We start from the raw sequence: 47,744 nt of genomic DNA, 5'->3' as shown, positions 1-47,744 counted from the left end.
GGGGGCTGGTTCCCCTGGGGCCCCTCCGGCGCCATTCTAACTAACACGGCCGTGTGCTGGTCACTTTCCCTTGGGGGTGGGGTGGGCGCCTGGGGCCCCCCACCCCTGCTTGACTCAAGGACTCCGAGATGCACGCGCCCACCACGCGCCGAACCACCACGATCACCGTCCTGGTCCGTACCGTCACGCTGACCCTGCTGACGGCGCTGGCGCTGACCGCCCTGTCCGTGCTCCCCGCGAGCACCGCCCACGCGGACACCGGCGATGTCACCTGGACGGTCAGGACGGCCCCGAACGGCTTCGGCGCCGACCGGTCCAGCTTCAGTCACAGCGTGAACCCCGGCGGGCAGATCAAGGACGCCATGGTCGTCGCCAACCGCGGCAAGGACCCGCTCACCCTCGCCGTCTACGCGTCCGACGGCTACACGACCGGCACGGGCCAACTCGACCTGCTCACCCGGGACAAGAAGTCCGTAGGAGTGGGCGCCTGGCTACGAGCGGACCGCGAAAGCGTAGTAATCCGCCCCGGCAAAACGGCGACGGTCCCCTTCACGATCACGGTCCCGGCCAACGCGACCCCCGGCGACCACGTGGGCGGCATCCTGACCTCCCTCAAGCAGTCCGACGACGCCGAGGGCATCAACGTCGACCGACGCCTCGGCATCCGCGTCAAACTTCGGGTCAGCGGCGAGGTCAAGCCGAAACTGGCGGTCGAGGACTTCAAGGTGGCGTACGAGGGTTCGGGCAACGCGACCCTCACCTACACGATCCACAACACGGGCAACGTAGTCCTGACGGCCCGCCAAAAAGCCTCTACGGAGGGCCCCTTCGCCTGGTTCCGCACCACCCCGGCCAAGGCAATAGCCCCATCCCCGGAACTACTCCCGGGCGAAACCTGGAAAATGAAGGTCCCGGTGCGCGGGGTGACACCGGCCTTCACCCTCTCCGCCACGACAACGCTCACCCCGATCCTGACCGACGCATCAGGCTCGACATCCTCACTCCCCCCAACCGAGTCCACGGCCCACACCTGGGCCATCCCCTGGCCCCTCCTCCTCCTGACCCTGCTCCTGATCGCGGCAGCCACAACAGCGGTACTCCTGACCCGCCGCAACCGCAGGCGGCGGAAGGAGCGAGAGGAGACACGTGTACGGGAGGCGGTGGAACAGGCCCTCAAGTCGTCGCAGCCCGCCGAACACGGGGGTTCCTGAGCTGAGGGGGCACACTGGTCCATGTCGGTGCCCGCCCCGTCCCAGCCCTACGAGTTCACATCCGGGGACGCCTCGTCCTTCGGTTCGAGGTTCCAGATCGCGACGCCCATCGTGTGTGCCAGCTCTTCGATGTCCTGTGCGGCCCGGATGACCTGGGCGGTGTCGTGGGTGGCCGTCCACAGCACCACATCGGCGCCGGCTTCCTCGTCGCGCCAGACGTAGCGGAGCGCGGCGAGTACTTCGGCGGTGTCGTCCTGCCGTACATAGCGGAATGCCCGCAAGCCCTCGCCGAGGGAATCCGTATGGAAGGGCTCGACGACCGGGGGTTCGACGGCGTCCGGGTCGTCCGCTCCGACGAGGGCACGCAGCGTCGCCTCGCGGTCGCCTTCGGCGGGCTTGACCCTCGTACGGACCTGGAGGGGCATGGTCGTCGGTTCCTCCATGCGCAGCAGCACCCGCGTATCGAAGGGTTCCGGCGCGAAGGCTTCCGCGATGTGCTTCAGCCTGCCCGCGAGGAAAGCGACGCCGGACTCCTCGGGATCCCGTAGGTACGACCGCCAGATCAACTCGGCGCACGAACGGGCCCAGGCGGTAATGTCCTGCCACTCCTCGGCCCGCTGGGACGACAGGACCTCTGCACTGTTGCTTGCTTCTCCGTGCCCCCGGCGGGGACTCCGCTACCGCGCTGAGGGCGACGCCAACGCCCTGTCCGTCGGAGGGGGTTCGTTGCTGGTGGCCTGGCGGCCGAAGAGGAGGACGCTTGTCAGTGACACGAGCAAGGCCACCCCGAAGATCGCCGTGGTCGCGGTCAACCCGCGGCCGACGGCGACCGCCACATCACCCCGGTGCGCCTGGAGCGTGCTGAAGTACAGCGTCATCGCCAGCGGAACACCGATCGAGGAACCGACCCTGAGCCCGGTCTGGTAGACGCCGGCCGCCGTGCCGCCCTCCGGCCGGGGAATCTCCGACATCACCATCGTCTGGTTCGGCGCGATGACGAACCCGGCACCCAGCCCGGCCAGCAGCAACGCGCCGGCCAGCGGCAGCGTGGTGCCGTCGGTGCCGGAGCCCGCCAGCATCGCGGTCAGACCCAGTCCGGCCGTGGTGACCAGCGACCCTCCGACGATCAGCCAGCGACCGAAGAGATGCACGATCCGGCCTCCGATGACGGCCGCCACGGCGGACCCGATCGCGTACGACATGGTCGCCATGGCCGCCTGGAGCGGCGAGTACCCCATCCCCCGCTGGAAGTAGATCTGGCAGAGCACGAAGATGCTCGGCTGCGCGGCGAAGAAACAGAAACCGGTCAGCGCCCCGGCCGAGTACGTACGGGTCTTGAGCAGTTTCAGCTTCACCAGAGGATGCCGGCCCCCGAGTTCGAGCCGCCTCTCCCAGGCCAGGAAACCCGCGAGTCCCGCCGCGGCGACCCCGAGCAACCACCAACTCGGCTCCGTCTCCGCCTCCCCGGCCTGCGTCACCGGCAGCATGATCGCGACGACGGCCACCCCGAGCAGCGCCGCTCCGACCAGGTCCAACTTTGCGTGCTCGCGGGCGACATGCTGCCTGGGCAGCAGCCGAGTGGCGAGTACGAGGGTGGCGATGCCGATCGGCAGGCTGACGTAGAACACGTACCGCCAACCGGTAGAGGGACCGACCAGCTCCATGATGCCGCCCCCGATCAACGGGCCGACCGCGGTCGAGATGCCGACGGTCGCGGCGTAGAAACCGAATGCCTTGCCCCGCTCCTTGCCCGAGAACATCTGCTGGATCAGGCCGACGATCTGGGGGTTGAGCAGCCCCGCGGTGGCTCCCCGCGCTATCCGGGAGATCAGCAGCCAGGTGCCGTTCTGGGACGCGCCGCAGAAGACGGAGCTGATCAGGAAGAGAACGAGGGCGATGAGGAACATCTTTCGCCGGCCGTGGTCGTCACCCAGGCGCCCGGCGGTCACGAGCGTCAGGCCGAACGCCAGGATGTAACCGGACACGGTCCAGGTGACCTGGGTGGGGGTGAGATCAAGGCTGCGCTCCACCGACGGCAGCGCGACATTGATCATGCTGCCGTCGAGCAGCACCATGAATCCCGCGGCCAGACAGACCGAGAACGCCAGCCAGCGTCTCGGGTCGGCCCCGGCCTCGGTCGAGTCCGTCGATTCAGGCGAGTCGGACGGGGATTCCTGAGCTGATGTCGTCATTGCCATCAACTTCTTTCACGTCAGGTCGTTCCACGGATGGATTGTCGTTCCATGGGGGGTTCGGGGGGAGGGGTGAGCAGGAAGGGTTGGAGGAGGGGAGTGGGTGAGTGACTGCGTGGGGGAAGCGGAGGCTGCTGTTACGGCACCGGACGGCGTACGGTGCGGTCAGCCCACGTCGGCGACGAGGCCCGCCTTCTGTACGCCGAAGACCGCGACGATCTCGTCGTTGTCGGGCCGTTCACCGCTGACGCCGACCGCGCCGAGCAGTTCGCCGTCCTCGTCCCGGATCAGCGCGCCCCCCTTGGAGGAGGCGACGCGACCTTCGGAGATCGCCGCGAGCGCGGCGAAGAACGCGGGGTCGCGGGTCGCGTGCCGGGCACCGGCGGCGCCGCCCTGGCCGGTGCCCAGGCAGCCCCATGCCTTGGCGTGGGCGATCTGCGGACGCAGGATCCCCGCCCGTTCCTCCCGCTTGACGACCAGGGGATGGCCGCCGGGGTCGAGCACGGTGACGGTCAGCGGGCGCAGGCCCAGCTCACGGGCGTGGCCCAGGGCAGCGTCCACGATCTCGGACGCCTGGGCCAGGGTCAGTCCACTCATGCTTGGGGCTCCTTCTTCTTTCCGGGGTGTCCGGGGTGTCCGGGACGGGGTTCCGGGCGGGCCGCGCTGAGCGCCTCGGCCAGCCGGAGCAGTTCGTCGAGCAGGCTCGTGGCGTCCTCGTCCAGCCCGGGAGCGGAACGGAACGTGCCGTCACCCGGCACCGCGAGACGCACGAACGGGATCTGTACGGAGTGCGCGAGCGGCACCATGCCGAGCGCGGTCACCACCGGGATCAGTGCCTGTACGGCCCTGGCACCGGCGGCGACCCCGCCGTACCCGACGAAGCTGACCGGCTTGCCCTGCCACTCCCTGGCCAGGTAGTCGAGGGCGTTCTTGGTGGCCGCGTTGTAGCTGTGGTTGTACTCGGGGAGCACGAAGACGTACGCGTCGGCGGTGCGTACGGTGTCGCTCCAGCGCCGGGTGTGCTCGTGCTCGTACCGGCCGCGCTGTGGGGGCCGGGGTTCGTCGAGGAGCGGTAGGCCGACCTCGGCGAGGTCGACGAGTTCGGTCTCGAAGCCGCTGTGCTTCAGGGCCAGGGAGTGGAACCATTCGGCGATCGCGGGGCCGCGGCGGCCGGGGCGGGTGCTGCCGATGATGATCTGCAGCTTGGGTCGGGGCATGGCTGACCTCGGGGAGTTGGGGAGTTCGGGGGAGTCCGGGGGGAGGGGGGGCGCGACGGCGGCGACGGAGTCCCGTTCAGCCGTTGTCGAGTTCCTTGGGGTTCTCGAACCTGATCCCGCCGTCCGTCCTGATCACGTCGAACTGGTCCGAGGGGACGGCCGGTTCCTGGATCGGCGGCAGGCCGACGTTGAAGAGGACGAGTTCGTCGGCGGCGACGTAACGCGCCTTCTCACCCGGGTCGACCTCGACGGCGCCGAGCCTGCCGATCGCGGTGTTCTCGACCGTGCCGGTGCCGGAGAGGACCACGGTCAGTTGCCGTGCCTCGTCGCTGGCGGCGACCCACTCGGCGCCGGCCTCGATCTTCACGTACTCGATCCAGAACCGGCGCTCGGTGTACGTGCCGATGTGCTTGCGCTCGACACCGGGCCAGCCGGGTGCGGGCAGGTAGTTGAAGTGGGCCGGGTCGCTGATGACCACGCCGTTGTAGCGCGGGCGAGGGAACTTGACCTCCTGGCGCTCGCGGCGCTCGGCCTGCGCCTGCTGGTTGGCCGGGCCGCGCCCGCGCCCCGCGGCCATGCCGAGCGCGGACGCACCGCCGAACTGGAGGACGAGCTGGATCTGGTGCGGGTCGGTGAGCTTGTCGTCCTGCGGGCCGTACGTCTGCCCCTCGGGGAAATAGCCGACCTCACCCTCGCGCAGGACGCCCTGCTCTCCGAGATTCATGTCGCCCACCAGCGGCAGCCGGATCTGCTCGAAGGTATGGGCGTGCCGGGGCATGAGGAAGTCGGCCTCCTGGCGGCCGAGGATGTAGCGATAGTTCTCCAGCGGCTTGCTCCGGTCGCCCATGAGCAGGTAGTTGAACGAGACCGTCCCCCTGGGGTGGTCCATCTTGAACGCGTTCTCGTCGAACGGTGCGATCTTCATCGCTGTCCTCCCTTGTTCGGCCCGTCAGGCCCGTCAGGCCCGTCAGGCCCGTCGGCCCGGGTGAGCCCTCACCCGTCGCCAACAAGAAACCTTCTTAGTAGGTTTGTGTCAAGGTAGGTGACGAGCTTTTCGGCTGCGCCGAGTGTTCGGAGGTGGGGGTGAAGGCGGAAGGTGGGGGGTGAAGGTAGAAGGTGGGGGAGGGTGCGGCCCTGACGTATGACCCTGGCCGACCTGGAGCCGGCAACCCTTGAATCGACCTACTAGGTAGGTTACGGTGATCCCGCTCTCGCCGGATGCGCCGAGGTCGTCGGTCTGCGTAGACCGAGAAGAGCGAGACCGCCGCCGCACCGGGTTCGCGCACCCGGTCCCCGCCCCCGTCCCGCCCAGGCGCCCCCGCTCAAAATTCACCCGAATGGCGTACGGCTCCGAGGGGCCCGTATTCGCGATGAGCGGTGGTGGGACATGCCGTAAGGCTGTTGTAGGGGTAGGGGCGTATTCCTCCCTGGTTGCTGCGATCGCTGTCCGGATGCGCGATGGAGGGGTGCGCGCCTGACTGTGAGGGGCGTGATCCCGCAGACGCGCTTCCCCATGCGAGGAGTGATCGCCGATGTCAGCCGAAGGCTTGTTCGACAACCCCAACGCTCTGAGCGGTCGGAACATGTACGACCAGGCGGGCGAGAAGATCGGTTCCGTCAGCCGCGTCTATATCGGCGACCGCAACAGCCGCCCGGAGTGGGTCACCGTGAAGACCGGCCTGTTCGGCATGAACGAGAGCCTCGTTCCGCTGGCCGGCGCCCGTCGCGTCGGCGAGGACATTCGCGTCCCGTACACCAAGGACACCGTCAAGGAGGCACCGCGCGTCAACGCGGACGAGCGTCTCGACGCCAGCCAGGAGAAGCAACTCCACCAGCACTACGGCCTGCCGGCTGCCGGTGCCGCCGGCACGACCACGGGCACCACCCGGACCGGGACGGGTACCGGAACAGGCACCGGTACCCGTGCGGGCGCGGGCACGGCTCCGCCCACCGGACGCCCCAGCGCCGCCACCGCCGGGACGGGCACGGGCCGGCCCATGGCGGGGGTACGCGGCTCCATGCCCACCGAGGGCAAGGAGCGGCACACCGAGGAACTCATCAGGTCCGAGGAGGAACTGCACGTCACCACCGAGGAGCGCGAGGTCGGCCACGCCCGGCTGCGCAAGGTCGTCGTGACGGAGAACGTGACCACCTCGGTCCCGCTCAGCCACGAGGAGGTGCACGTCATCCGCGAGGAGATCTCGCCCGCGGAACGCGCCGGTATCCGCGACACCCGCATGGGTGACGCACAGGCCGAGGTGACCCTCCACGCCGACCGCCCGATCATCAAAAAGGAGTCGGTGCCGGTCGAACGCGTCCGGCTGGAGACCGAGAAGGTGACGGAACAACAGCAGATATCCGCCGAGGTCCGCAAGGAACAGATCGAGTACGACACCGACCTGGGCGACCAACCGCGAAACCGCGGCAGGCGAACCGGCCCCGGCCGCTGACCCGTCCTTGACCACAGACCACAGACCACAGACCACAGACCACAGACCACGGCAACGGCCCGCACGGCTGAAGAGGCGATGCGGGCCGCTGTGTTTGCGCACGTCCTGCACGGGACGGCGGTCGGTACGGTCCGGCTCAGCAGGAGAGGTTGCCTCCGGGATCGACCCCGAGGATCTGGGTGAAGCCCACGTAGGAATCCACGCGGCTCTGCACCTGGGCGGGGTACTTGCCGTCGCACTCCAGGGCGCCGTTGATGGAGCGGATGGTCTGGCCGAAGCCGGCGTCGTTGGACATGGCATCGTGCGGCGTCATCGAACCTGGGCCGACCTGGGTGTTCCAGTACCAGAGACCGGTCTTCCAGGCGACGGAGGAGTCGCTCTCCACCAGGCCCGGGTTGTTCAACAGGTCGATGCCGAGCGCGTCACCCGCGGCCTTGTAGTTGTAGTTCCAGCTGAGCTGGATGGGGCCGCGGCCGTAGTAGGCCGCCTGGCCGGCCGGGCAACCGTAGGGCTGGCCGGCATCGCAGTAGGCGGGGTAGTTGGCCGTGTTCTGCTCGACGATGTGCGCGAGACCGCCGGTCTCGTGGCTGACGTTGGCCAGGAAGGCGGCGGCTTCCCGCTTCTTCACCGTGTCGTTGCCGGAGTTGGCGAAGGCGGGGTAGGCGCCCAGTGCCGCCAGCAGCCCGTCGTACGTATAGACGGAATTGCGGTTCAGGAACATCTGGTTGAACTGGGCTTCACTGACGACGAATCCGGAGGTGGATCCACCGTCGCCCGTCGGGACGGGAACGGGGTTCTGCGGCCCGGTGCCTGAGGAAGTGCCGAGCGCGGACGTGTTCCACTTCTCGTTCGCGGCGCCCTGGCAGGGCCAGATCTGGAGGGGCGTGCGGTTGGCGCTGTTGTACGCGCGCACGTCAAGGCACTTGTCCGCGGCCGGGTTGACGATGTCCTTGGCCTCGGTGATGACCCACTGCTGGGCGGGTGTGCCGTTGCAGTCCCACAGCCGCACGTCCGCCGCGTCGGCGATGCTGCCGTCCCGGACGTCCAGGCACTTGCCGAACGCCCGCAGCGTTCCGTCACCGGGATTGGTCCACTCCTGGGCCGGTGTGCCGTTGCAGTCATAGAGCTGAACCTGCGTGCCGCTGGCGCTGTTGCCGTCGGCCACGTCGACGCACTTGTCGGCCAGACCGGTGATCCGACCGCTCACCGTGTCGGCCGCCGCGGACATCCCGGACGGCTGCGAGAGCACGATCCCGGCGGTGACCGTACCCAGCACGAGCCCTATCGCCGCGCCAAGGCCGACGGAGCGCCGGGTCAGGTGCGCCCTCGATCGGGGAATGGTGAACACGATGTATGTCACTCCTTGATGGGCTGGGCTGGGCTGGGCTGGGCGGAGGGGGCGGCTGGGATGCCAGGTCCACATCTCTCATCAACCACCACGGAGCCCGTCCACGAGGCCCCCGTCCCGGCGCGCGACCTCGCACACGCTCCCGCGAACATTGCAACGGGCTTCGGGGAGGAAGGGTTCAAAGGGTTCGACGGAAGGGGCAAGCCGACGGGGAGCCCGACGCCGGGGCGAGCGGCAGGCCGGCACCACCGTTCCGCCCCGCGGCATACCCGGTGGACATCGGCACGCCAGTGAGCCGCCGCGCCGATTCCATCGGGACACGTCAAAGACCCCGGACCATGATCGGTCCGGGGCCTTTTGGCTGGTGCCCCCGGCAGAATTCGAACCTGCGACACCGCTTTAGGAGTTCGATCTCCTCTCGAACAGGGTGGGGCCTGCCTCGTGCGCCGGTGCCGCTCAGGGCTGTTGCAGGTCGCAGTTGTTCGGGGCTGTTGATGTCAGCGTTGGATGTCAGCGGAATAGTTCCGGTGCAGGGCAGACCTCCAGTCCGGCCGGTCGACCCAGGGCCACCAGACATGGCGACTGGCACACCTCCAGAGCGTCCGGCAGACCCGCCGGCCGTCGTCCTCTCGCTTCGAGAGAAGGAGGCCACCGGAATGCATGGGCTTGCTGCAGTTGGGGCAGGCCGGGGCGTCGTCGGTCATGCAGCGCACACTAACGGAGTGACTGCTTTGTCCCGAAGCAACTGGGGATGCTCGCTGCCCTTGGGTTGCTGTGCCTGTCACCGGCGCTGATGGTCCGCTGACGTCCACGGTTGTTCGTGGTTGTGCGTCGCGGTTGTCACGCAGTTGGACACTCACCGCTACTACTGTCCGTGTGAGGCCCTAAAGGTTCTCGTAAATGATCTTCGACCGGTGTCGGCCTCCTCGTGCGAGGCGAAGATCGCCTGATGCCCGATCGTGATCCAAGGGTGTACAACTCCGTGCGGATCCCAACTGTCTGAAGGGCGCCGGAGGATGAGCCTCCGGTGCTCTTCCGTGCGGAGATCGGGGATCAGGTGGGGAAGAAGATCTGGAGAGCTGTCGCGGCCGGTGGCGCGGCGGCGGTGTTCACGGCCATGGCCGCGGGACCGGCCGGGGCGGCCGAGGGCGGGGTCTCGTTCACCCGTGTCCAGGTGAACGGCGGCAAGGCGATCGTGATTGGGGTGTCGAACGAGGTCGCGGTGCCCACATCCTTCCGGATGGCGACCACACACCAGTGGAAGTGGCCGGCGGTGTTCCTGTACCGCGGCAAGACGAGTGAGCGGCTGTGGCACGCGATCGAGACGAGCGACTGCATCAAGGTGAGCTCGGGCGTCTGTGACTTCAACGAGACGATGTACTTCGACCCGAGCGAGTGGGAGATGCGCAACAGCGAGGCCGGAGCGTGGAAGGTCGCGGCCGAGGTCTACTTCCAGGGCGGCGGCGGTGACACCGATGACAAGGGCCTCACGGCCTACGTCAAGCGCAACTCCCGCCTGACCGTGAACGCCTCGCCCGAACCGGTGGCCAAGGGCCAGACCATCACCGTGACCGGCAAGGTCACGCGGGCCAACTGGGAGACCAGGAAGTACGTCTCCTACGAAGGCCGCCTGGTGACCCTGCAGTTCAAGCCCACCGGAACCACCTCCTACACCACGGTGAAGAAGGTTTACGCGAACGGCTCGGGCAACCTCAAGACGACCGTGAAGGCATCCAAGACGGGCACATGGCGCTGGGTGTACTACGGCAACACCACTACCGGGCCGTCGACTTCGGCCGGCGACAACGTCGTAGTGAAGTGAGTTCCCTGGACTGCCTCTCGACCTACTCGGCACAGCTACAGGACAACCTTTAGGGTCGGTTTCGCGCGGTCGGTGGCGAGGTATCCAGCTCTGAAGTGCAGCTGCATCCCTGGTTCTGTCTGGGAGTGGTCCGGTATCCAATCCGTGGCCCAACCGACCTCCATGCCTAGTTGATGGCTAAGAGGGGGATCTGTCAGTGCTGACCCTGCACAAGCCCTGAACGGTCTTGAAAACCGTCGTGGCAGCGATGTCACCGTGGGTTCAAATCCCACCGCCTCCGCACGATGAGCAGTGAGAACGGCCCCTGACCTGGGAAGTTGGTTGGGGGCCGTTCTTGTGTCCGGTCACCGTGACGGTCCGGTGTTTCCCGTGGCTTCCTGTGCGATCGGGCATGGAAGGGGCACGCGGGGGGCACGCCTGGGGTACGTCCGGGGCACGGCATTTCGAGATCCAGCGGGCGGCAACCCACTGCCCGCTAACGGCTGATCGGGATCTCGTAGACGATCTCGCAGTGGGCGGCGGGCACCACGATGTCGGCGGTTTCCACGGGCCGGCCTTGGTCGCTGTAGTACGTCCGTTGGATGTGAGTGACGAGTGCGGCCTTCTGGATGCCGAGAAGTGACGCCTCCTCGGCTGTGGCCTGCCGTGGTTCCGGCTGCTCCACCGCGTGGCTGACGGTCACGCCGATGGCGGCCATGCGGTTCACCACGCCCGTCCCCGCGTGTGGCCCTCCTTCGGGGAGGACGACGAGGGTGCCGGCGGTGAGGTCGTACGGCTCCCAACTCGTCGACAACTGCGCGGGCCTGCCGTCCGCCAGGAACTCGTACGTCGTCCGGACACAGAGGTCGCCCTCGGCGATGCCGAGCCGGGCCGCGATCCCCGCGGGAGCCGGCACCTTGGCGTCGGTCCGGCTCTCCCAGTCCCCCTGCCTGCCGAGCGCCTTCATGTCCGCCCGGAATGGCGACGCCTGGGGCTGCTCACGCGCGGATGAACGGACCATCCGTACCCGCTGCCTGGGCTCGGCGACGTACGTGCCCGATCCGGCACGGCCCTCCAGTACGCCTTGGGAGATCAGCAGCTCCTGAGCCCGGCGCACCACGTTCTCGCCCACGCCGTACTCCTGGCCGATCTGGGCGCGGGACGGGAGGCGGTCCCCCGGCTCCCACACGTGGTCCGCGATCCGCCGCCGGAGTTCGTCGGCGATGCGGAGATAGGGCGGCTGCTCAGACATATGGAAAATCTAGTCCACTAGCTCTAATCTAGTTAACTAGCTTCACTCAAAGTGATCGCCGGTGACGGAGGCTGCCCTGTGCCCGCTTCGGGAGTTAGCGCGGCGGCCATCGCTGCCCGGCTGTCCGCCGCCGGACTCCCCGCGCGCGTGGAGGAGCACGCCTTGCACACGTCGGTCGAAGCGGAGGTGCCGGAATCGCTCTCCGCCGAGACATGGCGGGAGGTCCTGGAAGTGGTGGCGCAGGCCGACCGGTTCGGACTTCTCGCCACCAGTCTGAACGGCCGCACTCTCTGGGCGGTCGTACGCAAATCGGTCCCCACGACGGGCGATGTCGGGGGACCGGGCCATCAGCGATAGGAGCTGAGCAGCGTGCTCAACCGTATCCGCCGCGTCGTATCCCTCACCAGGGCGCGGCACACCTCGAAGGGCAGGCATCGCCGCCCCTTAACGCCCGCACGACCGTCGGCCGTACCCGTCTCCCTTGCCTCCCGGGCAGCCGCTGACGTGTCGACCGTCGTCCTGGGACGGACTTCCGACAGCCCGGCCCATCGCCACTCGCTCAGGGGTGAGGACATCGTGCTCGTCCGCCCGTATGTGCTGGCCTGGGAGAAACGCGTGCGAACGCGCTCGGCGGTCGTCGCTGCCCATCTGCCGGCCGATGCGTGGCCGGCCCTTGCGGGGGTCCACTGATGCCGCCTCGCCAACAGCCAGACGTCACGGGGGTCTCGGCCGTGCCTTACCGATCGGCCGTCTGCCGAATCGGAACGCACCGCGCCTGCGCGGAGGCATCTCCGGCATCGGCACCGGTCGACCTTCCGGTGATCTACGAAGCGTGCGACTGCCCGTGCCACTCGCCGTCCGATCGGTCCACGCTTGTGGAGGTGGAGCAGTGAGGTGGCGGCCCCCTGGAGGCGCGCTGGTCTCCTACATCGAGGTCACCGCGACCACCGTGCAGCGTGGCGACATCATCCAACTCGGTGGCCGAGCCTGCCGCGTGAAAGACCTCTTCCAGCTCCGCCGGGGAGCCAAGCAACTCGTCTTCGAGTCGGGCGACCTGCTGACCATGCACGCGCGAACCCGGCTCGTCGCCGTGCGGATGACGAGAAGGTGGTGATCGGATCCATGCGCTCTCGTCATCGCGGCATCGCCGACGACCTCCGGGACCAGATCGCAACTGGTCGCGTCAAGCCTGGCGAGCGTCTGCCGTCCGAGTCGAGATTGGCCGGCCGATACATGGTCAGCACGGCGACGCTCCGGAGTGCTCTCGCGGTACTTCAGAGGGAAGGTCTCATCGAGAAGATCCACGGCAAGGGGAACTTCGTTCGCCGCTCCTTCCGCAAGATCACCTACGTGGGCGGATGGGGCACGCTGGATCTCTGGACTTCTACCGACGCGGATCCCCGCGTCACGGTCCGCACCACCACGATGGGCGCGTACGGGGATCTGACAGCCCTGCTGCGGGTTCCGGACGGCAGCCCTCTGACCGAGTTCCAGTGCCTCAGCTACCAGGGAGATTCCCCGCACAGCCTGGCCCGCATCTACGTCCCGCGCGACTCGGAGCCCGTCACGGTGTTCGGCGACGGAATCTCAAGTACGCGGGCGAAAGCGAACTTTGCCGTACTGGGCAACCCGCCGGCCGAGGTTCGAGAGACGGTATCCGTCCGCCTCCCGACACCAGAGGAGGCATCGACCCTCCGGATCAACGCCGCTGTGGCGGTCCTCGCGATCACGCGGGTTGCGTCCGACGCCTCCGGCCGCGTCACCGAGGCCGCGCTTCTCGTGTTCCCCGGGGACCGCGTCGACGCGGTCTTCACCACCCACCACATGATCGAAGAGAGGCAGACGCAAACATGACGGCACGCAACGAATTGCGGCTCCTCCCGTGGTCAGGACCGGACGGCAAACCCTGTTACCTGAGCACCGACGACAGGGACGGCTACTTGTCCCGCCTGGCGGACAACATCGAAGCGGTACAGGTCGGCACAGCGACCGAACTACTCAAGCAGGCAACGGAAACCCTCGGAGACGAGCACGCGAGCCCCGAGGGCGTGCGACTCCTGGCGAAGGAACTGTCCGGGGCTCTGCAAGACGTTCTCCGTGTTGCGACCAGCCGGGGTGACCTTCTGAGGGAGACGAACCGCAACGGCGGCTCTTGGCAGCCACGTTCCCTTTAGTCATCGCAAGGAGAGGAGCCCGAGGAAAACCTGGGCTCCTCTCCTTGCTGGGTCGTGCAGACCCCGACCAAGAACGCAGCTTGGGAATGCACGGCGGTCTGAGCATCAGCCGGCGACAGTCAGCCACGATGGTGGGTGCGACGACGGACCGGGCGCGCGTGTGCCTCGCCGCACCCCTACCGGTATCAGCGACGTTGCCGTGTCGTCGATCGGAGCACGCCGCGGGGGTTGTTCCCAGAGGACGGTGCAGACCTCTGCGCCTCCAGAGCTCTCAATTTGGGAAGCCGCGAGTAGACACTCAACGCTGCTGATCCTGGGGTTAGCGTTCCTAAGCTCTCCGGCACTCCATTGGCCCTCCGGTGTGCTGGCTGGTTGGGCCGTGTGAGTTGCCTCAGTTTTAGGCATTCAGTACCAAGAGCAGAGGTACTGGCACAGGCTACGAATTCAAGCCAAAGAACGGTAACCGGCCAAAACTCCAGAACGGATTCATCCAACTCCTGCGCCGAAGGGTGCAGATGCGGGATCATCGGGCTGCAATGGATCGGCCACATGGGGGCGGACATGTACAAAGCGGTCGGAATCGATGGCAGTGAGTCGGTATTCCTGGTGGAAGTAACTCCACTTGCTGTCGACAACTTCGATCAGTCAAAGATCCTCCGGGGACGCGGGACCCCGGAGCAGGCGCTGACCAACCTTCGCCAAGTGGGCGATGCCATAGTCCAGACCTGCGAAGACGTGTCAGCGGCGATTCGTGAGCGCTTCGCTGACGCTGCTCCGGACGAGTTGGAGGTGAAGTTCGGGGTATCCCTCAGTGGTGAAGGTGGCGTTCCACTGGTGGGCAAGGTGAAAGCCGACTCTACTTTCGAAGTGAGGGCGCGCTGGACTCGCTGATCAGCGAAGTTGCCGTGGTTCATGTACGCACTATGAGTGAACCGCATGTACCAGTTGACGCATGTGGCCTGTTCAGGCATACAAACCAGTTGGTAACCTGCCCGGCATGAGTAAGCCGGAGGATGGCAGCTGGTCGGGCCTAAGTGACACGGAACGCGCACTGCTTGAGCTAATGTCGGCTGCCCTGAAGGCAGACGAGCAGGCTGTGAGGGAGCTATGCAGGCGGTGGATGCGGAAGCCGCCCACAGTCTCCGGGCATGCAGTCGCCCTTCGGGCAGAGTTAAGAGCCCTGCTCACGGCTCTGCCTGAGCGGTCCCCCCTGCGAGGGGGCGCGGTTCGTGACGCTGAGTGGAGGCCGCCGGCCGCGGCCGATTTGCCCCGAGACCCAGAGACTAACCAAACGTTGCTGCGCTTGGACGAGACGTCTTCAAGTCCAGGGCCTGTGCTCGATGATGCTTGCAGAGCTCAGGTTGACAGGATCGTCGCTGAGCGACCACTGCGGGAGCGACTCCTAGAAGCGGGACTGCAGCCGTCTCGCAGCGTTCTGTTGAGTGGTCCCCCAGGCGTGGGCAAGTCCATGACTGCTGCGTACATCGCCGAGCAGATGAAGCAACCGCTTCTTGTAGTGGATTTGGCCTCCGTAATGTCGAGCTACCTGGGACGGACTGGGAGAAATTTGAGGGCGGTACTTGATTACGCATCAGAAACAGAGTGCGTTCTATTCATAGATGAATTTGACGCTTTGGCGAAACGGCGAGACGACTACACTGATGTTGGCGAACTTAAGCGGTTGGTCAACGTATTATTGTTGGAGCTCGACCGTTGGCCAGCCGGCAGCTTCTTGGTCGCCGCCACTAATCACCTAGATCTAGTTGATTCAGCTATTGCCAGGCGCTTCGACGTAAAAATTGAAATGCCGATGCCTGAATGTGAGCAACGGAAAAGCCTCCTAGCTCAAATTCCAGTCATGGTGGCTGCATCCGTTGACGAAGACTATATTTCTCTGTTGGCGCTCGCCAGCGAGGGGAAGTCGCATTCCGACATTGTCAAGCTCGTGAATGGATTCGCGCGCGCGATGATCGTCGAAGACGGAAGTCTAGGAGGATTTCCAGAGCGAGTCGCTAATTATGCCATGGCCTCGCTGCGTGAGCAGGCGAAAACGGACGCAGAAGTCCGATCGCAAATCATTCGTCTTGCACATCAGTCACTCGGTTACTCGCAACGAAAGATCGCTGGCATCCTAGGTGTAAGTCACCCGACAGTCAGCCGAACCCTGGCTTCGCAGGAAAAGTAACAAACGCGTAGCAGTCGGAATTTCCCGGGGGGATAACATGAGTCAGAAGTCAGGCGGGCGGATCCTCGTCGGGGGCGAGCAGATGTCCGAAATGGTGGATCGAGTTTCAGGAGGGGGAAACAAGTTCTATCCATTCTCAATGGAGGAAATCAGAGAGATCCTTGGTCCACAAGTCCGTTCGCTCCGAGACTCTGCAGTGAGGATTGATTCTGCATTACGAGCCGAACATGTGGTCTTCGAGGCGACTTTGTTGCCGAATTTCCTCGCTAACAGTTACTTTCCCGACCGTCTCGTTAAGCTGCTAGGTCTCACTCCCCTGGGATCTCGTCCGGCTACTGCAGATTTCACACTCCGGAGTGGCACCACGTCTGACGTAGCCACCAAGTCGCTGATTGTCGCTGGCGACGATTCAAGCCTGGCTCGCTTGGCTAGCATGCTTGAGGGCGTCGATCTCAACCGCGCCGAAAAGGCTGCTGCAGAGGAGCTGCGCCAATTCTCGGAAATACACTTGCCTCGCCGCGAGGAGGTGTTACGTGATTCGCGCACTGAGAGTGGTGATTCGGGTAAATCCCGAGTCGTTTACGAGGCGGTACTTCACCCTGATCCGGATAATCCTGGATCGGGTCGTCAGCCAATGACTAGCAGCCTCTTTCGAAAATTTGAGGACTATATTGCGAGCCTAGGTGGGGAAGTAGCAGTTACGCGCCGCGATGTTGTCGCCGGGTTGACGTTCGTCCCTGTATTCTTGCCTGAAGGGCAGGCGGAGCAGGCCGCCGCCTTCAATCCTCTTCGTTCTATCCGGCGTATGCCACGGATTCGTCCTGTTCCTGCATCACCGCTCCGATCGGCACCGCGAGTAGCGCGACCTGCGCCTCCGGCCGCTGATCCGACTGCGCCTGAGGTGTTGATATTTGACGCCGGAATAGATGAGGGCGGCGAATACTTCGCAGGCTCTGCTAATCAGGTGCATATTACGACCGAGAATCCTGATTACGGCTGCATTGAGCACGGGAGCGCTGTTACGGGAGCCGTTCTCTACGGCAACGTGCAGCCGGGACAACAGCTGTCCAAGCCGCCAGTCCGGGCTACTCACTATCGATGCATTCCCGGACCATCTGAGGATGGGACCGAGCTCTATTGGCTTCTGGATCAGATTCAGAAGCAGGTCACGGAAAATGACGCTATGATCGTCAATCTCAGTCTGGGGCCGGAAGTTACCGTCGACGATGGTGAGCCGCATCGATGGACGGCGGTTCTCGATAGTCTGGCCTACGAGAGGGACATTCTCTTCGTTACTGCCGTTGGAAACAACGGCGACACCAGCGAAAACCGAATAATGGTCCCGGCTGATATGGTCAATGGACTCAGCGTCGGAGCTTGTGATCGTCCGTACCCCGAGGCGTTATGGACCCGGGCTGCATACAGTGCTGTCGGCCCTGGGCGGCCTGGTGCCCTGATACAGCCGGCGGTCGTGGCGTTCGGGGGCGACGATCAAATGCCGTTTGCTCGTTTGAGGGCTGATGGTGGAATTTCGTACGACTGCGGGACAAGCTACGCGGCACCCCTCGTTGCACACGAGCTGGCTGTGTTATCCGGCGAGCTTGGCGACCGGGCTAGTGCTTCAGCGCTCAAGGCGTTCGCGGTTCACTTCGCAGAGTCGCACGCTGACTCGAACCTAAGTACCGGACATGGAAGGCTCATTAGCGACCATGCTTCGGCTCTCTGGTGTGACAGCAACGAGGTCACCGTCATCTATCAGGCGTCGGTCGAGCGTGATCAGATACTGGGATTTCAGCTTCCCGTGCCTGAGGGCCTTGACCGGGGAAGGGTGAAGGTCAGGTGGACTCTCGCGTATGCATCCCCCACGGACCCGACCGAGGCGGTCGAGTACACGGAATCGGGCCTCGAATTCACACTCCGGCCGCATGCCGCGATGTACTCCTTCCGCGATCCGGATAGTTCTTCACGCTCTGTGAAGGTTAATATTCGTGACGAACCGGAAAGAGCTGCCGAATTGGAGGAGGAAGGTTGGATTCGCGGCAAGAATCCAGTGTCCCGTTCCCAGAAAATCGGGCCCAAAGCTTCCGAAGCTAGCAGGCGCCGTGGGGGGAAATGGGAAACGGTTATGCAGGGGCAGGATCGTCTCCAAGCGAGGAGTCTCTGGCTTCCACGGCTGGACGTCGAATACCTGACGCGGACGGGTGGTGTCCTTACTCGCGGCGCCGCGCCGGTGGACTTCACCCTCCTGGTGACAGGAACGTCCCTTTCTGGCATTCCGGTTTACCAGTTGGCGCAGTCAGAGTTCTCGGTTCTATCAGCGCTTCCTGTGCCGGTTACGACTCAGGTGCGAACGCAGACCTAAATTGACCGTTGAGGGCGGTGGAGCGGCTTTGGGCTGGAGTTGCTCTGGCGCAAGTGATCATGGCCCCGCAAGCTTTCGGCGAGTCGGGCAGTCTGTGGACCTGCCCGTTAAAGCACGACGTTGGGGCCAAGATCTTAGAGGCTCGCCCCAAAGTGGCTGCCTAAAGCCGTGGAGCCGACCGCCCCAGCCACAGAGGGTGTCTCCCCACCTCATGCCCGCAGCCGCCGAGCGCGCCGCCGGGCGCGGCCAGCCGGGGCGGAGACAGGAGGCAGGCCGCGCCGTAGAGGCGGCGCGCGCCCGCGCCGTGCGCGGGCCTTGATGAAGGAGAGAAGGTTTTATCCCGCTGGGATGAGGTGCGTTCCGTCGTGGCTTCGGACGTGGGGGCCGTTGTCGTCCAAGGCGTCCAGGAGTCTGATCGCGTAGACCTCGGACATGTGCTCGCTGACCTCGTCCGGTGTGAGCCAGGAGACGGCCGTGGACTCGGTTGAGGTGCGTTCCGTGCCGCCGGAGGGCTTGCAGCGGAAGACCAGGGCGACGATGCCGCGGGTCATGTTCTTGTAGATGCCGGTGAGTTCGGCGACCTCGATGTGGATGCCGGTCTCCTCCAGGACCTCGCGGGCCACGCCGGCTTCGGGGGTCTCGTCGAGTTCGAGGATGCCGCCGGGGAGTTCCCAGGTGCCGTTGTCGGCTCGGCGGATCGCCAGGAGGCGGCCGTCCTCGCGCACCACTACTCCGGCAACGGACACGGAGTGACGGGGAGAGGGCGCCGCTTCCTGTGATTGACTCATGTAGAGGAGCATAGGAGGCAGAGAAGGACTATGGGAACTGCGGCAGGAGGGGTCGGTTCCGGGCCTCGGTACGTGCAGATCGCGGACGAGATCGTGCAGCAGATCCGGGCGGGGGTTCTCAAGCCTGGTGACATGGTGCCGAGTGAGTCCGAGCTGGTGGAGCGCTATGGCGTGGCTGGCGGGACGATCCGTAAGGCCATGGTCGAGGTGCGGGCGAGTGGGCTGGTCGAGACCCGGCACGGCAAGGGTTCGATCGTGAAGGACCGGCCTCCGGTGCGGCACCGCTCCTCCGACCGTTTCCGGCGCTCGCTTCGGCAGGGTGGCCAGGCGGCCTACCTTGCGGAGTCCGCGCAGTCCGGCGCGAGTGCCAAGGTCAGCGTTCTGTACATCGGGCCCATGGAGGCGCCCGAGGATGCCGCCGAGCGTCTGGGCGTCCCGGCCGGTACACAGGTGCTGGCACGTCGGCGCCTCTACTTCCGCAACGGCACCCCGGCCGAGACGGCGACGTCGTACCTGCCCTGGGACGTCGTCAAGGAGATCCCGGAGCTGTTCGCCGAGAATCCTGGCGGTGGCGGCATCTACGCCCGACTCGAAGACCACGGGCACGAGTTCGCGGAGTTCGTCGAGACGCTGCAAGCCCGGCCGGCCTCGAAGTTCGAAGCCTCGGAGCTGGCGCTGAGTCCGGGTGCGCCCGTGGTTCACCTGATCCGGGAAGCCCGTACGACCGCGGGTCTCGTCGTAGAGGTGTGCGACACGCTCATGGCCGCTGACCAGTTCGTTTTCGAGTACCGGATCCCTGCGGACGACTGACGCCCACTCAACTCCTCACAGCCCGTCGCGAGTTCTTCCTCGCGGCGGGTTGACTCATGTACAGGAGTGAGGCACTCTTCTCCATGTCACTCATATACATGAGTGGCGGAGTTCAGCATCTATAGAGGAGTGATCTCTGTGCGTCAGATTCCCGTCGACACCTCCGGCGCGGTCGTGATGGTCGCCAAGTCCCCGCAGGTCAAGGTGCGTGACCGCCGTACCGGTGAGATCGCCACCGACACCGAGACCGGAGCGAAGCTGATGACGGTCGACGTGATGTTCGCGGCGAACGACGAGGTGGAGATCCTTTCCGTCACCGTCCCGGAGCCCGGGATCAGCGGCGAACTGTCCATGGGCACGTCGGTCGCGCTCACCGGCCTGATCGCCCGGCCCTGGGAGAACGACTTCAACGGCCAGAAGCGGCACGGCATCGCGTTCCGCGCGGTCGCGGTCACCTCGCTCGCCGACGCCGCCGCAGGGTCCAAGGCGGCCTGATCATGACCGGGTTCACGGTCGTTCTCGTGCTGGTCGTCGCCACTGTGGGTCTTCTGCGGTGGCGGCGCCCCGCCTGGTACTGGTTGACCTTCGGGGTCGCGCTGGCCGTGGTGCGGGTCCTGATCCGGTACGGCTCGGTCATGGACGCGTGCGGGCTGACCGTTCCGCCCGCGCGGTGGCGTCTCGCCCTGGCACGAGCCACGAACCGGCCGATACCGGAGCCGCGTCCGCCGCGCATCCTGCGGCTGCGGCCGACTCGTACCGGCCTGGTCCTGCGGCTCAAGCTCCGCCCCGGACAGGACGCCTTCGACATCGCCGCCACCTCGGACCGTCTCCGGCACTCGTTCTCCATGTACGGCGTGACCTCGCGTGAACTGCGCTCCGGTGTGGTCGAGGTGCGGATGACCGGATACGACGTGCTCAAGCGGGTGCATATGCCCGCCGAGACCGAGGCTCGTCCGATGCGGGTACCCATCGCCCTGCGGCAGGACGGCTCCGTGCACTACCGCGACTACCGGGCGATACCCCACGCCCTCACCCTCGGCGCCACGGAATCCGGAAAGTCCGTCTACCAACGCAACCTGGTCGCCGGACTCGCGCCGATGGACGTTGCCCTCGTCGGCGTCGACTGCAAACAGGGGGTTGAACTGTTCCCGCTGGCCCGCCGGTTCTCCGCGCTGGCCGACGACCCCGACACCGCTGCCGAAGTGCTGGATGCGCTCGTGGGACGGATGGAGGGTGTCTATCAGCTCATCCGGTCCCAGCAGCGGATCACCTCCGACGTGCCGGACGCGGAGATCGCCGCCGACATCTGGGACCTGCCGACCGAGTTACGCCCGGTCCCCGTCGTCGTCCTGGTCGACGAGGTTGCCGAACTCGCCCTGTACGCAAGTAAAGAGGAGGAGAAGCGGCGGGACCGCATCATCACCGCGCTGGTCCGCCTCGCCCAACTCGGCCGTGCTGCTGGCATCTACCTCGAAATCTGCGGGCAGCGCTTCGGATCCGAACTCGGCAAGGGGATCACGATGCTCCGTGCCCAGCTCACCGGCCGTACCGCCCACCGCGTCAACGACGAGGCATCCGCGAACATGGCCTTCGGAGACATCTCCCCGGATGCCGTCCTCGCCGCCATTCAGATCCCGGCCGAGATGCGAGGGCTCGCCATCGCGGGCGACTCGTCCGGAGGGTGGCACCGTATCCGCGCCCCGCACATCTCGCTCCGCCAGGCCGTGAACGTCTGCAACCGGTACGCCGACCGGACCCCGGACCTGCCCGAGCTAGCCCCTTTCCGGCCTGCCCTTTCCGGCTCCGACTCCGATGCCGCGCCCGTGCCGCTGGTCAAGGCATCCTCGGCCACCGCCTGATCCCTGCCGGATCCCCACGGTCGGCGTGACCGACTTCGCGCCACGTCCCTACCCCGCCATGCCCAGAGAAGGGAGAACCCGCCATGTGCCCGAACTGCGAGGACTTCGCCCGGACCGTGCTTCTGCTCGGCCAACTCGCGCTCTACGCCGACATGGCCGGCGCCGATCTCGACTTCGTGGACGCCGTCAGCCCGTCCCTCGCCGTCTCGCTGCCCGAGCCGCCGCCCGGCATGTTCCCGGACGACTACGACTACGGCCCCGACGGCGGCCCCACCGACCGGAGCGACGGCTGATGGGTGCCCGTCACGGCCTCCGTGTCGACGCGGTCCTGATTCAGGCTGTGATCGCCGGGGCTCTGTCCTTCGCCCACCTGCACGACCTGGCCGCCGCTGCCGGACAGAACGGCTGGAAGGCGTGGGCCTACCCGGTCAGCGTCGACCTGCTTCTGGTCGCGGCCTGGCGGCGGCTGCGCAGTGAGGGGCCGTCCCGGCTGGCCTGGTGCTGGTTTCTCATCGCCCTGTTCGCCTCGCTCGGCGCCAACATCGCCACCGCCGGGTTCCTCGACCTGGCCGACCCGCCCGCCCTGCTCCGCCTCGGCGTCGCCGGATGGCCCGCGCTCGCCTTCCTCGGCGGAACTCTCCTCGCGCACTCGTCCGCTGCGGAGCCAGAGTCAGAGCCAGAGCCGGGTCTACCGGTCCCCGTCACGGACACGCCGGACGCCGAACAGCCCGTAGCGGCGGAAGCCCTGCCCGAGCCCGACGCGGCCCCCGCACCCGGCGCGGACGCCCCCGCCTCGCCGGCCTTGGCACCTGACCCTGCTCGTCCGGTCCCCGCCGTCCTCATCGACCACGCCCGCAAGGTCGCCGACGAGTACCGCGCCCGCACCGGCTTCTCGATCGACACGGACACCCTCCGCTCCCGCCTCGGCGTCCCGCCCCACCTCGCTGACGCCATCGCCGCCCACCTCACCTGACTGCGAGGGAGAACAGAGATGACCTCCGACCCGGCCGACTTGACCGCGTCCGACTACCTCAATGCCGCACGGGACATGGCGGCGGCCGGACGTTCCTTCCTCGCGCACCTGCTCGCAGAGGAAGCCGCGCGACACGTGGACGACCCGGCCACCGTCCGGAGCATCCGCGCCCAGTACCCCGACCCCACCACCCGGAGGGACTGACCCGCCATGCCCGCCCGCGACAACTTCCACTCGCTGATGCGCATCGGCCCCGTGCAGATCGGCACCCACCGCGACCGCAACGGCCGCACCACGCACGCCGCCGTCTGCACCGCCGACCGCTGCGGCTGGTCCGCCGACTACTCCAGCCGGACCGCCGCCCAGCTCGCCGCCCGCACCCACCGCTGCACCGTCCGCTAGGAGTCCGCCCCGATGGACGTTCCCCTCTGGTTCGCCCTGCTGGCCGTCGGCTACCTGGGCGTCAAGCTCATCCGCCCGCCCTGGTGGCTGATCTGCGTGCTCCTCCTCGGCGGCTACCTCCTCGCCGACAGCGTTCTGACTCCCGTCATCGAAACCGTCGTCAAGTAACCGCCTGTGAAAGGAGATCCGCCCATGTTCCGGCCCAAGCTTCCGACGATGCCGCAGCCCACCCGCCTGACCACCCCGCCCGCCGTCATCCAGCCGACCACCATCACCCCCGGCTCCTCGGCCACCCCGGTCCCGCCGCAGGCACCCATCGTCCCCATGCCGTCACGCCCGGTCGTCCAGCTCACCCCCGGCGCTGCCCTCGCCCTCGTCGTCGGCGGCACGGCCGTCGTCCTGGTCGTCGGCGCCGTTCTGGTCTCGCTGCTTTTGGCGGTCGCCATCACCGGCGCCTCGGTCGCCGTCTGCGCGGTCGTCCTGCGCTCCCTGCTCGCCTCCGAAGCCAAGCGCCACTGACCGGCCCCGGGCGGCCTCGATACCGCCAAGCATCCGCCGCCCGGGAGCCGTCCTTGTCCGATCTCGCAACCGGAAGGAACCACCAGCATGGCCCACCGGGCCTCACCCGCGCCGCAGAAAGCGCCCACGTCCGCCCCATCGCTCGACCCGATCACGCTCGGAGACGTCCTCCGGGTGGCCTCGGCCTCCGACTACGTCCGCTGGGAAGACCAGATCCGCCGCACCGGCGGCTGCTCCGACCCGATCCACCTCACCGGCTGGATCCTCCACAAGGACAAGACCACCGGCGAGACCCTGCACCACTACACCACCGCGAACGAACCGCGCGGACGCCTCCGCCTAGCCTGCGGCAACCGCCGCGCCTCCCGCTGCCCTTCCTGCGCCTAGACCTACGCCGGCGACACCTACCACCTGATCCGCGCTGGCCTCGCCGGGGACGACCGCCGCGACATCCCGGCAGCCGTCCGCGACCACCCGCGCGTCTTCACCACCCTCACGGCGCCCTCTTTCGGCCCCGTCCACAACCGTCCCGACCACGGCTCCTGCCGCTGCGGCGCCGCACACGCCCCTGACGGGGCCGAATTGGGCACGGCCCTCCACCCCGACACCTACGACTACGCGGGCGCCGTCCTCTTCAACAACCACGCCGGACAGCTCTGGCAGCGCTTCACCACCCGCCTCCGCCGCGAACTCGCCGCCCGCGTCGGCCTGCCCCGCCGCGAACTCGCCGAACACCTCCGCGTCTCGTACGGCAAGGTCGCGGAGTTCCAGAAGCGCGGCGCCCTCCACTTCCACGCCGTCATCCGCCTTGACGGGCCCGACGGCCCCGGCACCCCGCCACCCGCCTGGGCCACGGTCGACCTCCTCACTGACGCCGTTCGTGCCGCCGCCGGGCACTCGTACACGTCCGTTTCGGTCCCGGCGGCTGGTGACCAACCCGCCCATACCTTCCGGTGGGGTCGGCAACTCGACGTCCGCCCGGTCAAAGCCTTCGGCGACGGCTCCGACATCACGGAACAGGCCGTTGCTTCGTACGTGGCCAAGTACGCCACCAAGGCTGCCGAGAACACCGGCACCCTCGACCGCCGCATCGGCGAACTAGCCGAACTCGACCGCCACCAGGTCCCCGACCACACCCGTCGACTCATCACCGCGTGCCGCGACCTCGACGCCCTCTACCCGGACCGACGTCTCTGGGCGTGGGCGCACATGCTCGGCTTCCGCGGCCACTTCTCGTCCAAGTCGCGCACCTACTCCACCACCCTCGGCGCCCTCCGCCAGGAACGCGCCGACTACCGCGCCGCCCAAGAGGCCACCGCCCTCGGCCTCGACGACCGCGAGCCGGACACCGTCCTCGTCCTGGCGGACTGGCAGTACGCCGGACACGGCCACACCCCCGGCGAAGCTGCCCTCGCCGCAACCATCGCCCGCGACCTCCAGACCAACCGCGAGACCGCCCGCGAGGCCCTGCGCGACAAGCTCACCGAGGGGGAGGCCGCAGCATGACCACCGCCACCGCCGAACTCCTGACCGTGCCGCAGGTCATGGCGCGGCTCAAGCTCGGGCGCTCCAAGGTCTACGACCTCATCCGGTCGCACCGCCTCGTCTCGATCAAGATCGACGGCGCGCGCCGGATCCCGGCCGACGCCGTCCGGGACTTCGTCCTCGGTCAGTTGGAGGAGGCAGCCTGATGGCCGCTCAGCGCAAGCGCAACCCGAACGGCTCCGGCACCATCACCAAGCGCAAGGACGGACGCTTCCAGTGCGCGGTCTACGTGCTCCAGCCGGAGGGCACCCGCGCCCGCAAGTTCGTCTACGGCAAGGACTGGGCGGAATGCGACGCCAAGCGCCGGGCACTGCTCGACAAGGTGGACCAGGGCGTACCCGTGCCCACCAAGTCGGCAAAGCTCTCCGAGTGGCTGCCGTACTGGCTCGACAACGTGATCAAGCCCCGGCGCAAGCTCAGCACGTTCGACAAGTACGAGGCGCACGTCCGCCTCTACCTGGTGCCGCTCCTCGGCGCCAAGCGCCTCGAATCCCTCGGCGTCGCCGACGTCCGACGCCTCCTCGTCCGCCTGGAGAAGGAAACCACCGCCGCAACCGCCAAGGAATCGCACCGAGTTCTGCGCTCGGCCCTGTCCTCCGCGTGCCGGGAGGAGCTGATCACGCGGAACGTCGCCAAGCTCGTGGAGCCGCCTCGTTCGGCCACGCCTGAGCTGCACCCGTGGTCGCTGGACGAGACGCTTGATTTCCTCACCGCGTCCCGGACGGACCCGCTCTACGCGGCCTTCGTCCTCGCCATCGCCATGGGCCTCCGCCGGGGAGAGATCGTCGGTCTTCGGTGGTCGGACCTCGACCTCGACAACCGCGTGCTCCACGTCCGCCATCAGGTGCAGCGGCGCCGGGGCGTCCTGTACGACGACGACCCGAGGAGCCGCCGTCGCCGTGCCGTCCCGTTGCCCGCTCTCTGCATCGCACCGCTGCGCTGGCACCGCATGCGGCAAGCAGCCGCCCGGACCAAGGCGGGGGAGAGGTGGCAGGCGTCGGACTACGTCTTCGCCACCCGCACCGGCCGCCCGGTCGAGCCGCGCAACCTCTACCGCTCCTTCACCCGCGTCGCCGAGTCCGCCGGCCTCCGCGTCATCCGGCTGCATGACGCCCGGCACGGCACCGCCACCCTCCTCACGGCTGCCGGAGTCGCACCCCGCGTCGTGATGGAGATCCTCGGGCACTCCCAGATCAGCATCACCATGGACGTGTACACGCACGTCGTGCAGGACACCCAGCGCGAGGCCATGAGCCACATGGACCGGCTGCTGAGGAACAGGAAAAGGCGCCCCGGTCGGGCGTGACCGCCCCCGTTGATGTCAAAAGTAGATGTCAAAGGCCCCGGACCATGATCGGTCCGGGGCCTTTTGGCTGGTGCCCCCGGCAGGATTCGAACCTGCGACACCCGCTTTAGGAGAGCGGTGCTCTATCCCCTGAGCTACGAAGGCGGAGCTGTGCGGTGTTCGTGGCAGCGCACCTGCGCAAGTGTACCGGGTGGGCCCCCTTCCCCGGTGAGGTGATGGCTGCGGTGCCGGGCAGAGCCAGCCCAGGGGTGCCGCCTTCGCTCCGGCGTTGGGTCTCTTGAGGGGGTCTGCCATGAGTCTGCGGGCGATGCCCTCGTCGGTGAGGGTGTCCTCCGGCACCACATGTCCTCGGCGTACTCCCACCGACCGCGCAGGCCCGGTGGCTACGCCACGCTTACTCGACGAGCGTTTCTTCTCGGTACACCACCGGGCTCTGGTCCGGTACCGCGCCCCGTGGCGGAACCCGGGGACGGTGGGCGGTTATCCTGCCGTGTTCTCAGCGGCCCAGGGAGGTCACCATGACCGGCACACCGTCGTCCTTGCCCGAGCGGATGGAACTCTCGGGGGAGGGGCTCGTTCTGCGTGACTGGACGGAGGCGGACCTGGTCGCGATGCCGGAGCTGTTCGACCACCCCGACATCGCGTACTGGACACCGATCGTCTCGCCCTTCGACGCGGCAGCCGCCCGGGTACGCCTTGACCGGGACCGCAAGCTGCGCAAGGAGGGCACGACGATCCTGCTCGCCATCACGGTCGACGGCGGCGCACCGCTCGGCGAGGTGATGCTGCGGCGCGCTCCCGAGGGCATGGAGCTGGGTTACGCCGTCGGCCCGGCGCACCGTGGTCAGGGGCTGGCGGCGCGGGCGGTACGGGTCATGGCCGCGTACGCCTTCGAGCAGTTGGCCGCGGAGCAGGTGATCCTGGAGGTGGAGGCCGAGAACGCCGCCAGCGTCGCCGTGGCCACGAAGGTGGGTTTCCGGCTGCTCGACGTGCCGTTGATCGAGGGCGAGGAGAAGGGGCGGTCCTTCGTTCTGCAGACCTGGGGCCTGCACCGACCCCTGAATCGCCCCTGACCCTTGGCCTGCCTGGTCAGACGGGCGGTTCGTCGTCGTCCAGGAGGTTCAGGTCCGGTGGGACCAGTGTCGTGGACTCGACCAGGCCCCGCAGGAGATTGTGCAGGAGGCGGTTGTCCGAGGGGGCGCCCGCCTCCTTGTCGTGGAGCAGTGGATACGGGAACCCCGTCTCCTTCAGCCGGTGCCGTACCGCCACGATCCGGTGCTCGATCCGGCGCTCGCTCCACTGCGCGTCCGGCCGGAGGTACGCGAGCTGGGCGGCGGCCCGCCGGTACGACAGCGGGCGCGGCCCCTCCTCGTACAACAGGTAGTGCTGGCCGATGACGACGAGGAGAAGGCGTTCGTCCTCGTCCAGGGGCCAGACCTTGGGCGGGAGTGTGGCCGCCTGGCGGCGCGGTACGAGGCCGGGCTCGTCGTGGCCCGTCACGTACAGCTCGACCAGATGCCTGCGGTAGCCGGAGCCGGTCACGAACAGCGGGGTGTAGCCGGCGGCCAGCGGGACCGGTTCGGAACTGGTGTGCATCAGCAGGCCGTTCGGCAGCCGGACGAGTTGCTGCCCGGTGTTGCGCAGCCACCACCGCTGTCCCTGGTACGTCAGTTCGCCGTGCCGTCGGCTCACCCGCAGGTCGTCCTCGCCGACCGCGAGATCGACGTCCGGCTCCTCGCCCCGGCCGAACCGGACCGTCAGACCGGGGCGCGGCGGCACCCTGATGCCGCCGGTGACCGAGCGGGCGTGGAGCGTGCCCGGCCGGGCGGGGGCCACACCGCGAGCCAGACTGGCCGGGCCGGTCATCGTCCGCGTCCCCTCATCGCCCCTGCCCCCCCAGTCGCCGTCGTGTTCCGTCCCGCGTTCCGCCCCGTCAGTGTGCTCCCGTGCGCCCGGGACCCGTCCCGGTACCGGCGCGTTAGACAGGATCCACGCGAGCACGCCTATGCACGCCTACGCACCACTACGGGACGGGACCGACCCATGACCATCGCCACCGAAACCCGCATCCGCCGCACAGCCACCACCCTTCTCCTCGCCCTCGGCCTCGGGGCCGGTCTCGTCGGCTGCGGGTCCGACGACGGGCCGGGACGCTCGGACCTGAACCCGTCATCCACAGCGGTCGCCACCACCGAAAAGACCCCCACACCCTCCAACACGGACAACACGGCTTCCCGCGGCCCCTGTTACGACGGGCGGTGCCGGATCACCGTGTCGCCGTCCACCCACATCGAGGTCGACCCCCGCTTCGGGGTCGGCGGTATCAGGATCGTGGACATCGGGCCGACGGGCCTGGCCCTGGAAGCCACCGGCACCGCCGGCCTCTACCTCGGTACGGCCGTCAGCGAGGGCGGTACCGGCAGCCTCAACCAACTCGGCTTCAAGGTCGTGTCCATCAGCGGTCGGAAGGCCGTACTCGACATCCACCCCGCGTAATCCACCCCCGCGTAATCCACCCCGCCCGGATTCCGATTCCGTTTCCTCCTCCTACCCGGCCGCCTGGTCCACCTTCGCCGTCGCCGCCGTCGCCAGTTCCGTCGCCAGGCGGCGCAGTCCCTCCGCCGAACGGTCGCCGCCGACCGCGAGGTTGAGCGTTTCGACGCCCCTGTCTCCGGACTCGGTGCGGTACGAGCGGTGGACCACCCGGACCAGACAGCTGTGGTCGCCCTCGCCGTCCGGTTCCACGGCCGCGTCGTGGCCGCCGATCCGGGTGGGCGTGCCGTCCTGGGCCGACAGGGGCCGGCCCCGGTCGAAGCGCAGCTCCACCCAGAGATCGCTGGTCGTGCTCTCCCACTCGCACGCCCAGTTGCCGAAGCCGATCAGCGGATCGCGCGCGTCCACGCCCGGGATGACGTCGAGCGCGTCGGCGTCCAGGAGCGTGCAGGCGTCCCGCTGTACGAGCGAGTCGGCGGGCGGTGGCGGTGAACGGCGGGCGATGCGGCCCGCGTTGAGGGTGCTGACGGCGTGGTCGGTCGCCGACCGGGCCATCGCGCACAGCGGCGCGGTGGCCTCGTCCTGTTTGGCGATGACCGTGATGTTCACGTCGGGGTCCCCGGCGGGCAGCAGGGTGTGGCCACAGGTGCCGCTCTCGGCGGGCTCGTCCGCCACGGCGACGCCCCCCACGGTCTCCTTCGCAGTCGACAGCTCCGAACGGCCGCCGTCCTCGAAGTGGATCTCGACGTCCACCGGGCTGTCGCTGCCGGTGTCCACGAGGATGTCGCAGCGGTCGAAGTTGCCGTAGGCGCGGTCGAGTTCGGCGTCCCCGAAGCGGGCGAGGGTGGCCGGGTCGGCGAGGGCGCAGGGGTCGGCGGTGCGGTGGTCGCCTACGACGGATGTCCTCTCCGTCGTGGGTTCGGGAGGCGCCGCTTTGTCGTTCTCCCGTGCGGTACCGCCGAGTTGGGTGATTGATACGACGACTGCAAGGACCAGGGCGAGTCCGGCGGTGGTCGTCACCGCGACGGCGACAGGACGGGAACGGGCTTCCCACGCGGCCGTGGCACGGCCCCACCGCGCCCGTAACCAGCCGGGGTCACCGGTAAGGGAGTTGTACTCGGGCTCGGGCTCGGGCTCGGGCTCGGACTCGGGTACGTGCTCGGGGTTCGGGTCCGTCGTCGCCGGTGCGAGGGGTTCCTGCGGCCCCGCCAGTTCCTCCAAGAGCCCCCGCGCGCGAGCCGCGTCCGGTCGCTTCCGCGGATCGCGATCCAGTATCGCGGCCAGCAATTCGCCCAACGGGCCCACGGCATCGGCGATTTCGGTCTCACCGCGCGCCGCCTGTCGCTCCGCGAGATACGGGTCGGGGTCCTCGTCGATGTGGCGGGGAGCGTCGGTGTGGCCGGGATCGTTCGCGAGAAGTGGAACGTCCGCGAGGGCTGGATCATCGGTGAGGCCGGGGCGTGGGGGCCGTCCGGTCACCAGGGTGTGCAGCAGCGCACCGAGCGAGAACACGTCGGACGCCGGTTCGGGACGCCCCCGTACCGCCTCCGGGGCCGCGTAGTCGGGGGTGTAACTCACGGCGCCGTTGGGCGTGATGGTCTCGGCGCCGCCGACCCGGTACGCGGCGCCGAAGTCGGCCAGTTTCGCGAGACCCTGAGGGGTGACGACGACGTTGCCCGGCTTGACGTCGCCGTGCACCAGGCCCTCGGTGTGCAGGGCGGCGAGCGCGTCCGCGATCTGGGTGCCGACGCGGGCGGCGCGGGCCGGAGTCAGGGGCGCCCTGTCGGCGAGGCTGCCCCCGGACACGTACTCCATCACCAGCCAGAACGTGGCCCGTCCGCCCCGGCCCGTCTGCTCGACGCCGTACAGCGTGACGACGTGGGGGTGGCTGAAGCGGGCCAGGGCGCGGGCCTCGGCACGCAGCCGGTCGAAGGCGCGGTGCCGCTCGGCCGTGCCTGGGGGGCCGTCGGCTGCCAGGACCCGTTTGAGCGCGACCCGCCGTCCCAACTGGAGGTCGCGCGCGAGCCACACCTCGCCGGTACCTCCGCGCAGCGGCCCCCGCAGCAGCCGGTACCGGCCCCCGACCGTCGTGCCCAGGCGCACCGCGCCTCCCCTCGCCCGTCGTCCACGCGACCGGCGACCGCGGCGCGCGCGAACCGAACCTAAGGGCTGCGGGGAGTGTTGTACGGAGCCTTCACGGGATGTCCGCGTTCCGGGTGCCGGGGGTGCCGGGGGTGCCGGGGGTGCCGGGGGTGCCTGGGGTGCCGTGTGTCTCGCGGGAGCGGATGCGCAGGTACACCAGCGGGCACACCACCACCGGCACGACGAGGATCAGCGTGGGGGAGAGGACGTCCGCGAGGATGCCGTCCAGGTCGTCCAGGGCGCCGCTGAGCACCAGGACGACGATGAACACGGCGGTGAGGACCGCGGAGCCGCCGGCCACCAGGACACTGATGAGCCAGGCGCGGGCCCGGTCCGAGCGCTGGTGGGCGCGGCCGACCTTCACGGCGACCTCCGGCAGCGGGGTCCAGTCGTCGCCGCGCAGCCGCTCCCACAGCTCCCGTAGCCGCTGTACCTCCTCCTCGACCGAGAACACCGTCTTGTCGTTGAGGTGGGACAGGAGGGTCGCGCGGCCCGTGCGGTCGTAGACGACGACGTACTCGCGTACCGCCTCGACGTCGGCGGCGCCCGCCGCATTGGACATGACCTCGATGGCCTGGACGTCCGGCCACGCCGTGACGCGGTTGGCCAACGGGCCCCGGACCGTGATGTGTTGCGCGGTGGTGAGCGTCGCGGTGCGCCGGGCGGCGAGCCACAGCCCGCCGAGCAGCATGAAGAGGAGGACGGGCAGCCCGAGCAGGACCCACAGGGGTGCCCCGTTCCTGGCCAGTTGCGCCACACCGAACGTGATCCCGACCAGTCCGATACCGGGGGCACCGAGCCCCACGGGACTCCCGGCGCGGGCGCGGTACTCGGGGAAGTGCAGCTCGCTCAAAGGCACTTCGGGGACATCAGGGGTATCCGGGATGTCGGGGGTACGGGGGATGTCGGGGTGCTCGTCATGATGGGTCATCGGTCATCGCCTACCAGCGTTCGCGTTGGAGTTCTCGCTCAGCGAGGCGTCACGCTAGGCCGGAAGTCCCGGGACCCCTCCCGGACGACTGGCTCGGCGGGCTCTCATGGGGTTCCGCGAGCCGGTACCGGTGGACCGGCGGCAGCTCGCCGACACACCCCGGCCGCCAGGTCTCCAGTACATGCGCGGACGGGGTGAACAGGGGGCGGGGCAGATTCTCGTACGGATGCCAGGCCCACTCGGTGATCACCTCGGGTTCGGTGACCTGGGGAGTGCCCTGGAAGGACGTGACCTTCGCCGCCGCCGAGAGCCGGGGCACACCGTCGGTACCGTCCAGAAGCACGGCGAGCAACGTGACATGTGCGGCGTCGGCGACGAGCCCGGTCTCCTCGTACAGCTCACGCACCGCCGTTCTCTCCAGGGACTCGCCCCCGTCGTTCTTGCCGCCGGGCAGTTCCCAGTGGCCGAAGTGATCGCGGCCGAGGAGCACCCGCCCCTGATCGGTGACGATCACCCCGACCCCGACCATGGCATGCGGCACAGCCACCCGCCGCCCACCGTCCCTGCCGGCCGCACTGTCCTCGGTCATCCCCGCACTCCTTCCGCCACCTCGGTCACTGTTCTGCCCCACTCGCACCACTCATCATCCGTCCCCGTAATGGCTGAGATCGTGCTTTTGGGCAGCTGATATGCTCGGCGGCAGCGAAGGGGAGTAGTCCTGCGAATCGCTGGTCGACATACTGAGCGCCCTCCGGGGAGTTCCGGCCATCGAGTCACCGCGAAGGTTGCGGGGGCGGACGAGACCTTCGGTCAAGGCATGACGCGGTCCACTCATGGTGGGCTGTTCCGTTGTGCCGGGCCGATTGGTTCTCCTGTCGCCTCCTGGGTGTCGTAGAGCTGATGGCTCGGCCCCAGCAGAAAGCACCGGAATGACACTCGACCCCCTGGCGATCATCACCGCCTTCGGGCTGATCTTCCTCGCCGAACTTCCCGACAAGACCATGTTCGCCTCGCTGGCCATGGGCACCCGCATGCGTCCGCTGTATGTGTGGTTCGGCACGTCCACCGCGTTCATCGTGCACGTCGCGATCGCGGTGGGCGCGGGAAGCCTCCTCAGCCTGCTGCCGGCCATGGCGGTCAAACTCGTCTCCGCGGCCCTGTTCGCCTTCGGGGCCTTTGTTCTGCTGCGCGGCGGAGACGATGAGGACGAGGACGGGGCGCCCCGCACGGTCACCGGGTTCTGGCCCGTCTACACCACCGCCTTCATGGCCGTCTTCATCAGCGAGTGGGGTGACCTCACCCAGATCACCACCGCCAACCTCGCCGCCACCAATGGCTGGTTGCCGACCGCGATCGGCTCCGCCGTCGCCCTGATGTCCGTCTCGGCTCTGGCACTGCTGGTGGGCCGGTTCCTCGCGCAGCGCGTCCCGCTCAAGACCGTGCAGCGTTTCGGAGCGCTGTGCATGGCGGGTCTGGCGATCTGGACCTTGATCGAGGCGTTCACTGGTTGACCGGGCGCGCGGAAGCGGAAGTTTGTCCCAGGTGGCGCCGATATCTGGGACACGTCCGCGGAATGCGCTCGTACGGCACTCGTACTGCTCTGGTACCGCACTCCTACTGCTCTCGTACCGCTCACGACGGCCGCCGCCCCACCGCTGAGGAGAGAACATGACCCACGACTACCGGCAGCACTTCCCCGCCTGGGCCCGCGCGGCCTCGGCCGGACGGACGGTGTCGCAGTGGTGGCCCTGGCGAGGCATGGACATCCACCTGGAGCGGCTGGTGGATCCCACCGCGCCGGCGAAGCTGGTGATCCTGCACGGAGCCGGCGGGCATGCCCGGATGCTGATGCCCTACGCCCAACTCCTGGGCGGGGTCGAGGCCGTGGCACCGGATCTGCCCGGATACGGGCGTACCCGGTGCAACCGGCTGCCGGTCGATTACCCGATGTGGGTGGACCTCGCGGCCGAGCTGATCACACGGGAGCGGGAGCGTGACCCGCGGCCTGTCCTGGTCCTGGGGGCGAGTCTGGGGGGAATGCTCGCCTACAGCGCGGTGGCCCGTGCGGGTGCCGCGGGGCTGGCGGTGACATGCCTGCTGGACGTCCGTCGTCCTGAGGTACGCGCCGCCGCCGCACGGATCGCCGTACTCGGACGGCACTCCGGTCCGATCATGAACGCGCTGCGTCCGCTGGACGGTGTCCGCGTCCCCGTCCGGTGGATCGCCCGGATGTCGGCGATGTCCAACCAGCCCGCGCTGAACGCGGCCGTGGCCCGGGACCGCCTGGGCGGCGGCGGTCGGGTGTCCCTGCGGTTCCTGCGCACCTACCTGGCCTCGGTTCCCGAGGTCGAACCGGACCGGTTCAGCGCTTGCCCCGTACTGATGGCGCATCCCGCTGAGGATCGGTGGACACCGGCCGCCCTGAGCCTCCCGTTCTTCGAGCGAATGCCCGTCGACCGGCATCTGACCCTGCTCGACCGCTGCGGCCACATGCCGGCCGAGGACCCCGGCCTCGGCCAACTGACGGAGGCACTACGCCGCTTCGCGACCGACCGGTCGGCCGGGTAGGTGCCTGCACCCTGATACGACGGTGGCGACGAACCGGCAGCTCGCACGGTACGGGGTGTTGTCAGTCGGTTCTTGGGGGACGGTGTGGATCGGCTCCCCGGTGGGACCCAGGTGGCGGCTCCCTGTATGAAGCCGGAACCCGGCTCACCCCACCGGACCCCGCGCCGCACAGCGGTGGCGGAGAGGTCGGTGGGGATCGCCGGGAGCCCCGGGCGTCAGCCCGGTGAACTGCTGGTTACTTCAGGTACACCAGGCCATCCGTCGTCACCGTCGGACGGCCGCTCGTGCCGACCACCACGATCTTCACCGTGTGCTTGGCGCTGGACGTCCACTTCTTCGTCCAGATCGCGTCGCGGTACTTGGTGGTCGAGGACTTGAGGTCCACGGTGGCCACCTTGGTGCCGTCGACGTAGACGTACGCCTGGCCCGACGACGAGGCGCGGGAGACCACCCAGGCGGCCGAGCGGCCGGTGAAGGTCCACGTCAGGGACGCGTTCTTCGAGGATGACGAGTACGACTTGCCGCCGAGGTAGCTGGACGACGACTTGGTGGTCCAGGTGCCCGACTTGGTGGCCGAGGTCTCCTGGAGGATCATCGGCGTGCCCGCGACGGACGCGGTGCCGGTGTTGCCCGCCTGGTCGTACGCGGTCATCGACCACGTCGTCGCCGCACCGGACTTGGCGGTGTGCGAGGCGCTGGTCGTGGTCGGACCGTACGTCTTCGCGACAGGCGCCGTGAGCTTGACCTCCTTGAGGGCCGCCGTGTCGGTGGCCTTCCAGGACAGGGTCAGCGGCACCGCCGTCGTGTTGACCGTGCCGGTGCGCAGCCCGAGGGACGGCTTCGTCGAGAAGGTGGGCGCCGTCGTCTCCGCGATCACCGTCGCCGCCGTGGACGTGGTGGCCTTGCCGGAGATGTGGGTGGCCCGGACCTGCACCTTGTGCGTGCCGATCGCGAGAGTCGCCTTCGCCGAGGTCGCCGTACCGGACGCGGTGGCCGCCACCTTGCCGTCGACCAGCAGCTCGTACTTCGACACGAACGCGGCCGGAGTCGTCGCCGACCAACCCACCGTCACGGCACCCTTGGTGTAGTACGTCGAACCCGAAAGGGCCGCACCCGTCACGGACTTGACGGTGAGTCCGCTGACCGGACCCGCCGCGTAGGTACGGATGGAGGGGAGCTGGGCGTACAACTTGTCGCCGGGGCACTGGGTGTTGAAGCCGTCACGGTGAGCGGAGATCCGCTGGAACGGGTAGACCGTGCCCGCGGTGAACTTCTTGCCGAAGAAGTTGGTGCCGGTGGCGCCGGCGAGCAGGTTCACGGTCCCGGCCGGGTCCGCCTTGTACTGGCCGAGCTTCCACGCGGCGATCCGCGCCACGGACTGCGTCGCCGCGGTGGACGCGGCGGCGTTGGTGTACGTACCGATGACGGCGATGCCCGTCGACTCCCGGTTGAAGCCGTAGGTGTGCGCGCCGAACACCGGCAGGTCGACCCCGCCCTTACGGCCCTCGAAGATCGTGCCGCACCTGTCGACCACGAAGTTGTAGCCGATGTCGTTCCAGCCCTCGCTCTTGACGTGGTACGTGTACAGGCTGCGCACGATGGCCGGCGAGTCCGCGCACGCGTAGTCGCTGGTCTGCGCGGTGTGGTGGACGAACACCGCCTTGATGTCGGTCAGGTAGTCCGACGGGTCCGGGCTCATCTTCTCGTCCGCGCCCCAGCCCGCGCGCGACGTGATCGGCGGCCGGGGAGCCGTGGAGGGCGGTGCGGTGGGGATGCTCGTCGACGGGGACGGCGACGTGGAGGGAGAGGAGGGGGCCGACGGGGTCGGTGAGGTGGACGTCGGGGGCGACGTCGGCGCGGAGGTGCTGGGCGCGGGGTCCGACGGGCTCGGGACCGGCGACTCGCTCTGCTCGGGCGGCGGCGTGCTGCTCTCCTCGGTGCCCGGCTCCGGGGTGCCGCTGGGCTCGTCGGTGGCGTCGGGGCCCGCGACGAACGCCGCCGGCTTCACATCCGTACCGGTCTTCACCTCCGCACCGGTCGTGGTGCCCTTGCCCGGGTCGATCATGTCGAGCCGCAGCCCGGCGGGCAGCTTCGTGCCGGTGGAGGTGCCGTCGAGACGCACCTCGACACCGTTCGAGGGGCCCACCCAGCGGGGCTCGGTGGCGCCGCGAACGCCCCCGCGCTCGGACTCCATACGGCTGTCGATCTCGGTGTCGAGGTCCAGCCAGCCGGTCCACTGCCCGGTCTTCGCGGACCGGGTCCGCACCTCGACCTTGCCCGTCACCTTGGCGGCGGGATCGGTCCAGGTCACCCCGAGCATGCTGTACGGCTCCGTGTCGCGGCGCGGCAGCGCGGCGGAACGGCCGTCGCCCGTGACCTTGAGCGCGGCCCGGTTGACGTCCGTCTCGACCGGTCCGGACTTGGCGTCGGGATTGCCGTCGCCCTGGTCGGAACCGGTCACTCCCTGGAACACCAGGACCCCGGCCACGGACGCCGTGGCGACGGCTGCGGTGATCCAGATTCTTCGATGCGCTCTCAAGTTTTTTCCCCGCGTGAGACGACATGGGATGACGAGTGCTCGCGTGTGGCGAGTGCCCTCGCGTGTGGCGAGTGCCCTCGCGTGTGTGTGCGAGTGCTGAGTACTGCCGTGGGGGGCGAGTCGTGCGGGGATGATGATGTCAGGTACAGATAACAGTTGTCTCACAGGGTGTTGAAATCACCGCCCGCCCCACACGCCCCAGCCGTCCGCCCCACACGCCCCCGACGTTCCGCCCCGCACACCCCAGCCGCCCGCCCTACACACCCCAGCCGTACCCGAAAACGGTCTTTTACGGGCGCGTGACGCTGACCCGGTAGTTCCCGGACGCGTCGATCCCGGTGACCGCGATCCTGATCCGGCTCTTCTCGTCCGTGAAGGACTCCCCCGGCGCGAACGGCGCGTCCGACAGCTCCGCGTGCACATTGGGCCGCCGCGTACAGCCCCCGCTGTCCTTGGTCGAGTCGTACACCGTCACGGGCCCCCGGCCGGTGTCGACATCGGCGTCCACGCGGTAGACGAGGACGCCCGGCTTGCACACGGCGTCGTCGTTGCCCTCATGGGTGCGGACCTCGACGGCGAGGCCCGTCTTGCCGTCGAGCGGGACGAACGCCAGCTTCTGGCCGCCCTTGCGGGCCAGCGGGCTGAGCGTGTACTCGGCGGTGCCGGGCTTGGAGGCGCAGCCGATCTGGTCGTCGTCGAGCCAGCCCAGCTTCCATTTGTGCCAGCCGAGCAGATCGTTGTTGGCGCCCCAGTCCTCGCTCATGATGTCCCAGTGCCCGACGGCTCCGCCGCCGTCCTGGGTGTAGAGGTCGGGCAGGCCGAAGACATGGCCGTTCTCGTGCGGCAGGACGCGGTAGCCGGTCTCGGCGTAGGAGCCGGAGCCGTCGTCCTGGCGGCTGTAGACGAACGAGGCGTTGGAGACGGGGACGCCGTCGGCGACCGGGGCCTCGTGGTTGCCCGCGAAGGTCACCGACAGGACGGTGTCGAGGGCGGAGGGGCCCGCGTTGGGCGTGGTCAGGATGTTCAGCAGGTCGTAGTCGCGGAAATCCACCTTGGGGTCGGCGGCGGCCACGATGTCGTCCACGAGCTTGCGGTACCCCGGGTCGAAGGGGGCACCGCGCTCTATCCCGTACTCCTTGAACGGCTTGGGCATCCGCAGCCAGTCCGGTACGGGGGCCTCGGGGCGGTAGTCGAGACGGCCGTAGGAACTGGTGCGGAACCAGTCCTGGGTCTGCGGGAAGAACTCGCCGTAGCGGGCGAGCGCGGTGCCCTCACCGGGGGCGTCGGGGAAGTCGACCATCAGGTTGAGCGCGCGGACGACTCCGGTGGAGCGCGTGTATCCGGGCGGGGTCGGCATGCCTTCGGACATCTGCACCCCCATCGCGCCGGTGATCATGCAGGGGCCGAGGGTCGCGCTGCGGGCCGACAGGGACACCGGCCCCGCGGTGGGCGAGCCGTGCGTCAGTCGTCCGGAACTGGCCGTCGTGGTGACCGCGAGGGTGAGCGCGGTGAGCGAGGCGAGGACCGTGCCGCGGCGCGGGCCGCGTATCCGACGGCTGGACGGCTGCATTCGGTGGCCTTCCGCTCCCGGCAGCCGCCCGTTCCGGCCGCCCCCTGGTGATCACCATGTGCCGGGGGGTGCGGGAGCGCGCGCCGGATACGACCGATCGTGGGACGTCGGCCCGATCGGTGTGACCCAGGTCACAGGGGGAGCGGGAAATAACTGGGGAGTGGATCCCCGTTTGAAACTTGTGTCCGCGCGAAGCGGGGAAGTCTTCCCCGGTTCAACGGACGGTAAAGAGACACCGGTACACATACCGGTACCGACACCGCCCAGGAGGGCCCCGTGGACACCGCAGCTCCCGCGCAGCGCCGTACGACCCGGCCGAGGGCCGACGCTCTGCGCAACCGGGAGCGAATCGTCGTCGCGGCACGCGAGATGTTCGTCGAGTACGGCCCCGAGGTGCCGCTCGACGAGGTCGCCCGCCGCGCGGGCGTGGGCAACGCGACCCTCTACCGGAACTTCCCCGACCGGTCCGCGCTGGTGCACGAAGTGGTGTGCTACGTCATGGACCGCACCGCCGGGCAGGCCGAGACGGCGCTCGCCGAGGGCGGCGACCCCTTCGAGGGGCTCCGCGCGTTCGTGCACCAGGCCGCCGAGGAACGTATCGGCGCGCTCTGCCCGATGCTCTCCGGCGACTTCGACACCCACCACCCGGACCTCATGGCGGCCCGGGACCGGATCGAAGGGCTCGTCACGGCGCTCATGAACCGGGCGCGCGACGCGGGGCAGCTCCGCGACGACGTCGATGTCGGCGATCTGATGGTCGCCCTCTCGCAGCTCACCCGCCCGCTGCCGGGTACGGGCTGCCTCAACTTCGACCGCTTCGTGCACCGGCACCTTCAGGTGTTCGTCGACGGTCTGCGCGCACCGGCACGCTCCGTACTGCCGGGGAGCGCCGCCACCTTGGAGGACCTGCGACAGCACTGACCAGCACCTGACCAGCACCGACACGTACGAGGCGTACCCCTGGGTACGGCCGGCACATCGACCCTTACGCCGCCGTGGGCCGCGTCACACCCACACCTCCTTACCCGGCGTTCGCCCCTGTCACTTTCTCGAAGTCCCGAGGTGGGTACTCCCATGTCCGAAACAGCTTCTCTTGGCCGTACGGCGCTGCCGTCGGCCGATCCCAAGCGGTGGAAGGCGCTTGTCTTCATCGCCCTGGCGCAGCTCATGGTGGTGCTCGACGCGACCATCGTGAACATCGCGCTGCCGTCCGCCCAGCAGGATCTCGGCATATCCGACGGCAACCGGCAGTGGGTCATCACGGCCTACGCCCTCGCCTTCGGCGGCCTGCTCCTGTTCGGCGGCCGGATCGCCGACCTGTGGGGCCGCAAGCGCACCTTCGTCACCGGTCTCATCGGCTTCGCGCTGGCCTCCGCGATCGGCGGTGCCGCGCAGGGCGAGGCGATGATGCTCGGCGCCCGCGCGCTCCAGGGTGTGTTCGGCGCGCTGCTCGCGCCCGCCGCCCTGTCGCTGCTCGCGGTGATGTTCACCGACGGCAAGGAACGCGCCAAGGCGTTCGGTATCTACGGTGCGATCGCCGGTGGCGGTGGCGCCGTCGGGCTGATCCTCGGCGGATTCCTCACCGAGTACCTGAACTGGCGCTGGACCTTCTTCGTCAACATCCCGTTCGCGATCGTCGCGGCCGTCGGCGCGTACTTCGTGATCCATGACCCGGCCGGCAGCCGCAACCGCTCCGCGCTGGACATCCCCGGTGTCGTCCTGTCGACCCTGGGTCTGGTCAGCCTGGTGTACGGGTTCACGCGCGCCGAGTCCGTCGGCTGGTCGGACGCCTCGACCGTCGGCCTGTTCGTGGCGTCGGCGGTGCTGCTGATCGCGTTCGTGGTCACCGAGTCGCGGGTGAAGTCGCCGCTGCTGCCGCTGCGCGTGCTCATGGAGCGCAACCGGGGCGGGGTGTACCTCTCCCTCGGTCTCGCCGTCATCGCGATGTTCGGCCTGTTCCTGTTCCTGACGTACTACCTCCAGATCGTGAAGGGGTACTCGCCGGTCAAGACCGGTTTCGCCTTCCTGCCGATGATCGCGGGCATGATCACGGGTTCCACGCAGATCGGTGCCCGGCTGATGACCCGCGTCCCGCCGCGGCTGCTGATGGGCCCCGGCTTCCTGGTCGCGGCGGTCGGCATGCTGATCCTGACGCAGCTTGAGATCGGTTCGTCGTACGCGGGTCTGCTGCTGCCCGGTCAGCTGCTGCTCGGCCTCGGCATGGGTACGGCGTTCATGCCGGCCATGTCCCTGGCGACGCACGGTGTCGAGCCTCGGGACTCCGGGGTCGCGTCCGCGATGGTCAACACGTCGCAGCAGGTGGGCGGCGCCATCGGTACGGCCCTGCTGAACACGATCGCGGCCTCCGCGACCACGTCGTACCTGAAGGACCACCTCGGCTCGGCCACCTCCAAGCCCGCGCAGCAGCTCGTCCAGTTGCAGGGCATGGTGCAGGGCTACACCAGCGCCATCTGGTTCGCGGTCGGCATCCTGGTCCTCTCCGCCGCGATCGCCCTCGGCCTGATCACCACGGGCCGCCCCGGCGGCACGACGGTCACCGGCTCGACGACCGGCGAGGGCGCCGAGGACGACCTGAAGATGCCGGTCATCGCCCATTAATACGGGTGCCTGACCGACGGCAAACCCGTCCGGAGTCTCCGGCGGTGCGGGGCGCACCCGCACCGCCGGTCTGGCGTGTGGCGGCGGGGTTGTAGGGCGGTCCCTTCATGCGGCCGGTCGGCCTTCGGCGGGGGGCCGGAGCGCCGGGTCCGGATCTTCTTTCCGCCGCGACGGCGGGAAGTCCCGTCCGGAGTCTCCGGCGGTGCGGGGCACCCGCACCGCCGGTCTGGCGTGTGGCGGCGGGGTTGAAGGGCGGGCCCTTCACGCGGCCGGTCGGCCTTCGGCGGGGGGCCGGAGCGCCGGGTCCGGATCTTCTTTCCGCCGCGACGGCAGGGGTGTCCGGCGGTGCGGAGCGTACCCGCGCCGCCGGTCAGGTGTGTGGCCCGGTCAGCGGAGCCACGGAAGATCCGCCCCCGCTTCTCGCGGTTGCAGGCCCTGCGCCACGATTCTCATGATCTCGCCGAGAGACTTCTGCTGCTCCGGCGTCAGGCGGTCGAACAGGGCCTGCCGTACCGCCTCCACATGCCCCGGCGCGGTCCGCCGCAGCACCTCGAACCCCTCATCGGTGAGCACGGCGAACTGCCCCCGCTTGTCGGAGGGACAGCTCTCCCGGATCACCCAGCCGCTCTTCTCCAGCCGGGCCACGGCATGCGACAACCGTGACCGAGTGATCTTCGCGTCCATCGCCAGCTCCGTCATCCGCAGCCGCCGCCGCGGCGCCGCCGCGAGCTTCACGAGGAGGCCGTAATAGATGTGCGGCATCCCCGCGTCGCGCTGAAGCTGCCGGTCGAGATGGTCGTCGAGGAGCGTGCTCGCGTGCATGTACGCCTGCCACGTGCGCTGTTCCTCGTCGTCCAGCCAGCGCGGCCCGGGTTCCGTCGTCATGTCGTCCACTGTACGAACCTCCTCCTTGAATCTTAAACAAATCGCGGCTAAGGTCCAGTACACAGAGAGGTTGAGAGTTCAAGGAGATGCCATGACCGCCACCGCGCAGGAGCGCATGCCCGCCCTGTACCTCAGCCACGGCGCCCCGCCGCTGGCCGACGACGCCGTCTGGCCCGGCCAGCTCGCCGCCTGGTCCGCGCGGCTCCCGCGCCCCAAGGCCGTCCTGATGGTCTCCGCCCACTGGGAGGAGGCCCCCCTCGCCCTGGCCGCCACCACGACGATCCCCTTGGTCTACGACTTCTGGGGCTTCCCCGAGCACTACTACCAGGTGCGCTACGAGGCCCCCGGCGCCCCCGAACTCGCCGACTCGGTACGGAAGTTGCTGCGCGGCCCCGGCATACCCGTGCAGGACATCCCGGATCGGGGCCTCGACCACGGCGCGTATGTCCCGCTCGTCGAGATGTACCCGGACGCCGACATCCCGGTCCTGCAGATCTCGCTGCCGACACTCGACCCGCGCCGCCTGATGGACATCGGCCGCAAGCTGGCGCCCCTGCGGGACGAGGGCGTCCTGATCGTGGGCAGCGGATTCTTCACGCACAACCTCGCGGCACTGCGGCACCAGGGCGGGGTGCCCGACTGGTCGGTCGAGTTCGACGACTGGGGCCACCGGGCCCTGGACGCGTCCGACGTGGACGCCCTCCTCGACTTCACCCACAAGTCCCCGGCCGGCGCCCTGGCCCACCCCCGTACCGAACACTTCGCGCCCCTGTTCGTCACCATGGGCGCGGCGGACGCGGTCGGCGACCTCGCGGACCAGCGGAGCGTGATCGACGGCTTCTGGATGGGCCTGGCCAAGCGGTCCGTCCAGTTCGGCTGACCCGCAAGTCCGACCCGCAAGCCTGACCCGTAGGCCGAGTCTCAGCTTTCGCGGCCGAGCGGGCGCTCGTACCAGGCGACATCCCAGTAACGGTCGAACTTCCTGCCGACCTCCCGGTACGTGCCCACGTGCGCGAAGCCGAAGCGGGTGTGCAGGCGGGCCGACGCCTCGTTCGGCTGGGCGATACCCGCGTAGGCGCGGTGCAGATCCTCGTCCGCCAGAGCCTCGAACAGGGCCTTGTAGAGGAGGGTGCCGATGCCCCGCCCGCCGGCCTCGGGCGCCAGATAGATCGTGACCTCGACCGAGGTGTCGTACGCGGGTTTCCACCGGAAGGGGCTCGATGTGGCGTATCCGAGTATTGTGGTGGATTCGGCTTCCTGAGCAACCAAGAGGCGGTACGGGCCGTCTTCCGGGTGGGAGAGCAACCAGGGCCGGCGCTCCTCCGGGGTGAAGGGGACGGTGTCAAAGGTGATCGCCGTCTCGCGGACATAGTGGTTGTAGAGATCCGTGAGTGCCACCAGATCAGCCTCGGTACCCGGCCTGACCTGCACTTCTGTTGGAACTGACGACATCTGGCCTCCTTGTGGCCGCGCAGGATACTGCATGATCACAGAAATGGACGGGCGCGGTGGGAATTCTGTCCGGATTCCAGTCGTTGTTTCCATCAGACGGCCGGGCAGCCGGAAGGGTGCCGGGTCGCCACACAGGACCCGCCCGAATCGTAAGGGAGCACGCATGGCAACCCGTGCCGTCGCCCGTCGTCAGTCCGCCACCGGCCGGACCGACGCGGCAAGCGGTGTTCGCGCCGTAGGCGGCGAGGTCGCCGACCGCGACCTGGTCGGCATGTACCTCGACGAGATCGCGCGCACACCACTCCTCGACGCCGCCAAGGAAGTCGAGCTGTCACAGATCATCGAGGCAGGCGTCTTCGCCCGTCAGATACTCGACGGCGAGACAGAACCGACGAAGACCGATGACGCCTCACGCGAAGAGCTGGAAGCACTCGTCGCCGAGGGCGAGCGGGCCAAGGACGTCTTCATCCGGTCCAACCTCCGGCTGGTCGTCGCGGTGGCCCGCCGCTATCCCCGCAGCGGTCTGCCCCTGCTCGACCTGATTCAGGAAGGCAATGCCGGCCTGGTCCGCGCCGTGGAGAAGTTCGACTATCGCAAGGGCTTCAAGTTCTCGACGTATGCCACCTGGTGGATCCGTCAGGCGATCACCCGCTCGATAGCCGACCAGTCCCGCACCATCCGCCTCCCCGTCCACCTGGTCGAGGAGCTGGGCCGGATCCGGCGTGTGCAGCGCGAGTTCAACCGCGAGCACGGCCGCGAGCCGGAGCACACGGAGATCGCCGCCGAACTCGGCTCCAACCCGGAGCGCGTCGGCGATGTCCTCGACTGGGCCCGCGACCCGGTCTCCCTCAACATGTCGGTCGACGACGAGGGGGAGACCCAGTTCGGTGACCTCCTGGAGGACACCTCGGCGGTCTCGCCCGAGCAGTCCGTCATGACCCTGCTGCGCAGCGAGGAACTGGACGACCTGATAGGCCGCCTCGACCAGCGCACCGCGTCCATCATCAAGATGCGGTACGGCATAGAGGACGGGCGGGAGCGTACGCTGACAGAGGTCGGCAAGGAGCACGGCCTCACGCGGGAGCGGATCCGCCAGATCGAGAAGCACGCGCTGCTGGAGCTGAAGCGGTTGGCTCGGGACACTGGGTTCGACGCCGTGGCTTAGCAGCCTGCTTGACCGGGTAGGCGGGCCGCCGTGGGGCGGCCCCCCGCCCGCCACGGCGGGGGAGACCCCCGCACCCCCCATACGAGCCCCGGCGCCCATCCCCCCCGGCGCCGGGGCTCTCTCCTGTCCGGTCCCTTCGCTCGGCACCGCCGGTATGCGCCGTCTCGCTTCTCGCCGTCGCGGCGGAGAGAAAACTGGGGCTGCGCCCCAGACCCCCTCCGCCCATGCCCCCCGCGCCCATCGAGAGTGGGGGAGGGTGGGCACAACCCAAGTGCCGGGTGAGCTGAACTTCCGTTAGCCCGTCGCCGCGGCGAGGCGTTCCCCCAACTCGCGTACCACCGTCACCAGTTCCTTCGGTTTCTGCACCGTGAAGGCGGGGCCTGTCATGGCCAGGCGGAGGGCCAGCCAGTCCATCGGGCCGTCGACCGTGGCGCGTAGGCGGCAGGATGTTGGCGTTACAGGCTCCGGGGTGCCTAGGAAAGACGGGAGCTTCGTGGTCACCGTTTCGGCGGGGGCGGCGAAGGTCACCACCACCTCGTACGCCTCCTGCCCCCGATACATCGACCGCCGCAGATACTCGGCCGCACTCCCCGACGGCAACTCCCGCGGAGCGAACCGCGCCCCGGTGGCGAACGGCTCGCTCACCCGGTCGACGCGGAAGCTCCGCCAGTCCGCACGGTCCAGGTCGTACGCCACGAGGTACCAGCGCCGCCCGGTCGACACCAGCCGGTACGGCTCTGTCAGCCGCCGCGACTCCGTACCGTCCGCCGCCCGGTAGGCGAACCGCAGCCGCTCCGGGCCCGCCACCGCCGACGCCAGCACGGTCAGCGTCTCCGGCGCGACCAGCGGCCTGTCCCCACTCGTCATCGGCATCGTCGCCGCCTGCAACGTCGACACCCGGTGCCGCAGCCGCGCCGGCAGCACCTGTTCCAGCTTCGCCAGCGCCCGTACGGACGCCTCCTCCACCCCCTCGACCGCGTGCCCGGCCCCCGCCCGCAGCCCCACCGCGATCGCCACCGCCTCCTCGTCGTCGAGGACCAGCGGCGGCATCGCCTTGCCCGCGACCAGCCGGTACCCGCCGTCCGCGCCCCGCGTCGCCCGTACCGGATAGCCCAGCTCACGCAGCCGGTCGATGTCCCGGCGCACCGTACGACGGGAGATCCCGAGCCGCTCGGCCAGTTCGCCGCCGGGCCATTCGCGCGGGGTCTGGAGCAGCGAGAGGAGCTGGAGCAGCCGGGCCGGTGTGTCCGTCGTCATGCGTCCCAGACTGCCGTATCAAGCGGTCAGGATCTGACCTAATGGGATCCTAGAGTCACTCTCATGACCTCATCGACCTCACCGACAACTCGGGTCTCGCCCGAAGACGCCTCGCCCGAGGGCGCGGCCCCGGACCGGCGGCGCTGGTTCGCGCTGGCCATCGTGATGACGGCGGCCTTCATGGACCTGGTCGACGTCACGATCGTGAACATCGCCATCCCGTCCATCCAGCGCGACGAGGGCGCCACGTTCAGCCAGATCCAGTGGATCACCGCCGGATACGCCCTCGCCTTCGCGGCCGGCCTGATCACCGGAGGCCGCCTCGGCGACATCCACGGCCGCAAGCGGGTCTTCCTCATCGGCATAGGCGGCTTCACCCTCGCCTCCGCACTCTGCGGCTTCGCCGCCAACCCCGAGATGCTGGTCGCCTCCCGCATCCTCCAGGGAGCGATGGCCGCCCTGATGGTGCCGCAGGTCCTCTCGATCGTGCACGCCACCTTCCCCGCCCACGAACGCGGCAAGGTCTTCGGTCTGTTCGGCGCGATCGTCGGACTCGGCGCCGTCTCCGGACCGCTCCTCGGCGCGCTGCTCACCGAGTGGAACCTCTTCGGCCTGGAATGGCGGCCGATCTTCCTCATCAACCTGCCGGTGGGCATCGCCGGGCTGATCCTCGGCCGCCGGTTCATCTCCGAATCCCGCGCGCCGCGCGCCCTCAAGCTGGACCTGGTCGGCGTCGCCCTGGTCACCCTCGGCCTGCTGATGCTGCTCTACCCGCTCACCCGGGGCCGCGAACTGGGCTGGCCGGCCTGGGGATTCATGTCGATGGCGGGCGCCCTCGTCGTCTTCGGCGCCCTGATCGCGTACGAGCGGGCCAAGGCGCGCAAGGACGGGTCGCCGCTCGTGGAACTGTCCCTGTTCAAGGTGAAGAGCTTTGCCGCCGGTATCGCCGTGCAGACCGTCTTCGGAGTCTCCCTCGGCATCTTCTTCCTGGTCTGGACCCTGTACATGCAGGTCGGCCTCGGCTGGAGCATCCTGCGCGCCGGACTCACCGGAGTGCCGTTCTCCATCGCCGTGTCGGTCGCGGCGGGCCTGTCCGTGCAGAAACTCGTCCCGCGCTTCGGCCGCAAGGTCCTCCAGGCGGGCGCCCTGACCATGGCGGCCGGCGTCCTCATCTACATCTGGGAGTCCGAGCGGTACGGCGCCGGCATCACGTCCTGGCAGATGGCGCTGCCGCTCGTCGTGATGGGTGTGGGCATGGGCCTGATCGTCGCCCCGCTGACGGACGCCGTACTCTCCGGCGTACCGAAGGAGCACGCCGGGTCGGCGTCCGGGCTGATCAACACGGTCCAGCAGATGGGCAACGCGCTCGGGCTCGGCCTGGTGTCCGTCGTCTTCTTCGGCGTCATCGACGAGCGGGTGGCCCCTGCGGCGATCGGGCCGGAGTTCGTGAACGGGTTCCAGCACGCGCTGTGGTGGGTGGCGGGGGTGCTCGTGCTCATCTTCCTGGTGATGTTCCTGCTGCCGCGGAGGTCGGGGGAGCGGGGGCCGGAGGCGGCGGAGGCGGTGGCTCCGGAGCGGGAGAAGGTACTCGTTTCCTGAGCGGGGGCTCGGGACGCCTGGAAGTGCGGAAGTGCGGAAGTGGGGGGGGGGGGGGCGCCGGGGGGGCGCCGCCCGGGGGTTGTGGGGGTGGGGCCGGGGGGGTTTATTTTGTTGATAAAAACAGGAAAAA

General features: G+C 68.5%; 47 protein-coding genes, 2 tRNA genes and 1 pseudogene. 32 read left to right on the top strand and 18 right to left on the bottom strand.

All coding sequences use genetic code 11. From position 1 onward, the window contains the following. The first annotated feature begins 128 nt into the window (after positions 1–128). Entirely contained in the window at positions 129–1,211 is a 1,083-nt protein-coding gene (locus tag ACFVT5_RS10785) for a WxL protein peptidoglycan domain-containing protein (protein ID WP_389884147.1), read from the top strand. A gap of 47 nt (positions 1,212–1,258) precedes the next feature. Here the strand turns inward: ACFVT5_RS10785 and ACFVT5_RS10780 are convergent, their stop codons facing one another. The 5 genes from ACFVT5_RS10780 to ACFVT5_RS10760 all read right to left on the bottom strand — a co-directional run bounded on the left by ACFVT5_RS10780 (position 1,259) and on the right by ACFVT5_RS10760 (position 5,545). Further along, positions 1,259–1,777 (bottom strand): hypothetical protein, encoded by a 519-nt coding sequence (locus ACFVT5_RS10780; protein ID WP_389884144.1) that lies wholly within the window; start codon positions 1,775–1,777, stop codon positions 1,259–1,261. 111 nt (positions 1,778–1,888) lie between these two features. Next, entirely contained in the window at positions 1,889–3,403 is a 1,515-nt protein-coding gene (locus ACFVT5_RS10775; RefSeq protein WP_389884141.1) for an MFS transporter, read from the bottom strand. Between the two features lie 165 nt (positions 3,404–3,568). Further along, a complete protein-coding gene (locus ACFVT5_RS10770) occupies positions 3,569–4,000 on the bottom strand; it encodes a heme-binding protein (protein WP_389884139.1) in 432 nt (143 codons plus the stop codon). After that, the gene (locus ACFVT5_RS10765; RefSeq protein WP_389884136.1) at positions 3,997–4,620 is read right to left on the bottom strand and encodes an NADPH-dependent FMN reductase; all 624 of its coding nucleotides are present in this window, start codon (positions 4,618–4,620) and stop codon (positions 3,997–3,999) included. Before ACFVT5_RS10765 ends, ACFVT5_RS10770 begins: the two co-directional genes overlap by 4 nt. Positions 4,621–4,696: 76 nt before the next feature. Further along, positions 4,697–5,545: a hypothetical protein gene (locus ACFVT5_RS10760; RefSeq protein ID WP_389884133.1), complete on the bottom strand. Its 849-nt coding sequence runs from the start codon at positions 5,543–5,545 to the stop codon at positions 4,697–4,699. Between the two features lie 607 nt (positions 5,546–6,152). On the opposite strand from ACFVT5_RS10760, the gene ACFVT5_RS10755 reads away from it, so the two are divergent. After that, positions 6,153–7,070 (top strand): DUF2382 domain-containing protein, encoded by a 918-nt coding sequence (locus ACFVT5_RS10755; RefSeq protein WP_389884130.1) that lies wholly within the window; start codon positions 6,153–6,155, stop codon positions 7,068–7,070. Positions 7,071–7,206: 136 nt separating this feature from the next. On the opposite strand, the gene ACFVT5_RS10750 is transcribed toward ACFVT5_RS10755, so the two are convergent. Beyond that, complete coding sequence (locus tag ACFVT5_RS10750; RefSeq protein ID WP_389885240.1) at positions 7,207–8,298, bottom strand: glycoside hydrolase family 19 protein; 1,092 nt, start codon at positions 8,296–8,298, stop codon at positions 7,207–7,209. Between the two features lie 1,177 nt (positions 8,299–9,475). On the opposite strand from ACFVT5_RS10750, the gene ACFVT5_RS10745 reads away from it, so the two are divergent. Together ACFVT5_RS10745 and ACFVT5_RS10740 are read left to right on the top strand one after the other, a co-directional pair. Then, on the top strand, positions 9,476–10,240 hold the full coding sequence (locus ACFVT5_RS10745) for a hypothetical protein (RefSeq protein ID WP_389885237.1): 765 nt from the start codon (positions 9,476–9,478) through the stop codon (positions 10,238–10,240). Positions 10,241–10,423: 183 nt separating this feature from the next. Beyond that, a tRNA-OTHER gene (locus tag ACFVT5_RS10740) sits at positions 10,424–10,520 on the top strand. Positions 10,521–10,715: 195 nt separating this feature from the next. Here the strand turns inward: ACFVT5_RS10740 and ACFVT5_RS10735 are convergent. After that, positions 10,716–11,471, bottom strand: coding sequence for a GntR family transcriptional regulator (locus ACFVT5_RS10735; protein ID WP_389884128.1), 756 nt, complete (start codon positions 11,469–11,471; stop codon positions 10,716–10,718). Between the two features lie 78 nt (positions 11,472–11,549). Between ACFVT5_RS10735 and ACFVT5_RS10730 the strand changes: the two genes are divergently transcribed. The 7 genes from ACFVT5_RS10730 (at position 11,550) to ACFVT5_RS10700 (ending at position 18,192) form a co-directional block, all read left to right on the top strand. Beyond that, positions 11,550–11,828, top strand: a complete 279-nt coding sequence (locus ACFVT5_RS10730) for a hypothetical protein (protein ID WP_389884125.1) — start codon at positions 11,550–11,552, stop codon at positions 11,826–11,828. A gap of 532 nt (positions 11,829–12,360) precedes the next feature. Next, complete coding sequence (locus ACFVT5_RS10725) at positions 12,361–12,585, top strand: hypothetical protein (RefSeq protein ID WP_389884122.1); 225 nt, start codon at positions 12,361–12,363, stop codon at positions 12,583–12,585. Between the two features lie 8 nt (positions 12,586–12,593). Further along, entirely contained in the window at positions 12,594–13,325 is a 732-nt protein-coding gene (locus ACFVT5_RS10720; protein WP_389885234.1) for a GntR family transcriptional regulator, read from the top strand. Further along, positions 13,322–13,645 carry a hypothetical protein gene (locus tag ACFVT5_RS10715; protein WP_389884119.1) on the top strand — a complete coding sequence of 108 codons (324 nt, stop codon included), beginning with the start codon at positions 13,322–13,324 and terminating at the stop codon, positions 13,643–13,645. Before ACFVT5_RS10720 ends, ACFVT5_RS10715 begins: the two co-directional genes overlap by 4 nt. A 549-nt stretch (positions 13,646–14,194) precedes the next feature. Further along, positions 14,195–14,536: a CU044_2847 family protein gene (locus ACFVT5_RS10710; protein ID WP_389884116.1), complete on the top strand. Its 342-nt coding sequence runs from the start codon at positions 14,195–14,197 to the stop codon at positions 14,534–14,536. Between the two features lie 61 nt (positions 14,537–14,597). Further along, positions 14,598–15,830 (top strand): AAA family ATPase, encoded by a 1,233-nt coding sequence (locus tag ACFVT5_RS10705; RefSeq protein ID WP_389884113.1) that lies wholly within the window; start codon positions 14,598–14,600, stop codon positions 15,828–15,830. Positions 15,831–15,867: 37 nt separating this feature from the next. After that, positions 15,868–18,192, top strand: coding sequence for a S8 family peptidase (locus ACFVT5_RS10700; RefSeq protein ID WP_389884110.1), 2,325 nt, complete (start codon positions 15,868–15,870; stop codon positions 18,190–18,192). Positions 18,193–18,527: 335 nt separating this feature from the next. On the opposite strand, the gene ACFVT5_RS10695 is transcribed toward ACFVT5_RS10700, so the two are convergent. Continuing rightward, entirely contained in the window at positions 18,528–18,992 is a 465-nt protein-coding gene (locus tag ACFVT5_RS10695) for an NUDIX hydrolase (RefSeq protein ID WP_389884107.1), read from the bottom strand. 18 nt (positions 18,993–19,010) lie between these two features. Here ACFVT5_RS10695 and ACFVT5_RS10690 point away from each other — a divergent pair, with 18 nt between their 5' ends. From ACFVT5_RS10690 to ACFVT5_RS10635, 12 genes and pseudogenes are all read left to right on the top strand, one after another. After that, entirely contained in the window at positions 19,011–19,790 is a 780-nt protein-coding gene (locus ACFVT5_RS10690; protein WP_389884104.1) for a GntR family transcriptional regulator, read from the top strand. 138 nt (positions 19,791–19,928) lie between these two features. Beyond that, positions 19,929–20,285 (top strand): hypothetical protein, encoded by a 357-nt coding sequence (locus ACFVT5_RS10685; protein WP_389884101.1) that lies wholly within the window; start codon positions 19,929–19,931, stop codon positions 20,283–20,285. A gap of 2 nt (positions 20,286–20,287) precedes the next feature. After that, the gene (locus ACFVT5_RS10680; protein ID WP_389884098.1) at positions 20,288–21,649 is read left to right on the top strand and encodes an FtsK/SpoIIIE domain-containing protein; all 1,362 of its coding nucleotides are present in this window, start codon (positions 20,288–20,290) and stop codon (positions 21,647–21,649) included. 83 nt (positions 21,650–21,732) lie between these two features. Further along, the gene (locus ACFVT5_RS10675) at positions 21,733–21,942 is read left to right on the top strand and encodes a hypothetical protein (RefSeq protein WP_389884096.1); all 210 of its coding nucleotides are present in this window, start codon (positions 21,733–21,735) and stop codon (positions 21,940–21,942) included. After that, positions 21,942–22,622: a DUF2637 domain-containing protein gene (locus ACFVT5_RS10670; protein WP_389884093.1), complete on the top strand. Its 681-nt coding sequence runs from the start codon at positions 21,942–21,944 to the stop codon at positions 22,620–22,622. The genes ACFVT5_RS10675 and ACFVT5_RS10670 overlap by 1 nt, the downstream gene beginning before the upstream one ends. 18 nt (positions 22,623–22,640) lie before the next feature. Then, on the top strand, positions 22,641–22,826 hold the full coding sequence (locus tag ACFVT5_RS10665; protein ID WP_389884090.1) for a hypothetical protein: 186 nt from the start codon (positions 22,641–22,643) through the stop codon (positions 22,824–22,826). 6 nt (positions 22,827–22,832) lie between these two features. Continuing rightward, positions 22,833–23,024 carry a mobile element transfer protein gene (locus ACFVT5_RS10660; protein WP_389884087.1) on the top strand — a complete coding sequence of 64 codons (192 nt, stop codon included), beginning with the start codon at positions 22,833–22,835 and terminating at the stop codon, positions 23,022–23,024. A gap of 12 nt (positions 23,025–23,036) precedes the next feature. Continuing rightward, the gene (locus ACFVT5_RS10655) at positions 23,037–23,192 is read left to right on the top strand and encodes a hypothetical protein (protein WP_389884084.1); all 156 of its coding nucleotides are present in this window, start codon (positions 23,037–23,039) and stop codon (positions 23,190–23,192) included. Between the two features lie 24 nt (positions 23,193–23,216). Next, on the top strand, positions 23,217–23,543 hold the full coding sequence (locus ACFVT5_RS10650; protein WP_389884081.1) for a SpdD-like protein: 327 nt from the start codon (positions 23,217–23,219) through the stop codon (positions 23,541–23,543). Positions 23,544–23,630: 87 nt separating this feature from the next. Then, positions 23,631–25,049, top strand: a pseudogene (repSA, locus tag ACFVT5_RS10645) (replication initiator protein RepSA). Then, the gene (locus ACFVT5_RS10640) at positions 25,046–25,234 is read left to right on the top strand and encodes a helix-turn-helix domain-containing protein (RefSeq protein ID WP_389884078.1); all 189 of its coding nucleotides are present in this window, start codon (positions 25,046–25,048) and stop codon (positions 25,232–25,234) included. Before repSA ends, ACFVT5_RS10640 begins: the two are co-directional and overlap by 4 nt. Next, on the top strand, positions 25,234–26,394 hold the full coding sequence (locus tag ACFVT5_RS10635) for a tyrosine-type recombinase/integrase (RefSeq protein WP_389884076.1): 1,161 nt from the start codon (positions 25,234–25,236) through the stop codon (positions 26,392–26,394). The genes ACFVT5_RS10640 and ACFVT5_RS10635 overlap by 1 nt, the downstream gene beginning before the upstream one ends. A 68-nt stretch (positions 26,395–26,462) precedes the next feature. On the opposite strand, the gene ACFVT5_RS10630 is transcribed toward ACFVT5_RS10635, so the two are convergent. Continuing rightward, positions 26,463–26,538, bottom strand: a tRNA-Arg gene (locus ACFVT5_RS10630). Positions 26,539–26,912: 374 nt separating this feature from the next. Between ACFVT5_RS10630 and ACFVT5_RS10625 the strand changes: the two genes are divergently transcribed. Continuing rightward, the gene (locus tag ACFVT5_RS10625; protein WP_389884073.1) at positions 26,913–27,467 is read left to right on the top strand and encodes a GNAT family N-acetyltransferase; all 555 of its coding nucleotides are present in this window, start codon (positions 26,913–26,915) and stop codon (positions 27,465–27,467) included. 16 nt (positions 27,468–27,483) lie between these two features. Here the strand turns inward: ACFVT5_RS10625 and ACFVT5_RS10620 are convergent, their stop codons facing one another. Further along, positions 27,484–28,260, bottom strand: coding sequence for an FHA domain-containing protein (locus tag ACFVT5_RS10620; RefSeq protein ID WP_389884070.1), 777 nt, complete (start codon positions 28,258–28,260; stop codon positions 27,484–27,486). A gap of 177 nt (positions 28,261–28,437) precedes the next feature. Here ACFVT5_RS10620 and ACFVT5_RS10615 point away from each other — a divergent pair, with 177 nt between their 5' ends. Further along, entirely contained in the window at positions 28,438–28,890 is a 453-nt protein-coding gene (locus ACFVT5_RS10615; RefSeq protein WP_389884067.1) for a hypothetical protein, read from the top strand. A gap of 51 nt (positions 28,891–28,941) precedes the next feature. On the opposite strand, the gene ACFVT5_RS10610 is transcribed toward ACFVT5_RS10615, so the two are convergent. From ACFVT5_RS10610 to ACFVT5_RS10600, 3 genes are all read right to left on the bottom strand, one after another. Continuing rightward, positions 28,942–30,990 carry a protein kinase gene (locus ACFVT5_RS10610; protein WP_389884064.1) on the bottom strand — a complete coding sequence of 683 codons (2,049 nt, stop codon included), beginning with the start codon at positions 30,988–30,990 and terminating at the stop codon, positions 28,942–28,944. 91 nt (positions 30,991–31,081) lie between these two features. Beyond that, positions 31,082–31,960 carry a hypothetical protein gene (locus tag ACFVT5_RS10605; RefSeq protein WP_389884061.1) on the bottom strand — a complete coding sequence of 293 codons (879 nt, stop codon included), beginning with the start codon at positions 31,958–31,960 and terminating at the stop codon, positions 31,082–31,084. 49 nt (positions 31,961–32,009) lie between these two features. Then, positions 32,010–32,549 (bottom strand): NUDIX hydrolase, encoded by a 540-nt coding sequence (locus tag ACFVT5_RS10600; protein WP_389884059.1) that lies wholly within the window; start codon positions 32,547–32,549, stop codon positions 32,010–32,012. A gap of 340 nt (positions 32,550–32,889) precedes the next feature. Here ACFVT5_RS10600 and ACFVT5_RS10595 point away from each other — a divergent pair, with 340 nt between their 5' ends. Both ACFVT5_RS10595 and ACFVT5_RS10590 read left to right on the top strand, forming a co-directional pair. Continuing rightward, a complete protein-coding gene (locus ACFVT5_RS10595; RefSeq protein ID WP_389884056.1) occupies positions 32,890–33,471 on the top strand; it encodes a TMEM165/GDT1 family protein in 582 nt (193 codons plus the stop codon). Between the two features lie 157 nt (positions 33,472–33,628). Continuing rightward, positions 33,629–34,528: an alpha/beta fold hydrolase gene (locus tag ACFVT5_RS10590; protein ID WP_389884053.1), complete on the top strand. Its 900-nt coding sequence runs from the start codon at positions 33,629–33,631 to the stop codon at positions 34,526–34,528. A 235-nt stretch (positions 34,529–34,763) separates the two neighbouring features. Here ACFVT5_RS10590 and ACFVT5_RS10585 read toward each other — a convergent pair whose 3' ends face one another. Both ACFVT5_RS10585 and ACFVT5_RS10580 read right to left on the bottom strand, forming a co-directional pair. Continuing rightward, on the bottom strand, positions 34,764–37,067 hold the full coding sequence (locus ACFVT5_RS10585; protein ID WP_389884050.1) for an N-acetylmuramoyl-L-alanine amidase: 2,304 nt from the start codon (positions 37,065–37,067) through the stop codon (positions 34,764–34,766). 289 nt (positions 37,068–37,356) lie between these two features. Continuing rightward, the gene (locus tag ACFVT5_RS10580) at positions 37,357–38,637 is read right to left on the bottom strand and encodes a M6 family metalloprotease domain-containing protein (protein WP_389884048.1); all 1,281 of its coding nucleotides are present in this window, start codon (positions 38,635–38,637) and stop codon (positions 37,357–37,359) included. 276 nt (positions 38,638–38,913) lie between these two features. Here ACFVT5_RS10580 and ACFVT5_RS10575 point away from each other — a divergent pair, with 276 nt between their 5' ends. Both ACFVT5_RS10575 and ACFVT5_RS10570 read left to right on the top strand, forming a co-directional pair. Next, complete coding sequence (locus ACFVT5_RS10575; RefSeq protein ID WP_389884046.1) at positions 38,914–39,558, top strand: TetR/AcrR family transcriptional regulator; 645 nt, start codon at positions 38,914–38,916, stop codon at positions 39,556–39,558. 153 nt (positions 39,559–39,711) lie between these two features. Further along, positions 39,712–41,256, top strand: a complete 1,545-nt coding sequence (locus ACFVT5_RS10570; protein ID WP_389884043.1) for an MFS transporter — start codon at positions 39,712–39,714, stop codon at positions 41,254–41,256. Between the two features lie 387 nt (positions 41,257–41,643). Here ACFVT5_RS10570 and ACFVT5_RS10565 read toward each other — a convergent pair whose 3' ends face one another. Next, positions 41,644–42,141 carry a MarR family winged helix-turn-helix transcriptional regulator gene (locus ACFVT5_RS10565; protein ID WP_389884041.1) on the bottom strand — a complete coding sequence of 166 codons (498 nt, stop codon included), beginning with the start codon at positions 42,139–42,141 and terminating at the stop codon, positions 41,644–41,646. Between the two features lie 91 nt (positions 42,142–42,232). On the opposite strand from ACFVT5_RS10565, the gene ACFVT5_RS10560 reads away from it, so the two are divergent. Further along, complete coding sequence (locus ACFVT5_RS10560) at positions 42,233–43,021, top strand: dioxygenase (protein ID WP_389884038.1); 789 nt, start codon at positions 42,233–42,235, stop codon at positions 43,019–43,021. A 41-nt stretch (positions 43,022–43,062) separates the two neighbouring features. Here the strand turns inward: ACFVT5_RS10560 and ACFVT5_RS10555 are convergent, their stop codons facing one another. Continuing rightward, positions 43,063–43,593, bottom strand: coding sequence for a GNAT family N-acetyltransferase (locus ACFVT5_RS10555; RefSeq protein ID WP_389884035.1), 531 nt, complete (start codon positions 43,591–43,593; stop codon positions 43,063–43,065). Positions 43,594–43,756: 163 nt separating this feature from the next. Here ACFVT5_RS10555 and ACFVT5_RS10550 point away from each other — a divergent pair, with 163 nt between their 5' ends. Beyond that, complete coding sequence (locus ACFVT5_RS10550) at positions 43,757–44,758, top strand: RNA polymerase sigma factor RpoD/SigA (RefSeq protein ID WP_389884033.1); 1,002 nt, start codon at positions 43,757–43,759, stop codon at positions 44,756–44,758. Positions 44,759–45,052: 294 nt separating this feature from the next. Here the strand turns inward: ACFVT5_RS10550 and ACFVT5_RS10545 are convergent, their stop codons facing one another. Further along, positions 45,053–46,015, bottom strand: a complete 963-nt coding sequence (locus ACFVT5_RS10545) for a helix-turn-helix transcriptional regulator (protein WP_389884031.1) — start codon at positions 46,013–46,015, stop codon at positions 45,053–45,055. 63 nt (positions 46,016–46,078) lie between these two features. Between ACFVT5_RS10545 and ACFVT5_RS10540 the strand changes: the two genes are divergently transcribed. Next, on the top strand, positions 46,079–47,614 hold the full coding sequence (locus ACFVT5_RS10540; protein WP_389884029.1) for an MFS transporter: 1,536 nt from the start codon (positions 46,079–46,081) through the stop codon (positions 47,612–47,614). Positions 47,615–47,744 lie beyond the last annotated feature (130 nt).

It is taken from the genome of Streptomyces sp. NPDC058001 (assembly GCF_042886315.1).
Taxonomy (GTDB): domain Bacteria; phylum Actinomycetota; class Actinomycetes; order Streptomycetales; family Streptomycetaceae; genus Streptomyces.
The sequence above is the reverse complement of the archived record's forward strand: the minus strand, read 5'-3'. Positions and strand labels throughout refer to the sequence as shown.

Coding starts and splice junctions, on each gene's coding strand:
- ACFVT5_RS10785 (WP_389884147.1), top strand. CDS start 129: ATGCACGCGCCCACCACGCGCCGAACCACCACGATCACCGTCCTGGTC.
- ACFVT5_RS10775 (WP_389884141.1), bottom strand. CDS start 3,403: ATGACGACATCAGCTCAGGAATCCCCGTCCGACTCGCCTGAATCGACG.
- ACFVT5_RS10770 (WP_389884139.1), bottom strand. CDS start 4,000: ATGAGTGGACTGACCCTGGCCCAGGCGTCCGAGATCGTGGACGCTGCC.
- ACFVT5_RS10765 (WP_389884136.1), bottom strand. CDS start 4,620: ATGCCCCGACCCAAGCTGCAGATCATCATCGGCAGCACCCGCCCCGGC.
- ACFVT5_RS10760 (WP_389884133.1), bottom strand. CDS start 5,545: ATGAAGATCGCACCGTTCGACGAGAACGCGTTCAAGATGGACCACCCC.
- ACFVT5_RS10755 (WP_389884130.1), top strand. CDS start 6,153: ATGTCAGCCGAAGGCTTGTTCGACAACCCCAACGCTCTGAGCGGTCGG.
- ACFVT5_RS10750 (WP_389885240.1), bottom strand. CDS start 8,298: ATGTCCGCGGCGGCCGACACGGTGAGCGGTCGGATCACCGGTCTGGCC.
- ACFVT5_RS10735 (WP_389884128.1), bottom strand. CDS start 11,471: ATGTCTGAGCAGCCGCCCTATCTCCGCATCGCCGACGAACTCCGGCGG.
- ACFVT5_RS10720 (WP_389885234.1), top strand. CDS start 12,594: ATGCGCTCTCGTCATCGCGGCATCGCCGACGACCTCCGGGACCAGATC.
- ACFVT5_RS10715 (WP_389884119.1), top strand. CDS start 13,322: ATGACGGCACGCAACGAATTGCGGCTCCTCCCGTGGTCAGGACCGGAC.
- ACFVT5_RS10710 (WP_389884116.1), top strand. CDS start 14,195: ATGGGGGCGGACATGTACAAAGCGGTCGGAATCGATGGCAGTGAGTCG.
- ACFVT5_RS10705 (WP_389884113.1), top strand. CDS start 14,598: ATGTGGCCTGTTCAGGCATACAAACCAGTTGGTAACCTGCCCGGCATG.
- ACFVT5_RS10700 (WP_389884110.1), top strand. CDS start 15,868: ATGAGTCAGAAGTCAGGCGGGCGGATCCTCGTCGGGGGCGAGCAGATG.
- ACFVT5_RS10695 (WP_389884107.1), bottom strand. CDS start 18,992: ATGCTCCTCTACATGAGTCAATCACAGGAAGCGGCGCCCTCTCCCCGT.
- ACFVT5_RS10690 (WP_389884104.1), top strand. CDS start 19,011: ATGGGAACTGCGGCAGGAGGGGTCGGTTCCGGGCCTCGGTACGTGCAG.
- ACFVT5_RS10680 (WP_389884098.1), top strand. CDS start 20,288: ATGACCGGGTTCACGGTCGTTCTCGTGCTGGTCGTCGCCACTGTGGGT.
- ACFVT5_RS10675 (WP_389884096.1), top strand. CDS start 21,733: ATGTGCCCGAACTGCGAGGACTTCGCCCGGACCGTGCTTCTGCTCGGC.
- ACFVT5_RS10670 (WP_389884093.1), top strand. CDS start 21,942: ATGGGTGCCCGTCACGGCCTCCGTGTCGACGCGGTCCTGATTCAGGCT.
- ACFVT5_RS10665 (WP_389884090.1), top strand. CDS start 22,641: ATGACCTCCGACCCGGCCGACTTGACCGCGTCCGACTACCTCAATGCC.
- ACFVT5_RS10660 (WP_389884087.1), top strand. CDS start 22,833: ATGCCCGCCCGCGACAACTTCCACTCGCTGATGCGCATCGGCCCCGTG.
- ACFVT5_RS10655 (WP_389884084.1), top strand. CDS start 23,037: ATGGACGTTCCCCTCTGGTTCGCCCTGCTGGCCGTCGGCTACCTGGGC.
- ACFVT5_RS10650 (WP_389884081.1), top strand. CDS start 23,217: ATGTTCCGGCCCAAGCTTCCGACGATGCCGCAGCCCACCCGCCTGACC.
- ACFVT5_RS10640 (WP_389884078.1), top strand. CDS start 25,046: ATGACCACCGCCACCGCCGAACTCCTGACCGTGCCGCAGGTCATGGCG.
- ACFVT5_RS10635 (WP_389884076.1), top strand. CDS start 25,234: ATGGCCGCTCAGCGCAAGCGCAACCCGAACGGCTCCGGCACCATCACC.
- ACFVT5_RS10625 (WP_389884073.1), top strand. CDS start 26,913: ATGACCGGCACACCGTCGTCCTTGCCCGAGCGGATGGAACTCTCGGGG.
- ACFVT5_RS10620 (WP_389884070.1), bottom strand. CDS start 28,260: ATGACCGGCCCGGCCAGTCTGGCTCGCGGTGTGGCCCCCGCCCGGCCG.
- ACFVT5_RS10615 (WP_389884067.1), top strand. CDS start 28,438: ATGACCATCGCCACCGAAACCCGCATCCGCCGCACAGCCACCACCCTT.
- ACFVT5_RS10605 (WP_389884061.1), bottom strand. CDS start 31,960: ATGACCCATCATGACGAGCACCCCGACATCCCCCGTACCCCCGACATC.
- ACFVT5_RS10600 (WP_389884059.1), bottom strand. CDS start 32,549: ATGACCGAGGACAGTGCGGCCGGCAGGGACGGTGGGCGGCGGGTGGCT.
- ACFVT5_RS10595 (WP_389884056.1), top strand. CDS start 32,890: ATGACACTCGACCCCCTGGCGATCATCACCGCCTTCGGGCTGATCTTC.
- ACFVT5_RS10590 (WP_389884053.1), top strand. CDS start 33,629: ATGACCCACGACTACCGGCAGCACTTCCCCGCCTGGGCCCGCGCGGCC.
- ACFVT5_RS10580 (WP_389884048.1), bottom strand. CDS start 38,637: ATGCAGCCGTCCAGCCGTCGGATACGCGGCCCGCGCCGCGGCACGGTC.
- ACFVT5_RS10570 (WP_389884043.1), top strand. CDS start 39,712: ATGTCCGAAACAGCTTCTCTTGGCCGTACGGCGCTGCCGTCGGCCGAT.
- ACFVT5_RS10565 (WP_389884041.1), bottom strand. CDS start 42,141: ATGACGACGGAACCCGGGCCGCGCTGGCTGGACGACGAGGAACAGCGC.
- ACFVT5_RS10560 (WP_389884038.1), top strand. CDS start 42,233: ATGACCGCCACCGCGCAGGAGCGCATGCCCGCCCTGTACCTCAGCCAC.
- ACFVT5_RS10555 (WP_389884035.1), bottom strand. CDS start 43,593: ATGTCGTCAGTTCCAACAGAAGTGCAGGTCAGGCCGGGTACCGAGGCT.
- ACFVT5_RS10550 (WP_389884033.1), top strand. CDS start 43,757: ATGGCAACCCGTGCCGTCGCCCGTCGTCAGTCCGCCACCGGCCGGACC.
- ACFVT5_RS10545 (WP_389884031.1), bottom strand. CDS start 46,015: ATGACGACGGACACACCGGCCCGGCTGCTCCAGCTCCTCTCGCTGCTC.
- ACFVT5_RS10540 (WP_389884029.1), top strand. CDS start 46,079: ATGACCTCATCGACCTCACCGACAACTCGGGTCTCGCCCGAAGACGCC.